At 69.2% G+C, this 55435-nt stretch carries 51 protein-coding genes (1 of these 51 cut by a window edge); 25 read left to right on the top strand and 26 right to left on the bottom strand.

The genetic code is table 11. The annotated features are described in order from the left end of the window. Positions 1-144: 144 nt before the first annotated feature. From KHC19_RS08210 to KHC19_RS08225, 4 genes are read left to right on the top strand one after another with little or no spacing between them, the layout of a single operon-like run. On the top strand, positions 145-1467 hold the full coding sequence (locus tag KHC19_RS08210) for a glycosyltransferase family 4 protein (RefSeq protein WP_213351877.1): 1323 nt from the start codon (positions 145-147) through the stop codon (positions 1465-1467). After that, the gene (locus KHC19_RS08215) at positions 1464-2375 is read left to right on the top strand and encodes a class I SAM-dependent methyltransferase (RefSeq protein ID WP_213351878.1); all 912 of its coding nucleotides are present in this window, start codon (positions 1464-1466) and stop codon (positions 2373-2375) included. Before KHC19_RS08210 ends, KHC19_RS08215 begins: the two co-directional genes overlap by 4 nt. Then, entirely contained in the window at positions 2359-3639 is a 1281-nt protein-coding gene (locus KHC19_RS08220; protein WP_213351879.1) for a KpsE/RkpR family capsule polysaccharide export protein, read from the top strand. Before KHC19_RS08215 ends, KHC19_RS08220 begins: the two co-directional genes overlap by 17 nt. A 31-nt stretch (positions 3640-3670) precedes the next feature. Continuing rightward, positions 3671-4777: a hypothetical protein gene (locus KHC19_RS08225; RefSeq protein WP_213351880.1), complete on the top strand. Its 1107-nt coding sequence runs from the start codon at positions 3671-3673 to the stop codon at positions 4775-4777. Between the two features lie 26 nt (positions 4778-4803). Here KHC19_RS08225 and KHC19_RS08230 read toward each other — a convergent pair whose 3' ends face one another. Further along, entirely contained in the window at positions 4804-5712 is a 909-nt protein-coding gene (locus tag KHC19_RS08230) for an NAD(P)-dependent oxidoreductase (protein WP_213351881.1), read from the bottom strand. A 35-nt stretch (positions 5713-5747) separates the two neighbouring features. Then, positions 5748-6455 carry an enoyl-CoA hydratase/isomerase family protein gene (locus KHC19_RS08235; RefSeq protein WP_213351882.1) on the bottom strand — a complete coding sequence of 236 codons (708 nt, stop codon included), beginning with the start codon at positions 6453-6455 and terminating at the stop codon, positions 5748-5750. A 162-nt stretch (positions 6456-6617) separates the two neighbouring features. Between KHC19_RS08235 and KHC19_RS08240 the strand changes: the two genes are divergently transcribed. From KHC19_RS08240 to pcaC, 3 genes are read left to right on the top strand one after another with little or no spacing between them, the layout of a single operon-like run. After that, positions 6618-7391: an alpha/beta fold hydrolase gene (locus KHC19_RS08240; RefSeq protein WP_213351883.1), complete on the top strand. Its 774-nt coding sequence runs from the start codon at positions 6618-6620 to the stop codon at positions 7389-7391. Then, entirely contained in the window at positions 7392-8108 is a 717-nt protein-coding gene (locus tag KHC19_RS08245; RefSeq protein ID WP_213351884.1) for a GntR family transcriptional regulator, read from the top strand. Beyond that, positions 8105-8503, top strand: a complete 399-nt coding sequence (gene pcaC, locus KHC19_RS08250; protein ID WP_213351885.1) for a 4-carboxymuconolactone decarboxylase — start codon at positions 8105-8107, stop codon at positions 8501-8503. Before KHC19_RS08245 ends, pcaC begins: the two co-directional genes overlap by 4 nt. Positions 8504-8652: 149 nt before the next feature. On the opposite strand, the gene KHC19_RS08255 is transcribed toward pcaC, so the two are convergent. From KHC19_RS08255 to KHC19_RS08280, 6 genes are all read right to left on the bottom strand, one after another. After that, on the bottom strand, positions 8653-9696 hold the full coding sequence (locus KHC19_RS08255) for a 2,5-dihydroxypyridine 5,6-dioxygenase NicX family protein (RefSeq protein WP_213351886.1): 1044 nt from the start codon (positions 9694-9696) through the stop codon (positions 8653-8655). Positions 9697-9730: 34 nt separating this feature from the next. Then, positions 9731-11017 (bottom strand): amidase, encoded by a 1287-nt coding sequence (locus KHC19_RS08260; protein ID WP_213351887.1) that lies wholly within the window; start codon positions 11015-11017, stop codon positions 9731-9733. Next, positions 11017-12486 (bottom strand): amidase, encoded by a 1470-nt coding sequence (locus KHC19_RS08265; protein ID WP_213351888.1) that lies wholly within the window; start codon positions 12484-12486, stop codon positions 11017-11019. Before KHC19_RS08265 ends, KHC19_RS08260 begins: the two co-directional genes overlap by 1 nt. Next, on the bottom strand, positions 12483-12884 hold the full coding sequence (locus KHC19_RS08270) for a nuclear transport factor 2 family protein (protein ID WP_213351889.1): 402 nt from the start codon (positions 12882-12884) through the stop codon (positions 12483-12485). The genes KHC19_RS08265 and KHC19_RS08270 overlap by 4 nt, the downstream gene beginning before the upstream one ends. Before the next feature lie 128 nt (positions 12885-13012). Then, positions 13013-14509 (bottom strand): 4-hydroxyphenylacetate 3-hydroxylase N-terminal domain-containing protein, encoded by a 1497-nt coding sequence (locus KHC19_RS08275; RefSeq protein WP_213351890.1) that lies wholly within the window; start codon positions 14507-14509, stop codon positions 13013-13015. 492 nt (positions 14510-15001) lie between these two features. After that, positions 15002-15451 carry a hypothetical protein gene (locus KHC19_RS08280; protein WP_213351891.1) on the bottom strand — a complete coding sequence of 150 codons (450 nt, stop codon included), beginning with the start codon at positions 15449-15451 and terminating at the stop codon, positions 15002-15004. Positions 15452-15545: 94 nt separating this feature from the next. On the opposite strand from KHC19_RS08280, the gene KHC19_RS08285 reads away from it, so the two are divergent. The 4 genes from KHC19_RS08285 (at position 15546) to KHC19_RS08300 (ending at position 20478) form a co-directional block, all read left to right on the top strand. Next, positions 15546-16565 carry a putative B6 ABC transporter substrate-binding protein gene (locus KHC19_RS08285; protein ID WP_213351892.1) on the top strand — a complete coding sequence of 340 codons (1020 nt, stop codon included), beginning with the start codon at positions 15546-15548 and terminating at the stop codon, positions 16563-16565. A 325-nt stretch (positions 16566-16890) separates the two neighbouring features. Next, on the top strand, positions 16891-18450 hold the full coding sequence (locus KHC19_RS08290; RefSeq protein ID WP_213351893.1) for a putative B6 ABC transporter ATP-binding protein: 1560 nt from the start codon (positions 16891-16893) through the stop codon (positions 18448-18450). Then, the gene (locus KHC19_RS08295) at positions 18447-19532 is read left to right on the top strand and encodes a putative B6 ABC transporter permease subunit 2 (protein ID WP_213351894.1); all 1086 of its coding nucleotides are present in this window, start codon (positions 18447-18449) and stop codon (positions 19530-19532) included. Before KHC19_RS08290 ends, KHC19_RS08295 begins: the two co-directional genes overlap by 4 nt. Positions 19533-19542: 10 nt before the next feature. Continuing rightward, a complete protein-coding gene (locus tag KHC19_RS08300) occupies positions 19543-20478 on the top strand; it encodes a putative B6 ABC transporter permease subunit 1 (RefSeq protein ID WP_213351895.1) in 936 nt (311 codons plus the stop codon). Positions 20479-20492: 14 nt separating this feature from the next. On the opposite strand, the gene ppaT is transcribed toward KHC19_RS08300, so the two are convergent. Further along, positions 20493-21668: a pyridoxamine--pyruvate transaminase gene (gene ppaT / locus KHC19_RS08305; RefSeq protein ID WP_213351896.1), complete on the bottom strand. Its 1176-nt coding sequence runs from the start codon at positions 21666-21668 to the stop codon at positions 20493-20495. 380 nt (positions 21669-22048) lie between these two features. Between ppaT and KHC19_RS08310 the strand changes: the two genes are divergently transcribed. From KHC19_RS08310 to KHC19_RS08320, 3 genes are all read left to right on the top strand, one after another. Beyond that, complete coding sequence (locus tag KHC19_RS08310; RefSeq protein ID WP_246548502.1) at positions 22049-22795, top strand: FadR/GntR family transcriptional regulator; 747 nt, start codon at positions 22049-22051, stop codon at positions 22793-22795. Positions 22796-22896: 101 nt separating this feature from the next. Beyond that, a complete protein-coding gene (locus tag KHC19_RS08315) occupies positions 22897-24438 on the top strand; it encodes a GMC family oxidoreductase (protein WP_213351897.1) in 1542 nt (513 codons plus the stop codon). Positions 24439-24505: 67 nt separating this feature from the next. Then, positions 24506-24904, top strand: coding sequence for a DUF983 domain-containing protein (locus KHC19_RS08320; RefSeq protein ID WP_213351898.1), 399 nt, complete (start codon positions 24506-24508; stop codon positions 24902-24904). A 9-nt stretch (positions 24905-24913) separates the two neighbouring features. Here the strand turns inward: KHC19_RS08320 and KHC19_RS08325 are convergent, their stop codons facing one another. Together KHC19_RS08325 and KHC19_RS08330 are read right to left on the bottom strand one after the other, a co-directional pair. Then, entirely contained in the window at positions 24914-26296 is a 1383-nt protein-coding gene (locus tag KHC19_RS08325; protein ID WP_213351899.1) for an aminotransferase-like domain-containing protein, read from the bottom strand. Between the two features lie 99 nt (positions 26297-26395). Beyond that, positions 26396-27790: an aminotransferase-like domain-containing protein gene (locus tag KHC19_RS08330; RefSeq protein WP_213351900.1), complete on the bottom strand. Its 1395-nt coding sequence runs from the start codon at positions 27788-27790 to the stop codon at positions 26396-26398. A 112-nt stretch (positions 27791-27902) separates the two neighbouring features. Here KHC19_RS08330 and KHC19_RS08335 point away from each other — a divergent pair, with 112 nt between their 5' ends. Then, positions 27903-28808 carry a DMT family transporter gene (locus tag KHC19_RS08335; RefSeq protein ID WP_246548504.1) on the top strand — a complete coding sequence of 302 codons (906 nt, stop codon included), beginning with the start codon at positions 27903-27905 and terminating at the stop codon, positions 28806-28808. Here KHC19_RS08335 and KHC19_RS08340 read toward each other — a convergent pair. The 8 genes from KHC19_RS08340 to KHC19_RS08375 form a co-directional block, all read right to left on the bottom strand. Next, on the bottom strand, positions 28783-29469 hold the full coding sequence (locus KHC19_RS08340) for a TetR/AcrR family transcriptional regulator (protein WP_213351901.1): 687 nt from the start codon (positions 29467-29469) through the stop codon (positions 28783-28785). The two genes, KHC19_RS08335 and KHC19_RS08340, sit on opposite strands and share 26 nt — an antisense overlap. Positions 29470-29512: 43 nt before the next feature. Continuing rightward, positions 29513-30376 carry a sugar phosphate isomerase/epimerase family protein gene (locus tag KHC19_RS08345; RefSeq protein ID WP_213351991.1) on the bottom strand — a complete coding sequence of 288 codons (864 nt, stop codon included), beginning with the start codon at positions 30374-30376 and terminating at the stop codon, positions 29513-29515. A gap of 493 nt (positions 30377-30869) precedes the next feature. Further along, positions 30870-32066, bottom strand: coding sequence for a dihydrodipicolinate synthase family protein (locus KHC19_RS08350; protein ID WP_213351902.1), 1197 nt, complete (start codon positions 32064-32066; stop codon positions 30870-30872). A 12-nt stretch (positions 32067-32078) separates the two neighbouring features. Next, on the bottom strand, positions 32079-33263 hold the full coding sequence (locus KHC19_RS08355) for a Gfo/Idh/MocA family protein (RefSeq protein ID WP_213351903.1): 1185 nt from the start codon (positions 33261-33263) through the stop codon (positions 32079-32081). Further along, positions 33260-34663 carry an enolase C-terminal domain-like protein gene (locus tag KHC19_RS08360; protein ID WP_213351904.1) on the bottom strand — a complete coding sequence of 468 codons (1404 nt, stop codon included), beginning with the start codon at positions 34661-34663 and terminating at the stop codon, positions 33260-33262. Before KHC19_RS08360 ends, KHC19_RS08355 begins: the two co-directional genes overlap by 4 nt. A gap of 22 nt (positions 34664-34685) precedes the next feature. Next, positions 34686-35525, bottom strand: a complete 840-nt coding sequence (locus tag KHC19_RS08365) for an ABC transporter ATP-binding protein (protein WP_213351905.1) — start codon at positions 35523-35525, stop codon at positions 34686-34688. Positions 35526-35530: 5 nt separating this feature from the next. Continuing rightward, positions 35531-36535 carry an ABC transporter substrate-binding protein gene (locus KHC19_RS08370; RefSeq protein WP_213351906.1) on the bottom strand — a complete coding sequence of 335 codons (1005 nt, stop codon included), beginning with the start codon at positions 36533-36535 and terminating at the stop codon, positions 35531-35533. A 93-nt stretch (positions 36536-36628) separates the two neighbouring features. Further along, positions 36629-37456, bottom strand: coding sequence for an ABC transporter permease (locus KHC19_RS08375; RefSeq protein ID WP_213351907.1), 828 nt, complete (start codon positions 37454-37456; stop codon positions 36629-36631). Positions 37457-38054: 598 nt separating this feature from the next. Between KHC19_RS08375 and rfbC the strand changes: the two genes are divergently transcribed. From rfbC to rfbA, 3 genes are all read left to right on the top strand, one after another. Continuing rightward, positions 38055-38660, top strand: a complete 606-nt coding sequence (gene rfbC / locus KHC19_RS08380) for a dTDP-4-dehydrorhamnose 3,5-epimerase (protein ID WP_213351908.1) — start codon at positions 38055-38057, stop codon at positions 38658-38660. A 128-nt stretch (positions 38661-38788) separates the two neighbouring features. Further along, on the top strand, positions 38789-39682 hold the full coding sequence (gene rfbD / locus KHC19_RS08385; protein WP_213351909.1) for a dTDP-4-dehydrorhamnose reductase: 894 nt from the start codon (positions 38789-38791) through the stop codon (positions 39680-39682). A gap of 81 nt (positions 39683-39763) precedes the next feature. Next, positions 39764-40642: a glucose-1-phosphate thymidylyltransferase RfbA gene (gene rfbA / locus KHC19_RS08390; RefSeq protein WP_213351910.1), complete on the top strand. Its 879-nt coding sequence runs from the start codon at positions 39764-39766 to the stop codon at positions 40640-40642. Positions 40643-40752: 110 nt separating this feature from the next. On the opposite strand, the gene KHC19_RS08395 is transcribed toward rfbA, so the two are convergent. Continuing rightward, positions 40753-41772, bottom strand: a complete 1020-nt coding sequence (locus tag KHC19_RS08395; RefSeq protein WP_213351911.1) for an NAD-dependent epimerase/dehydratase family protein — start codon at positions 41770-41772, stop codon at positions 40753-40755. A gap of 3 nt (positions 41773-41775) precedes the next feature. Next, the gene (locus KHC19_RS08400) at positions 41776-43098 is read right to left on the bottom strand and encodes a UDP-glucose dehydrogenase family protein (protein WP_213351912.1); all 1323 of its coding nucleotides are present in this window, start codon (positions 43096-43098) and stop codon (positions 41776-41778) included. 443 nt (positions 43099-43541) lie between these two features. Here KHC19_RS08400 and KHC19_RS08405 point away from each other — a divergent pair, with 443 nt between their 5' ends. The 4 genes from KHC19_RS08405 (at position 43542) to KHC19_RS08420 (ending at position 46540) form a co-directional block, all read left to right on the top strand. Beyond that, positions 43542-44099 (top strand): sigma-70 family RNA polymerase sigma factor, encoded by a 558-nt coding sequence (locus tag KHC19_RS08405; protein ID WP_213351913.1) that lies wholly within the window; start codon positions 43542-43544, stop codon positions 44097-44099. Further along, positions 44083-44871 (top strand): anti-sigma factor family protein, encoded by a 789-nt coding sequence (locus KHC19_RS08410; protein ID WP_213351914.1) that lies wholly within the window; start codon positions 44083-44085, stop codon positions 44869-44871. Before KHC19_RS08405 ends, KHC19_RS08410 begins: the two co-directional genes overlap by 17 nt. Positions 44872-44906: 35 nt before the next feature. Then, positions 44907-45629, top strand: coding sequence for a Bax inhibitor-1/YccA family protein (locus KHC19_RS08415; RefSeq protein WP_213351915.1), 723 nt, complete (start codon positions 44907-44909; stop codon positions 45627-45629). 146 nt (positions 45630-45775) lie between these two features. Further along, complete coding sequence (locus tag KHC19_RS08420) at positions 45776-46540, top strand: DUF2076 domain-containing protein (RefSeq protein WP_213351916.1); 765 nt, start codon at positions 45776-45778, stop codon at positions 46538-46540. Positions 46541-46653: 113 nt separating this feature from the next. Here the strand turns inward: KHC19_RS08420 and KHC19_RS08425 are convergent, their stop codons facing one another. Continuing rightward, on the bottom strand, positions 46654-48393 hold the full coding sequence (locus KHC19_RS08425) for an ABC transporter ATP-binding protein (RefSeq protein WP_213351917.1): 1740 nt from the start codon (positions 48391-48393) through the stop codon (positions 46654-46656). 289 nt (positions 48394-48682) lie between these two features. Between KHC19_RS08425 and KHC19_RS08430 the strand changes: the two genes are divergently transcribed. Together KHC19_RS08430 and KHC19_RS08435 are read left to right on the top strand one after the other, a co-directional pair. Continuing rightward, the gene (locus KHC19_RS08430) at positions 48683-49594 is read left to right on the top strand and encodes a universal stress protein (RefSeq protein WP_213351918.1); all 912 of its coding nucleotides are present in this window, start codon (positions 48683-48685) and stop codon (positions 49592-49594) included. 414 nt (positions 49595-50008) lie between these two features. Next, positions 50009-50305, top strand: coding sequence for a hypothetical protein (locus tag KHC19_RS08435; protein WP_213351919.1), 297 nt, complete (start codon positions 50009-50011; stop codon positions 50303-50305). A 40-nt stretch (positions 50306-50345) separates the two neighbouring features. On the opposite strand, the gene KHC19_RS08440 is transcribed toward KHC19_RS08435, so the two are convergent. The 3 genes from KHC19_RS08440 to KHC19_RS08450 are packed head-to-tail and all read right to left on the bottom strand — an operon-like array spanning position 50346 to position 53810. Beyond that, entirely contained in the window at positions 50346-50864 is a 519-nt protein-coding gene (locus tag KHC19_RS08440; protein WP_213351920.1) for a low affinity iron permease family protein, read from the bottom strand. 44 nt (positions 50865-50908) lie between these two features. Further along, entirely contained in the window at positions 50909-51637 is a 729-nt protein-coding gene (locus KHC19_RS08445; protein ID WP_213351921.1) for an endonuclease/exonuclease/phosphatase family protein, read from the bottom strand. A 19-nt stretch (positions 51638-51656) separates the two neighbouring features. After that, positions 51657-53810 carry a VTT domain-containing protein gene (locus KHC19_RS08450; protein WP_213351922.1) on the bottom strand — a complete coding sequence of 718 codons (2154 nt, stop codon included), beginning with the start codon at positions 53808-53810 and terminating at the stop codon, positions 51657-51659. 122 nt (positions 53811-53932) lie between these two features. Between KHC19_RS08450 and KHC19_RS08455 the strand changes: the two genes are divergently transcribed. Beyond that, entirely contained in the window at positions 53933-54607 is a 675-nt protein-coding gene (locus KHC19_RS08455) for an adenosylcobinamide amidohydrolase (protein ID WP_213351923.1), read from the top strand. Here the strand turns inward: KHC19_RS08455 and KHC19_RS08460 are convergent, their stop codons facing one another. Next, a protein-coding gene (locus KHC19_RS08460) for an aspartate aminotransferase family protein (protein ID WP_213351992.1) crosses the window boundary here: on the bottom strand, positions 54608-55435 show its 3' portion. 492 nt of this gene lie beyond the right edge of the window; only the last 828 of its 1320 coding nucleotides appear in the window; its start codon lies beyond the right edge, outside the window; the stop codon is at positions 54608-54610.

Here is a 55435-nt window from a genome sequence, read left to right on the forward strand (position 1 = left end):
GCTGATGTTCAGGATCACAATGTGCCCCGCCCGCATTAAAATGACCTCATCGCCCATTCCGTTGCGGACCCCAAATTCGTACAGAAGAATGTGTGCAGCGCAAGATACATGCAATCCGCCGCCAAGGCGACCCGGGACTGCACAATGAAAATCGTCCTTTTCGTCCATTGCTACTTCCCGGGCCATTTCTATGGCACGGAAAGCTATACACGCGTGGTGGCCAGAAACCTCCGGGAGTTGGGGCATACCGTCAAGATCGTCACCGCAACATTCGCCGGAGAAACGGCGCAGACCGCCTTCATAGAGGAATATGAGTGGGAAGGTATCGGCGTTCTCCGCTTCGACCGCAACCGCATTCCGAACCGTGTGGTCCGCGACACCTACTACATGCCGGAACTTCGCGGGGTGCTGGAACGCATCCTACGGCGTGAAAAACCGGACGTGGTCCATGTCTGCCATCTCGTCAACCATACCACGGCGCTGCTGGAAGTCCTAGACAGCCTCGAGATACCCGCGGTCGGCACCTTCACCGACTTCTATGGCATCTGCTTCAACAACAAGCTGCAGGCCCACGACGATTCGCTCTGCCTCGGCCCCGACAAGCACCGGACGAACTGCCTCAACTGCTTCCTGAAGGAAGTCGCCGTGCAGGCGCCCGCGGGCTTCACCCGCTATGCCGGCCATCCCGCGCTGCGCCCCCTCTCGGCGCGCCTAGCGCGCCTTGCCGCGCCGGCCCTGAAGGCGGCCTGGCGGGAGGACGTCGAGGCGATCGTCGAGCGCCCCGCCATCCTCTCGCAGGCCTATGGCTCCTATGCCGCCGCCGTGGCCCCGACGCAGTTCCTGCACGACGCCTATCGCCGCAACGGCTATGACGGGCGCCTCGACATCAGCCGCTTCGGCATTGACATCGACCGGGCGCCGAAGCCGGAACGGGCGGACGATACGCTGCATTTCGGCTTCATCGGCCAGCTGGCGCGGCACAAGGGCGTGCACCTGCTCGTCGAGGCGCTGGGCGCCATTCCCCACGACAAGGCGCGACTGAGCATATGGGGCAACGAGCAGACCGATCCCGCCTATGCGCTCGAATTGCGCCGCAAGGCCGCCTGGCTGCCCGTGGAGTTCCGGGGCACCTTCCCCGTCGAGGACATGGCCCGGCACCTCGCCGAGATCGACGTGCTGGTCATTCCCTCGCTCTGGTACGAGAACAGCCCGCTGATCCTGCTCCAGGCGCTGGCGACCCATACGCCGGTGATCATCGCCGACGTCGCCGGCATGACCGAATTCGTCCCTCCCTTTGAATCCGGCGTATATTTTGCGAGAGGGAGCGCGCGCTCGCTCGCCGAGGCGATGGAGCATTTTGCCAAGGATCCGGCGTTGGCGCGTGCCATGAGCCAACGGATCGGCTACGAAAGGACCACGCGCCACATGGTCGACGACCTGCTGCGCATCTATGAGGAAGTCGCATGAAGGGATTCAGCTTTCAGGGTTTGAAAGCTGCGGTTCGGGCCCAGACGCTCGGCACGCTGCCGGTAGCGGCCGATTCTCCGGCCCCGCACGCCGCCAACTCCGGGATCAATGGCGATCTGGAGAAGTGGCTGCAGGCGAATCTCGCGGTCAAGACGCCCGCCGACCGGGCGCAGCTGGCGCCCTTCCCGCCCACCGAGCTGATGCACAACACCAGCGGGCTGAAGAGCAAGGAAGACTTCGCCCGCCACGGCATCGACCTGATGCGCGCCCTTGCCCGGGTCAGCCCGCGTCCGCCGGCGAAATTCGGCGACGTGCTCGATTTCGGCGTCGGCGTCGGGCGCCTTGCACGCCTGTTCCACGGCTACAACCATCGCTATGTCGGCGTGGACATCGACAGCCGGCACATCGGCTGGATCAAGTCCAGCCTGCCGCATGTCGAGGCCCACCACACCCGCCCGGCGGAGCCGCTGCCGCTTGCCGATCAAAGCTTTGACACAGTCGTCAGTATTTCTGTGTTCAGCCATCTCTGCGAGGCGGATCATCTGATCCACCTCGCCGATCTGGCACGGCTGGTGCGGCCCGGCGGCTACCTTTTCCTCTCCGTGCACGGCCAGCGGGCGCTGGCGCGTGCTTTGGAGGAGACGAAGATCGTCGATTTGCTCAGCATTCCGACATGGGACATCGAGCGCGCCCGCCGCGTCTTCGCCTGCGGCTCGGGCTACAGCTTCGTGGTCCAGGCCGGCCATCTGACCACGGACGAGCACCCCTATGGCATCACCTTCATCTCCGAGCGCTATATTCGCAGCGTCTGGAGCCGCTGGTTCGAGGTCGTCGGCGTGGCCTCGGGCGGCATTCACGATTTCCAGGATATCGTCGTGCTGAAGGCCGGCCATGACGCAAGCCGTTAAGCTCAAGAAGGGCCAGTTCGCGCCGGTCCCCGTTCCCAAGGGAACGAATGTGGCGGCCGAGGAGCCGGCACAGCGGAGCCTTCCGGCGCGGATTCTGGACTTCCTGCTGAAGAACCGGCTGCCGGCCGCGGCGATCCTGGGAGCGGTCTTCGTCTCGCTCGCCTATGCCGTCTACATATTCGGCATCTCGTCCAATCTCTACATGTCGGAAACCCGCTTCGCCATCCGCCAGGTGAAGGACGGCGGCGCTTCCGACCTGACCACCGATTCCACCGCCGGCTCGCCGGAACGCGCCGAGCTCAAGGCGTCGCAGCAGGCCGCCGCCCTCGCGAAGGGCGGCTCGGGCGGCGACGCCGATTTCGAGCAGAATCCGTTCGTCATCACCAATTTCCTCATGAGCCGCGCCTTCGTCCGCGAGCTGATGCAGCAGGGCTGGCTGCAAGCGCGCTTCGCGAGCCGCGCGGTGGACCCGCTGTCGCGCCTCGCCCCGGACGCCACGCTGGAGGAGGCCTGGCGCTTCTGGATCCGCCACGTCATGGCCGCGGTCGACCGGCGCGCCAACACGGTGGTCTTCCAGGTCTGGGCCTTCACGCCGGAGGATGCCAAGGCCACCGTCGAGATGATGATCAAGCGCAGCGAGGCGCTGATGAACGACATCGAGACGCGCGGGCGCCAGGACGCCCTCGACCGCGCCCGCATCGAGCTCGGCCGCGCCAACGAGGAATACGACAAGAAGCTCGATCAGATCAGCGACATGCGCCAGCTCCTGTCCACCGTCGACCCCAAGCAGGCGGCGAAGATGGCGCAAAGCTCCTATTTCCGCTTCGAGGCCCAGCGCATCATGATGGAGCGCGAGCTGCAGGTGCTGCAGACGGCCGAGAAAGCCAACTCGCCCGCGGCCAACACCTTGCGCCAGCGCGCGAAATCGATGGTCTCGGAAGTGGACCAGATCCACAACCACCTCGCCGGCTCCGAGGCCGACGTGAAGGCCGCCGTGAATGCCCTGGCCGCCTATGAGGAACTCGACATCAATCGCCGCTTTGCGCTGATGCGCGTGCAGATCGCGTCGCTGGCCGTGGAAAACGCCGAGATGCTGCTGCGCGAGCATTCCTATTTCATCTACACCTTCATCGCGCCGTCGCTGCCGACCCGGGCCATCCAGGCCTGGCGCACCCAGCAATGGGTGCTCGTGACCTTCCTCGCCTTCGTCACCGCCTTGGCGGTGGTCACGTTCGGCACATTGAGCCGCGACAGTCGCTATTGACGTTTGAGAGCTCTTACCGGGAGCGGGCAGCATGCTGTTCAGCATCGACGAAGACACCGGCACGCGTATCGTGGGCTGGATCATGCCGGACAACCCGTCGCACACGCCCAGCGTCACGGTGTTCGAAGGCAGCGAGAAGCTGGCGGAGGTCAAGGCCCGCATCGTCCGCCCGCTGCTGCGCGAGCAGGGCCTGCACGATACCGGGCTGTGCGGCTTCGTCGTCGACGAGGCGGCCGTCTCCGGCCTGGCGCGGCGCCACCAGATCGATGTCTTCGACGCCCACACCCAGACGCTCGTCTATCGGCGGCGCTACGGCACGCCGACGATCCAGCGCAAGCTGTTCCGCCTGGAGCCGCAGATCCTGCCGAATGTGCGGGTGAACCGGCTGTTCGATTCGCTGTTCCAGATGAGCTATCCGCGCATCGAATCGCTGCCGCCCGACACGATGCGCAGCATCATCGACATCGGCTTCAGCAACTCCATCTACCTCTCCGGCCGCATCTACCTCGCCGAATACGAGGTGTTCCTGCAGAAGAACGGCTTCGATGCCTGCACCTATGTCCGCGACCCGATGGAGGAGCTGGCGGAGCAGCTGCTGACGCTGGAATGGATCTCCCGCAACAGCGACGACACCGTCAAGCAGCTCGGCAATATCGGCCTGATGAGCCTCGTCGACGCGGTGAAGGGCAAGGAGCTCAAGGACGCCGACGATTTCGGGGCGTGGCTGCTGCATCTGTCGGCGGAGGACCGGCAGTTGCTGTCCAACCCCTTCACCCGCCTGCTGACCTGCCGCAACGCCGACGAGCCGCTGTCGGTCATCGCGGTGCCCAGCGCGCTCGACGTGCTGTCCGGCATGAAGGCGGTGCAGCTGCGCTCCAATCTGGAGCATTTCCTGCAGCTGGTCGGCGCCCAGCTCGAGCACGACCTCGGCACCTGGGAGCTTCCACCGCCCTCGCCGGGCGTCACCAAGCTCGCTGAGGGACTGCGCGACAAGGAAATGGCGCGCGAGCTGCTGTCGGCGGACCTCGAACTGTTCCGCGAGGTGTCCACCGCCGTCGACCGCACGGTGAACGCCATGCGGGACCGCGATTCGCAGATCGAGCCTCCCCCGGCCCAGGCGGCCATCGCCCAGGGCTGAGCCCGGCCGCCGGGCCGGCTTCAGCCTCACGCCGGCTCGGCCGGCCCGCCCCCCAGCATGGAGCCCGCCTCGGGGCGGCTGTCGCCGATCAGCCGGGCGATGGCGGTGATGTCCTCCTGGCCGCCGAGCCGGTCGCGGGCGGCGGACCAGAAGGCCAGCAACGCGTCGAGCGTCGGCGTTTCCGCTTCCGCCCGCCGGGCGAGGTCGGCGGCGATGGAGATGTCCTTGCAGAACAGCTCCAGCGTCTGGCCGAAATCATAAGTGCCGGTGAGCACATGGTTCGGCAGCTTCACCTGCGTGGCGTGGCTGGTGCCGGATCCCGCGCTCCACACCTTCAGCATCGTCGCCGGGTCGAGGCCGAACCGCTCGCCGACGATCAGCGCCTCGGTGGCGCTCCACAGCGTCGCCGCCGACAGATAATTGTTCAGCGCCTTGATGACGTGGCCGGAACCGACCGGCCCGACATGGATGACCTCGCCGCACATCCGGTCGAGCAGCGGCCGCACCCGCGCGAAGGCGTCCGGCGCACCGCCGACCATGGCGGTCAGCGTGCCCGCCCGCGCACGGGCCATGCCGCCACTCACCGGTGCATCGAGCACCGCCGTCCCCCGCCCGGCCAGATCCCCGGCCAGGGCGATGGTGCTCGACGGCGCCGCCGTCGACATGTCGATCACGACCTCCCGCGTCCGGGCCGTGCAGGCGCCGCCCGGTCCCAGCAGCGCGTCGCGGACGTGCCGGTCGGTCGGCAGCATGGTGATGACCACCGCGCCCGGCAGGTCGGCCGCCCGTGTCGCCGCCGGGAGGCCGCGGGCGCGGAAGGGCGCCAGCGCCTCCTCGGCAAGATCGACGACGGCGAGCGGCACGCCGCCATCGGCGAGATGTTCCGCCATGAGGCCGCCCATGCGGCCGGCCCCGATGAAAAGCACGCTGTCCATGGTCATGACCTCCCGGCCGGCGCCCGGCCCGCGGCTCAATGGGCGCGCGCCGCCAGCGAGATCGCCATGGTGGTGACGGCGTTCTTCGCCTCGGTCTCGTCGGACAGGCCGGCTACGCGCCGCGAGAATTCCCGCAGCAGGGTGACGGATTCGGCGTCGAGCGCGGCGATGGTGCGGGCGAACTCGATGGCGCGCCGGAGCGCCGCGCCGCGCGGCACCACCTCGGTGACGATGCCGATCTCCTTGGCCTCGGCGGCGCCGAAATGCCGGCTGGTGAGCGCCAGCTCGAACGCCTTCTTGAAGGGCACGAACCTGGCGAAATAGGACAGCACGATCAGCGGCGGCAGCCCGTGCGACATTTCCGGCAGCGCGAACACCGCATCCTCGGCGGCAATCGCGATGTCGCACTGGGTGGTGAAGCCGCAGCCGAAGCCGAGCGCCTTGCCCTCCACCGCCGCGACGAATGGCACCGGCGAGCGGCGCAGCCGGTTGTTCACCTCCAGGATCAGGCCGAGATCGTCGCGCACATCGGCGGCGGAGGTCAGGCCCCGCTTGCCGACGCGGCCGGCGCAGAAATGCTCGCCCTCGCCCGACAGCACCACCGCCCGCAGGCCGGGCATGGCCAGCACCTCGTCCAGCGTGGTGGCGAATTCGGCGAGCTGGGCCGAGGAAAGATGATTGCCGTCGGCGGTGCGGGTGAACGCGACGCCATAGATGCCGTCGCCATGGGATTCGATCTTCATGCCACTCTCCTTGGAACCGGTCGCCGCGATGCCCGCCCGCCACCTGTCCAGGACGGTCGAGATTCCGGCTTGTAATATTGTACGACGATAATACGCTAGCCTCGTCGAAACGCGCGGCCAGCGATCCCTGCGCGACGTGATCAACCGCCGGAGGAACCGCCCATGCCCGTGATCGACCTGAACGGCGAGCGTCTCGGCTATGACCGTGCCGGCTCCGGCGAGAAGCTCCTGCTCATCCACAGCCTCGGCACCGCCGCCTGGCTGTGGCGCGAGCAGATCCGCCGCTGGTCGGCCCGCTTCGACGTCATCGCCGTCGATGCGCGCGGCCATGGCCGCTCCAGCCGCGAGGGCGGTTTCACCGTCCGCAACGTCGCCGCCGACCTCGCCGCGCTGCTGGATGCCTTCGGCGGCACGCCGGCGCGGGTGGTGGCGATCTCCATGGGCGGCCCGATCGCCGCGCATCTCGTCGATCTCGCGCCGCATCTCGTCTCGCGCCTCGTCGTCGCCGGCAGCTTCGCCACCCAGGGCGAGGCCGGCGCCACGCGCGCGGCGACCATCGAGAAGACCATCCGCGAGGGCTCGATGGAGGCCTATGCCCGCTTCTATGCCGGCGACACGCTGGTGGAGGACGGCGATCCCGCCCATGTCGCGGAACTCGTCGCCTCCATCGCCGGCATGGCGGCCGATGCCTATGTCGAGGCCGCGACGTCGGTGTTCACCGCCGACGTGGTCGATCTCTACAAGGCGGTGAAGGTGCCCACCCGCGTGGTGGTCGGCACCCGCGACAACCGCACGCCGCCCAAGCTGTCGCAGGAGATCGCCGCGCTGATTCCCGGCGCCGGCTATGTGGAGATCGAGGGCGCCCGCCACCTGTCCAATCTCGACCGGCCGGACGGCTTCCATGCCGCCGTCGATCCGTTCCTGCTGGCCGATTGAATGGGTCTCCCTCCGGCCGGTTCTTCCCTCGGCATCGGCCCGATCGGCCAGGAAAGCGCGCCGCTGCGCCGCAAGCTCACCGCGACGCTGCGGCGGCTGGTCGAGACCGGCCGGCTCGCCGCCGGCCAGCGGCTGATCGAGAAGGATCTCTGCGCCGAGCTCGCGGTCAGCCGCACCGTGCTGCGCGAGGCGCTGCGCGAGCTCGAGGCCGACGGCCTGCTGGTGGCCGGGGCGCGCGGCCTGTCGGTCGCCGTGCTCAGCCGGGCGGAAGCGGAGAACATCTATGCGGTGCGCGCGGCGCTGGAAGCGCTGATCGCCCGGCAGTTCTGCCAGCGTGCCGACGAGGCGGCACGGACGGCGCTCGGCCTCGTCCACGTCGCTCTCCGCCACGCCTATGAGGCCGGCCCGCTCGGCGCTCTCCTCGACGCCAAGCTCGATTTCTACCGCACGCTCTGCGCCGGCGCCGCCAATCCGGTGGCGCGCGACCTGCTCGACCGGCTGAATGCCCGCATCAGCCTGCTGCGCGCCCGCTCGCTGGCCGATCCGGCCCGCAAGCGTGCCTCCCTCGCCGAGATCGACGACCTCGTCGACGCCTTGCGACGCCGCGACGGCGACGAGGCCGCCCTGTGCGCCGAGCGGCATGTCGCGGCGGCCGCGCGCGTCGCGCTCGGCTCCCCCGCTTCCGACCTGTCCAACCTCCCGGAGACACATCAATGACCGACGACCTGTTTGAGAAGGGCCTCGAGATCCGCCGTGCCGTGGTCGGCGCCGCCTATGTCGACAAGTCGCTGGCGGAGATGGACGAGTTCACCCGTCCGCTGCAGGAGCTGGTGACCAAATATTGCTGGGGCGAGGTCTGGGGCCGCGAGGGCCTGGCGCGCCGCGAGCGCTCCATCCTCAACATCGGCATGATCGCGGCCCTCAATCGCCCGCATGAACTCAAGCTCCATGTGCGCGGCGCCCTCAATAACGGGCTGTCGCGCGAGGAAATCCGCGAGCTGCTGCTGCAGGTCGCGATCTATTGCGGCGTGCCGGCCGCGCTCGACAGCTTCCGCGTCGCCCGCGAGGTGTTCGCGGAGGAGGACGCCAAGGCCGCCGCCGCGAAGGGATAGGCGACGGGCGGAGGCCGTTGAAACCGGAGGCCGTCATGGCCGGGCTCGTCCCGGCCATCCACGTCTCTCGCGCACCGGCCGGAAGGAAGGCGCGGAGGCCCGGGCCAAGCCCGGGCATGACGGGCGGTTGAAGGCCTGCCGCACCTCCCTCAGCTCTGGTCCTCCGGGATCACCCGGCCGTCGATGGTCATCGGCTCGCCGTCCAGTGACAGCGAATGGCCGCGCAGCGGGATGTCCATGTGGCAGGGCGTGTCGCGGGTGCCGCCGGCCTCGGTGTTGGGGCCGCTCGACCACAGGAAGTTGCCGTAGAAGGAGCGCGCATCCATGGAGAGCCCCGCCTCGCGGTCATAGAGGCCGAGCGTGGTCCAGTGGGCCTTCTTGTGAAGGCCCCAGCCGACATGCGCCATGGCATAGGCGTCCGGGTCGTTGAAGCTGTCCATGTAGCTGCGCATGTATTCCGCCTCGAAGCCGCCCTCGATGGCGCGGATCCAGCCGCCCTCGATGACGACGCGGATCGGCTCGCGGGCATAGCGCTTGAACGGCAGCAATATGTCGCCGGTGTCGATGACGATGACGCCCTCGCAGCTCCCCTCGTCCGGCCAGGTGGCGACGAAGCAGCTCGGCCAGTGGTCCCAGCCGCCCTTCTTGTCGACGAAGCCCTGCTGCTTCAGCACCGGATATTGCCCGATCGCGCAGCGGAAATCGGTGCCGGCCTTCGAGGTGACGGTCAGCGTCTTCGCCTTGGCGAGGCGGGCGGCGGCATTGGTGGCGCGGCGCGCATCGTCCAGCGTCGGCTTCATGCGCAGCATCACCTCCGGCGGCTCGCAGGCGAGCAGCATGCGGGCGCCGGTCTTCAGGATCTCCTCCTGCTCGGGGGAGAACAGCAGCATCATGGTGTCGATGACGAGGTCGGAATGCTTCATCGCCTCCAGCGCGGGGCGATTGCCCTTCAGCGCGGTGTGGCCGACATAGCCGGACTTGTCGCGCGACAGCGCCACGTCGCCATTGAGCGGCGGCAGATGCAGGATCGTCAGCACCCCGCCCAGCTGGCCGACCGCCGTGCGGGCGGTGGAAACCAGCTGCGGGTTGCTGTCGTCGCTGACGAGCAGCGAGACCTGCTCGCCGGGAGTGAGCCTGGAAAGCGTCAGCACGTCCTTCCAGGCGTCGATGAGCGCGAGATCGCTGATGGCCATGATCGTCTTCCCTTCGGGGAATGCTGTGGAATGTTCAGGCCGTCGCTTTCAGCGCGTCCTCGATGAAGGCAGCAGCGGCAAGGGTATGGGCGTCCTCGCCGATGCGCCCGACGACCTGCACCCCGACCGGCAGCCCATTGGGCCCGAAGCCCGCCGGCACCGACAGCGCCGGGGCATGCAGCAGCGTCCAGGGCTTGTTGAACACCGGGTCGCCGGTGGCCCCCAGCCCGGCCGGCGCCTCGCCCGGCGCCGCCGGGGTGAGCAGCACGTCGCAGCCGCCGAGCAGTTCCTCGACGAGCACGTCCCGGTGCTTCAGTGCCGCGAGCGCGGCGTCATATTGCTCGCGCGTGGCCTTCGCCAGCGTCTCGATGAAGCCGAGGGTGATCGGCGAGATGCGCGCGCCCAGCACCCGGCGCTCATAGGCGAGCATGTGCGGCGTCTCCCAGCCCATCACCGCGTCGAACCACGCATAGAGCCGCTCGAAGCTGTCCGGCACCGGCAGCTCGCGCACCGTGCCGCCGGCCGCCTCGATGGCGGCGGCGGTGCGTTCCAGCGCCGCGCGGGTGGCCGGCTCGGCGCTGTCCCAGCGCGAGGTGCGGAACAGGCCGACCCGGAGCGGCCCGGCGATCGCCCCTTCCGCCAGCGCCGGCCGCTCGGCCAGCGCCGCGGTGACGAAGGCGGCGTCGCGCACGTCGCGGGTGATGACGCCGACATGGTCGAGGCTTTCCGAGAGCGGCTTCACCCCGGCGCGGTTGAGCGTGCCGAAGCTCGGCTTGTAGCCGACCACCCCGCAAAAGCTCGCCGGGCGCACCACCGAGCCCGCCGTCTGGGTGCCGAAGGCGACCTGCGCCATGCCGGCGGCCACCGCGGCGCAGGAGCCGCTCGACGAGCCGCCCGGCGTGTGCGCGGGGTTGTGCGGGTTGCGGGTCTTGCCGGGGCTCGACATGGCGAATTCGGTCGAGACGGTCTTGCCGAGCACCACCCCGCCCAGCTGGCGGGTCAGCGCCACGATCGGCGCGTCCCAGGCCGGGCGATAGCCGTCATAGACTGGCGAGCCGTAGCCGGTCGGCATGTCCACCGTGTCGATCACGTCCTTGACGCCGAAGGTGACGCCGGCCAGCGGCCCGCCCGCATTCGCCAGCGCCTCGGCCAAGGCGCGGTCGCGGTCGAAATGGGCGAAGGCCTGCACCTGCGGCTCCCTGGCGGCGATCCGCTCGGCAAAGGCGGCCACCACCGCCTCGGCGGTCAGCGTGTTGCCGGCGACCCGCGCGGCGGTCTCGCGTGCCGACAGGTCGGCCAGGGAAGAGGGTGTCGCGTCCATCAGTGACCTCGGCTGAGCAAAGGTGGGCGCCGGCCGAACCAGGGACGGGCGCGTTCGAGCTGTCCGGCCAGCTGGAACAGCATCCCGTCCCGGCCGAACCCCGCCCCGAAATGGGCGCCGACCGGCAGCCCTCCCGCCGACATGCCGAGCGGCACGCTCATGGCCGGGCAGCCCGAGGCGTTGAAGGCGCAGGTGAACGGCGCATGCGTCCAGAAGGCGTCGTAGAAGGCGTCGAGGCTCTTGCCCGCCCCGGCCAGCGCGCCCAGCGGCGGCGGCAGCTCGGCGGCGGTGGGCGAGAGCAGCACGTCGTAGCGCTGGAAGAAGCGCCCGAGCGCGCGGGCGGTCTGGTGCAGCTGGTTCACCGCGCCGAGATAGGCGGTGGCGGGCAGCGCCCGCGCCTCGCGCACCCATTCGGCGTTGACCGGCTCGATGGCGGAGAGCGGGTCGGCGAGCCCGAGCGCCCGCCCGCGCATCTCCACCGCCGGCGTGATGTTGACGCCGACGATGATGCGCCAGGCCGCCTTCAGCGCCTCAGCGTCGTAGCCGGCCTCGCAGATCTCCACCGTGTGGCCGAGTTCCTCGCAGAGCCGCGCCGTCTCCTCCGCCACCCTCCGGCATTCGGGATCGACCGGCGTGCCCAGCGGCGAATCCGGGGTGAAGCCGATGCGCAGCGGCGGCGGGTCGCGCTCCAGCTGCGAGAGGTAGCTCTGCGCGCCGACCGGCGAGAGATAGGGGTCGCCGACATCCGGCCCGCCGCTGGCGTCGAGCAGGGCGGCATTGTCGCGCACGCTGCGGCTGGCGGCGTGCGGGGTCGACATGCCGGCGATGGCTTCCACCACAACCGGTCCGAGCGGATTGACCATGCGGCTCGGCTTGAAGCCGAACAGGCCGCAATGCGAGGCCGGCAGGCGGGTGGAGCCGGCGCCGTCGGAGGTGTTGGCCAGCGGCACGTAGCCGGCGGCGATGGCGGCGGTGGAGCCGCCCGAGGAGCCGCCGGGGCTGCGCGCCTCGTCCCACGGGTTGCGCGTCGGGCCGAAGGCGTCCGGCTCGGTGGTGAAGCTCAGCGCGAATTCCGGGGTGTTGGTCTTGGCGATGATGACCAGCCCGGCCGCCTTGTAGCGCGCCACCAGTGTGGAATCGCGCGGCGAGACCACGTCGCGGAACAGGTTCGAGCCGGTGGAGAGGATGGTGCCCTCCATCTCGAAGCCGGTGTTCTTGAGCAGGAAGGGCACGCCGGTGAACGGCCCGTCCGGCAGGCCGGCGGCGATCGCCTGCCGTCCCTTCTCCTCGAAGCGGTGCACCAGTGCGTGCAGGCGCGGTTCATGCGCCTCGATGCGCGAGATCGCCGCGTCGAGCAGTTCATCCGGCGTCACCTCGCCGGCGCGTACCAGCGCCGCGAGGCCGGTGGCGTCATGCGCCTCGTAATCGGCGAAGCCGGCATGGCAGGGCGTGTCGGCGTCGGCGCTCATGCCACGGCCTCGATCTGGCGCTGGAAGGCGGCGGGATCCCAATAGTCGCGGGTGCCGGCGACGGCACCGTCGGCCAGCTCGAACACATGCACGCCGCCGAGCGTGATCGGCAGGCCGCGGGTCGGCTTGCCCTTCAGGTCGACGGCGAGCGTGCCGGTCAGCGTATAGACCACGGCGACGTTGGGGCCGGCGTCGATCCGCTCGCGCGGCTGCCAATGCGCCTCGGCCAGAAAGCCGAAGAAGCGGTCGAGCCCGGCGGCCAGCGCCTCGCGCCCCTGCCGGCGGGCGCCGTTGTGCGCCTCCTCGTGCCAGCCATCCTCCCGATAGAGAGCGGCCGCCGCGGCGGCGTCATGGAGGTTATAGGCGGCGTAGAAGGCGTCGACGGGATCGGATGACATGAGCGCGCCTCCGAGGGAGCCGCCGGATGGCGGCGCGGAACGGGCGGGAACGGAACCGGCCGCGAGCGGCGGCCGGCCGGGAAAGAAAGCCGGGCCACCACCGGCGGCCCGACGCGAAGGCCGGGCGCTCAGGGCATGCCGGCGAGGGTCTTCACCTGCGCGATGAAGGCGTCGCGCTTCACCTCGTTGTAGAGACGCTCGCGCAGGCGCGGCGCCGGCGAGGCGTTGACGTTCTCGAACAGGGCGACACGACCCGCCAGCGACGAGGACGTCATGTCCCAGATGAAGTTCATCAGCAGTTCCTTCACCTCGGCGCTGACGCCCTTGCCGGGCAGCAGGTCCTGCAGGTGGTGGCCGATCTCCGGGTTGTCGAAGGCCGCCTTGCCGAAGCGCATGACGAGGCCCTGGCCGCACAGTTCCTGCAGGATGTGGATGATGCGCGGATATTCCTCGATGGAGTAGAGCCGGCCGGCGGTGAGCATGCCGACATCGGGGGCCATCACCTCGCCCTCGGTGGGCTTGGCCAGCGCCTCGGCGGCGGTAACGAAGGCGCGCAGCGTCTGGGCGTACTGGATGATCTCGCCCAGCATGCCCTGCACCGCCGGGATGTTCGAGGTGCCGAGCACGTCCAGCACCAGCTGGCCGGCGCCCACGAACAGCTCCGCCTTCACGGTGAGGCGGGTGAGCACGTGCCAGTGGGCGAACACGCAGACCGGCCCGTAATAGGACATGGCCGTGGGGTCGCCGAGGTTGAAGATGCGGTCGGTCGGCACGAACACGTTGTCGAAGATGATCAGCTGGTCGGCTTCCTCGCCGAGCCGAGCCACCGGATGGTCGAACGGGTCGGCGCCGGGATGCGAGACCATCTCGCGGGAGATCAGCTTGATGCCGTCGGCGTTGATCGGCACCGACGCCCAGATGCAGGCCTCGGCCGGGGTCTCGCGGATGCCGCCGAGATTGGTGAAGAAGATCTCGTTGGCCTGCGCGGAGATCGAGCCCACCGTCTTGGCGCCGGAGACGCGGATGCCGCCCTTCTCGACGCTCTTCACCTTGAGCAGCGAGGCCTCGGCGCCCTTGGGCGAGGAGCGGTCGTTCTGCGGGCCGGTCAGGCTTTCGGAGGCGGTGAGGTTGTTGTCGCGGCCATAGGCGACGTACGCCTCGATATTCTCCGCGAAATCGGGCGAACAGCCCTCGATCAGCGACTTCTTGGCCTTGAAGGTCGGCAGATAGGCGAGCAGGCCCACCGCGATGGCGGGGGCGAGGTCCGGCGGACGGCCGAAGGTGCCGGCGGTCTTGAGGCTGGTGTACTCGATCATCTTGCGACGATCGGCGAGGTCTTCCTTGGTGCGCGGCACCTGCCAGGAACGGCTCGCCACCGCGCCGCTCTCGTCGACATAGGTGGTGGCTTCAGCGAATTCCGGCTTGAACTGGTCGTCGAACATCGAGGCGATGAGGTCGACGCCGGCCGACAGCGCCGGATCGTCGAACACCTTGGCGATGCGCTTGCCGCCGACCCACAGGGCGCGGCCGTCGTCCAGCGACGCCTTGAACTCCTCACCGGTCTTGAGCTTGTGGCCGGCCGGAAGCTCGTCCTGGAGTCCCCGCTTCGCCGTCTGCGCGTTCATCGTCCGCTCTCCTCTGAAGGACCCGCTTCCCGGACGCATTTCTTGGTCGATCTCGTCGCACTCTTGGCGAGGCGGCATGCCGCGGGCGAACCGCTGCATGGCCCCGTACCGGGCTCGGGCGAGAGCAATCCAACCATTGAACCGCAGAAATGGTCAAGCCCCTTCCGGGCATCATTTATCTGCACAAAATTAGATCAAATGCTCGTATTTTGAAATATTATTACGCATATTGCGCTGCAATATGGCGAATATTCTCGTTTCTGCTCATGAAACAGGAGTATGAGGCGGATTAAAAATTGAGCAAATTTTACTGACAGCCAGAAAACGTCCCTTGCCTCCCGACCATAACCGGCACCGATTCGCTTGACCAAAAGTTACGGTTCTGGCTTTTTGGTTGAGAACGACGGACACCCCAGCGCGGCGAGCTTCATCGCGGGAGAAGTCGGCATGCCCTGCCCCGAAATGCCCTGCCCCGGACCAGGACCCGACCGATCATTCGCCCTGGCGCCGGCGACAGTCCAGCGCCTGGCTCTCGCCGCCCGACGAACAGACGAGCTCGATGGGCGGCTCGGCCGTCTCGGCGCGACGGAGGAGGCCGATCTCGCTGCGGGTCGAGACGTCGGCGCCGGCATAGCCGCACCACAGGCGCTGGACCGGCATGCGATCCTGTGTCTCGTTGAGCAGGAAGACCTCGCCGGTGGCGGGCTTCGACCAGAGCTTCGCCTCCAGGCGCCGCCACGGCGCGACGGAGCCGATGCGGGCGGAATACCAATGCGCGATGGCCGCCGAGCAGGCGATCGGACGGCGGCTCTCGTTCACCACCCGAAAGGGAACGCCGACCAGCCCCTCCGTGCCGCGCTCGACCACCATCGCCTCTTCCGCCTTGGCGGGGCCGGCGCAGACAGACAAGACAAAACAAAAGACGACAAAAACCTTCGCCATCTACAATAAGCCTCCAACTATCTAGCGTTTTGATAGTATAAATAATCCGATCATGGAATATAAATTTCCATATGGGTGACAAAGAGGGCCTTCCATGAGAAAAATCATCCTGCACAGCATGGCACTGGCACTGCTGGGCGCGGCGTCGTTCGCGCAGGCGGCCGATGTGAAGTCGATCGCGATACTGACCCCCGAGCCCGGCACCGACTATGGCTGGAACCAGCAGGGCATCGACGCCGCCAAGGCCGCCGGCAAGGCGGCGGGCGTCGAGGTGCTGGTGGCCGACAATCTTGGCTATGGCGACGTGCGCCCCACCCTGCGCGAGATGGCGCAGGACGGCGCCGGGCTGCTGATCGCCCATGCCAGCGGCTACAACACCTCCGCCCCGGAGATCGGCGAGGAGATGAAGGTGCCGGTCGCCATCGTCGACCGTCCCGACGCCAAGAAGGCCGGCGCGGTCGCCGACTACACCGCCAGCGGCCATGAAGGCGCCTATCTCGCCGGCCGCCTCGCCGCCAAGATGAGCAAGACCGGCACGGTGGGCATCGTGGTGTCCGGCGAGCCGCCGTCGTGGAACTCGCAGTCCTCCGCCTTCGCGGAAGGCGCCAAGGCCGAGAAGCCCGGCATCGCCGTGCGCTACGCGGTGATCGGCCCGGCGGCCTATTCCGACGCCGCGGGCGGCAAGCGCGTCACCGAGGCGCTGATCGCGGCGGGCGCCGACATCATCTTCGGCCAGGGCAACGGCTCGTCCTTCGGCATGCTGCAGGCGGTGGAGACCAACAAGGCCACCAATGGCGGCAAGGTCTATTTCATCGACGTGATCGGCGACAAGACCGCCATCGACAAGGGCAACCTGCTCTCCTCGGTGGTGTGGAACCTCGAGCCGGTCTATGCGGCGATGATCGCCGATCTCAAGGCCGGCACCTACGGCTCGCGCAACTACGACATCAACCTCAAGGACGGTTCGGTGAAGCTGCTCAAGAGCAAGCACATCCCCGACGACGTCTGGGCGCAGATCGAGGCGCTGAAGAAGGATATCGTCGACGGCAAGATCAAGGTGAGCGCGCATTACGACGCCGACACCGTGCACAAGCTGGTCACCCAGCTGCAGTGACGAGGGAGGCGGCCGGCCCCGAAAAGCCGGCCGCGTCCACGAGCCACCTCGTCCCGAGGGGCGCGCGATGGCGAGCCTCGAAGGGAGCTCGCCTCGCGCGCCCGGACGAACATCCTTCGAGGCCCGGCGGACGCCGGGCACCTCGGGACGAGGGTGATCGGGAGATGCGGCCTCCGAGGTCGGGCCCGGAAGGACCCGCCATCCCCGGCGACGGCCTTTCGATCACTCCTTCGCCGGCGGCCGATGCGGCCGGCCCTTGCTCCGCCGCCTTGCTCCCGCTCCTCATCGGGAGCAAGGCGGCAGCGAGAGGGAAACGGAACCACCGATGACCCAGACACCCAACGCCGCGCCCATGCCTCCCCACCCGATCGTCGCGCTCGATCAGGTGACCAAGCGCTTTCCCGGCGTGGTGGCGAATGACCGCGTCTCCTTCGAGCTGTGGCCCGGCGAGGTGCATGTGCTGCTCGGCGAGAACGGCGCCGGCAAGTCGACGCTGGTCGGCATGCTCTCCGGCCTGCAATTGCCCGACGAGGGCGGCGTGCTCGTCGAGGGACGCGAGGTGCGCATCGCCTCGCCCGCCCGCGCGCTGGAACTCGGCATCGGCACGGTGTTCCAGCACTCCATGCTGGTGCCCTCGCTCAGCGTCGTCGACAACATGGCGCTGGGCGGCCCCTGGTGGTCGCGGCCGGACCGCGCCGGCGTCGCCCGCCGCATGGCCGCCGTCTGCGCCGAGATCGGCGTCGCCATCGATCCCGAGGCGCGGGTCGGGTCGCTCTCCCTCGGCGAGCAGCAGCAGGTGGAGATCGTGCGGGCGCTGATGCGCGGCTCGCGCGTGCTGATCCTCGACGAGGCCACCGCCATGCTGACGCCGAAGGGCGCGGAGGACCTCGGCGCGCTGATGGGCCGGCTGACCAGGCTCGGCATCGCCGTGGTGTTCATCACCCACAAGCTCAACGAGGCGCTCGCCTTCGGCCACCGCATCACCGTGCTGCGCCTCGGCCGCAAGGTCGGCGAGATCGCGCCGGAGCGACTCGTCGCGCTCGGCCCCGCCGCCGCCACGGCGGAGATCGTCCGCCTGATGTTCGGCACCCATGCCGGCACCGAGGCCGCCGGCGGACCGCCCCGCGCCCGGCCGGCGGGCGCGCCGCTGCTGGACATCGAAGGGCTCGCGGTCGACGATGCCTCGGTACCGGTCGCCGGCATCGACCTTTCCGTCGCGCCGGGCGAGATCGTCGGCCTCGCCGGCATCGACGGCAACGGCCAGAAGCAGTTCGCCGAGGCGCTGGCCGGCCAGCGCCGCCTCGCCGCCGGCCGCATCCGCCTCGGCGGCGAGGCCATCGAGCGGCTCGATGTCGGCGGGCGGCGCGAGCGCGGCCTGCGCTACGTCACCGACGACCGGCTCGGCGAAGGCACGGTCGGCTCCTTTCCCATCTCGCTCAACCTGCTGCTCAAGCAGGTCGGCGAGGCGCCGTTCTGGCGGCACGGCATCGAGCAGCCCGAGGCGATCGCCACCCATGCGCGGCGGCTGGTCGGCGAATATGACGTGCGCACGCCGGGCATCGAGACCGCCATCGGCAAACTGTCCGGCGGCAACATCCAGAAGGCGCTGCTGGCGCGCGAGCTCTCCGGGCAGGCGCGGGCGGTGATCTTCGCCAAGCCGACCTACGGCCTCGACGTGCAGAACATCCGCGCCACCCGCCAGCGCATCCGCGAGGCGGCCGATCGCGGCCTGGCGGTGATCCTGATCTCCACCGACCTCGAAGAGGTGCTCGAGCTTTCCGACCGCGTGGCGGTCATGTCGCGCGGGCGCATCGTCGGGGTGGTCGACAACAATGCCGAGGCCCGCAGCCGGGTCGGCGAACTGATGAGCGGCGTGACGGCATGAGCGACACCACACGGATCGGCGGCGACGTCCTCCCCGCCCGGCGCAACGGCGCCCGGCGCGAGCGGGCCCGCCTCGTCGCCATGGCGCTCCTGCCGGTACTGGGCGCCATCGTGCTGTCCGGCCTCGTGCTGCTGGCGCTGGGCGTCAACCCGGTCAGCTATTACGGCTATGTGCTCGATCGCGGGCTGCTCAATCCCTACGGCCTGCAGGCGACGCTGACCCGCACGGGCCCGTTGCTGCTGATCGCGGCGGGGCTCATCGTCGCCTTCCGGGCCGGCATCTGGAATCTCGGCGGCGACGGCCAGTTCCTGCTCGCGGCGGTCATCGTCGCCGCGCTCGGCCCGCTGCTGGCGCCGGCGCTGCCGGTGTGGCTGGTGCTGCTGGCCGGCCTCGCCGTCGGGGCGCTGGTGGGCGCCGCGTGGTCGGTGCTGCCGGCGCTGCTGAAGGCCTATCAGGGCGTCAACGAGATCATCACCACGCTGATGATGACCTTCCTCGGCGTCTCCTTCGCCAATGTGCTGGTGAAGCTCGCCTTCCGCGACCCGGCCACCACCGTGCCGCAGACCCGCACCCTCGCCGTCGCCGATCGCTTGCCGCGGCTGTTCGACACCACCGTGTCGAGTGGGCTCCTCATCGGCCTCGTCGCCATCGTGGCGGTGCATCTCCTCATGACCCGCACCGCCTTCGGGCTGAAGCTCAGGATCGTCGGCGCCAATCCGCGCGCCGCCATCCATGCCGGCCTCAACGTGCCGCTGCTGACCATGGCCACCTTCGCCATCTCGGCGGGGCTGGCCGGCCTCGCCGGGGCGGTGGAGATCATGGGCGTGCAGGGCAATGTGCGGGCCGACTGGAATCCGGCCTACAGCCTCACCGTGGTGCCGCTGGTGTTCCTCGCCCGGTTCAACGGCTTCGCCTCCATCGCCTTCGTGTTCCTGTTCTCGGTGCTGTCGATCGGCGGCGAGAGCGCGGCCCGGCGCACCGGCGTGCCCAACTTCTTCACCCTGGTGGTGGTGGCGATCCTTCTGATCATGCTCGGTATCACCGAATATCTCGACCAGCGCCGCCGCGCGGCCGGCAAGTAAGGGGGCGCTCATGTCCGGGCTGTTCACCGAAGCCTTCCTCACCTCGCTGGTGCTCGGCGCCCTGACCGCCGGCCTGCCCCTGATGCTGGCCGGGCTGGGCGAGCAGATCTCCGAGAAGGCCGGCGTGCTCAATATCGGCATCGAGGGGATGATGCTGTTCGGCGCCTATCTGGGCTTCCTCGTCGCCTACGCCACCGGCTCGGTATGGCTGGGCTTCCTCGGCGGCGGGCTGGGCGGTATGCTCGTGGCGGCGCCGATGGCGCTGTTCTGCATCCGCATGGGGCTCAGCCAGATCGTCATCGGCATCGCGCTGACGCTGGGGGCCGAGGGCCTCACGGCGCTGCTGCATCATTTCCAGTTCGCGCAGAGCTATCCGCGCCTGCCGGCGGTGGAGACGCTGGCCATTCCCGGCCTGTCGGCGATCCCGGTGATCGGGCCGGCGCTGTTCGACCGGCCGCCCATCGTCTATCTCGCGGTGCTGGCGGTGGCGGCCACCGCCTATGTGTTCCGCTCCACCCAGCTCGGCCTCGCACTGCAGGCGGCCGGCGACAAGCCAGCGGCGCTCGACGCGGCCGGCGTCGACGTGGTGCGGGTGCGGACCTTCGCGGTGTTCAGCACCGGCTTTCTCGCCGGGATCGGCGGCGCCTTCATGTCGCAGGTCGGCGCCGGCATCTTCGTGCCGTTCATGACCAACGGCGCCGGCTTCATCGGCATCGTGCTGGCCATGCAGGCGCGCGGCCGGCCGCTCTGGGTGCTCGCCGGCGCGCTGCTGTTCGGCGCCTGCCTGTCGGCCACCACCGCGCTGCAGGTCGCGGGCGTGAGCATCCCGACCGACGTGATCCAGATGCTGCCCTTCGCGGCGGTGCTGATGGTGCTGGTGCTGTTCGGCCGCCGCGCCAGCCTGCCGCCGGCGCTCGGCACCCATTATGTGCGGGGCGCGCGATGACCGCGCCCCTCGCCTCACCCGGCGTCGATCGCCTCCAGCGCCGCCGCGATCCCGGCGCCGACATCGACGCGATGGCCGAGGCCGGCCAGCGCCCCGCCCAGCGCGGTCAGCGCCACCACGGCGTGGAGCGGCTGGGCGGTGGGGCCCATATGGCCGATGCGGGTCAGCCTGCCGAGCGTCTCGCCGCGGCCGGAGGACAGCACGACGCCGTAGCGGGCGCGGATCTCCGCCCGGAGCTGCGCCTCGTCGATGCCGTCCGGGGTCCGCACCGCGGTGCAGGTGGGCGAGGCGAACCCCTCCTCCGCCGGCCAGATCGCCAGCCCCATGGCCTTCAGCCCCGCCCGGCAGGCGCGGGCGGTGAGCGCGTGGCGCGCCCACACTTTTTCCGGCCCCTCAGTGAGATAGAGGTCGATGGCGGCTTCCAGCCCGTTGATCTCCGCGACCGAGGGGGTGAAGGGGAACGGCTTGTCGGCGCGCCAGGCGTCCTCCCAGTCGAGGATCGACAGGATGGAGGCGCGGGGAGCCTGCGGGTTCGCCTTCATCTTCGCCCAGGCGCGGTCGGATATGCCGAGGATGGACAGGCCCGGCGGGCAGCCGAGGCATTTGTTCGGGCCGGTGACCAGGAAGTCGATGGCCGCCGATCGCGCATCGACCGGCATGCCGCCGAAGGACGAGACGGCATCGACCAGGAACAGCGCGCCGTGGCGGCGCACCACCGCGCCGATCTCGGCGACCGGGTTGACGGTACCGGAGGGAGTATCGTGGTGGCAGGCCGCGACGAGGGTGACGTCCGGCCGTTCCGCCAGCACGCGGGCGACATCGGCCGGATCGATCACCCGATCATACGGTACCGCCAGCTCGACGATCTCCGCCCCCGAACGCGCCGCCCACCCCTCGAAACCCTTGGCATAGACCCCGGAAACGAGGTTCAGCACCACGTCGCCGCGACCGATCAGCGAGGCGGCGGCCGCCTCCAGCCCGAGCACCGGCTCGCCATGCAGGATGACCGGCATGGTCTCCGCCTGGACCACGGTCGCGAGCTTTTCGGTAACCCGTTGATAGGTCGCTTGAAAAGCCGGATCGTAATCGTAGAGCACCGTGCTGGCGAGGCCGCGGAGGACCGCGGGATAGGCATCGACGGGGCCGGTGGTGAGGGTGAAGACCGGCAGATCGGATGGGGCGTAGCGCATGATGTCGCTCTGTGTCGGTGGCGGGACCGCTGGGAATCCGGCCGGTCGGGAAAGGCGCCTCCCAACCAAAAAATGACCGAATTTTCTCTAATGGTTCGAGATTGGCACCATCCGGCCATCGGGGCAACTGCCTTTGCGCAGATGTCGAGCGGAGAGGAAAATCGCTGCGCTCTCAACGATTCCCGGCTTTCCAACGGGTATCCCGCTGACCCGCCCGGGGGCCTGCCGGCGACGTCTGCCTCGCGTCGGTACCGATTGGGTCTCGACCAGATGGCAACCAATATTGTAACTGGGCGGCCCCGCTCGTACATTCGGCGGCAGGGCCTGCAACCGCCGCGCGATCGAAGCGCCGCGCCGCGGGTTCCAACACGAGAACGGATATGACCTCGATGGACGCGATGGCGGACAAGACCCGGCGCAAGACGCGCAGGCCATCCGAGGCCCGGAGCCGCTCGGCCACCGCCGGCCGCGAAGCCGCCGGCATCGAGGATCTGGTGGAGGTGCTCCGCGGCATCGTCGCCCGCACCGGCAGCATGCCGCCGGAGCGGGTCGTGGCCGAGGAGCTGAACGTCAAGCGCCACACGCTGCGCCGGGCGCTCGGCGTGCTGCGCGCCCGTGGGGAGCTCGAGCCGGCCCGGGCCGGCCGCCGCGCCTCGACCTCTTCCGGCCTCGACAGCAGCCGAAACCTGATCAACTCCACCAATCCGCTGGAGGTGATGGAACTCCGCCTGATGCTGGAACCGGCGCTCGCGCGGCTCGCGGCGCTGCGGGCGAGCCCGGTGGAGATCGACCGCATCCTTCGCGCGGCGACGACCGATCCCGACGCCGACCCTATCGGTGCCGACATGGTGTTCCACAAGGCCATTGCCGCCGGGGCGCGCAACGCCCTCGCCTCTGAGCTCTACGTGCTGCTGCACCGGGTCGCCAGCGACGGCCGGCTGCGCTTCACCGACAGCGACGCCACCCTGCTGCCCGAGCGGGTGAAGATGCGCGACGCCGAGCATCGGCAGATCGCCGAGGCGATCGCCGCCCGCGACCCGGAAGCCGCCGAGCGGACCATGTGGCAGCATCTCGCCACGCTGCAGCAGAAGATCATGGGGCGCCTGGCGCCCGGCGGGCTGCCCTAGCCCCTGTCCGCGCCTCGCAGCCACCACGACAGCACCGCCGCGGAGCCGATCCGCGGCGGTACCGCTCCCCCTTTGCCCGCCGCCTTGCAGAGACGAATGCGATGAAATCCTTCGACGTGCTGATCATCGGCGCCGGCTCGGCCGGCAGCGTCCTCGCCGCCCGCCTGTCCGAGAACCCCGACCTTGAGGTCGGGCTGCTCGAGGCCGGCGAACTGCCGAGCGATCCCGACATCGCCATTCCGCAGAAATGGCCGAGCCTGCAGGATCGTCCCTATGACTGGGCCTATCGCACCGTCCCGCAGCCGGGGACGGCGGGGCGGGTGCACCCCTGGCCGCGCGGGCGCATCGTCGGCGGGTCGAGCTGCCTGCACGCCATGGCCCATGTGCGTGGCCATGCCGGCGATTTCGCCGCCTGGGCCACAGCCACCGGCGACGAGCGCTGGTCCCATGAAGGATTGCTGCCCGGCTTCCGTCGCAGCGAGAGTTTCTCGGGCGGCTCCAGCCCCGTCCATGGCGGCGAGGGACCTCTTCCCGTCTATCTGCCCGGCGAGGAACTGAGCCCGGTGGTGCAGGCCTATATGGCCGCCGGCCTCGCGCGGGGGATACCGGCGATCGGCGAGCACAATGGCGGCCCGCTCAACGGCGTCGCGCCGAATTCGCTGACCATTCGCGACGGCAAGCGGGTGAGTGCCGCCGACGCCTATCTCACGCCGGCTCTCGCCCGCCCCAACCTCCATCTGATCACCGGCGTGAAGGTGCACCGATTGATCCTCGACGGCGATCGGGTGACCGGGGTGCTGGCGGAAATCGACGGCCAGCCGCAACGGCTGTTCGCCGAACGCCTGTGCCTCTGCGCCGGCGCCGTCGCCTCGCCCTTGCTGCTGATGCGCTCCGGCATCGGGCCAGCCGAGGCGCTCAAGGCCGCCGGCATCGCCTGCCTCGCCGATCGCGCCGAGATCGGCGGCAACCTGCACGATCACCTGCTCACCGCCGGCAATGTCTACCGGGCCCGGCGCGAGGTGCCGCCCTCGCGGCTCCAGCATTCCGAATCGCTGATGTATCTCAATGCCGAGGATCCGACGCGGCCGGACGGCCCGCCGGATGTCGTGCTGGGCTGCGTGGCGGCGCCGACGGTCTCGGAAGGCTTCACGGCACCGCCCTACGGATCCGCCTATACGATCCTGTCCGGCGTCACCCATCCCACCAGCCGCGGCCGCCTCACCGTCACCGGGCCGGATCTCGAGGCGCCGCCGCGCATCGATCCCGCCTATCTGTCGACCGACCATGACCGCCGGCTCGCCCGGCGGGCGCTCGAACTCGCGCGGGAGATCGGCCACAGCCCGGCGCTGGACGATTGGCGGGCCGAGGAGATCTTTCCCGGTCCCGACCGGCACGGCGCGGCAGCGCTGGACGCCTTCATCGCCCGCGCGGCCATCACCCACCACCATCCGGTCGGCACCTGCCGCATGGGGGCGGACGCGGACAGCGTGGTGGATGCCGCGCTCAAGCTGCGCGGCTTTGACGGCCTCTCCATCGTCGATGCCTCGGTCATTCCCGCCATCACCTCCGGCCCGATACATGCGGCGATCCTCGCCATCGCCGAAACCTTCGCGGCCAGTTTTGGCGGGATCGAGGATCGGTAGACACATACAATATTGACATTGTACGGCAACAATCCTATCTGGTGTTCATCGCCGGATGGAGAGTGTCATGTCCGATGTGCAGTGGCCGCCCTTGTCGCCGTTCAAGACCGGAGTGCACGGGCGCTGCCCGCGTTGCGGCCAGGGACACCTGTTCGAGGGCTTCCTGAAGCTGAAGCCGCACTGCGAGGTCTGCGGGCTGGATTATTCCTATGCCGACCCGGCGGATGGACCGGCCTTCTTCGTCATGATGTTCCTTTGCGTGCCGGCGGTGATCTTCGGCCTGTGGCTGGAGATCGCCTATTCGCCCGCCTGGTGGGTGCATCTCGCCACCAGCCTGCCGCTGATCCTGCTCACCTGCGTGCCGCCCCTGCGCCCGCTGAAGGGCTGGCTGGTCGCCGCGCAGTATTTCTACAAGGCGGAGGAAGGGCGGCTGGTGCGGCCGCAGGAGGCCGAGCGTCCCGCGTGACGCCGCGCCTCAGACCACCAGGGGGTCGGCGACATGGCCGCCCTCGAGGATGTCGGCGAGCTTGCGCAACGCGGTGACGAGCCTGGCGCGATCCGGGATGCCGCCAAGTGACAGGCGCACCGCATCCGGCGCCCGCCCCTCGATGCAGAAGGCGTCCGACGGCGTGACGCCCAGCCCTTCCTGCCGCGCCGCCTCGATGAGGCGGTGACGGTCCCAATGCGATGGCAACGGCAGCCAGACATGCAGGCCGTTGGGATGTGCCCGCCCTGAAATCGGCAGGATTTCCGCCGCCGCCCTCTGCCGTTCGGCGGCTTCGCGCCGCACGCCCTCGAGCAGTTCCTCCGCAACGCCGAGACGGATCCAGTGAACGGCCAGGGCCGTCAGCAGCGGCGACGGCATCAGCACCATGCCTCGCAGCATGGCCACCAGCGCCTCGCCATGGCGTGCCGACGGGGCGACCACGAAGGCGGTGCGCAGGCCGGGCGTCAACGTCTTCGACAGCGTCGCGACATGATAGGTCCGCTCCGGCGCCAGCGCGGCGAGCGGCGGCGGCGCATCGCCGGCGAGCCGGGCATAGGGATCGTCCTCGATGATCTGCGCATCCCGCCGCCGCACGATCTCCGCCAGGGCCTCCCGTCGGGCGGCCGAGAGGGTCGCCGTCGTCGGATTCTGGATGGTCGGCGTGAGATAGACGAGGCGCGCCCCGCTTGCGGCCAGCGTCGCGTCCAGCGCCTCCGGCAACATGCCTTCCGCGTCACCGGCCGCCGCAAGGAGCGTCAGCTCCCGCTGGCGGGCGGCGGTGCGCAGGCCGGGATAGACCAGCCGGTCCGTCACCACCGCCTCGCCCGGCCGCGCGAGCAGCCCGAGCAACGCCGCCAGCGCCGGCTGGGCGCCGGGCGAGATGATCACCCGTTGCGGATCGACGGAGCCGAGAAGCGGCGCCAGCCACAAGCCGCCGGCCGACCGGTCGGCAAGCGAGCCGGCGCCGATGTGATAGCTCATCAGCAGGTCGACATCGGAGCGGCGCAGCACCTCGGCGAGCCCGCTCTCCAGTTTCTCGGCAAGGCGCACGCCCTTGGGCGGCGGCGGAATGTTCATCGACAGGTCGAGCAGGAAGGCGGACGCCTCCGGCCGCGCGGCGATGAAGGAGCCGCGCCCGGTCATCGCATCGATGAGACCGCGATGGCGCGCCTCGGTATAGGCCCGCGTCACCGTGGTCAGGTCGACGCCGAGCCGCCCGGCCAGTTCCCGTTGCGGCGGCAGCCGTTCCCCGGGCCGCAACCCGCCGGCGCGCACCGCTTCCTCGATCATCGCCACGATCTGGAGATAGCGCGGGCCGGCGCCGTCGATGAATTCCCGCACCCATGGCAGGGTGAGACGGCTTGTCGCCATGTCGGGGCCTCCCGCAATGATCCATGCATTCCTGGAAATGTCTGCATGGACAATACCGCCGCGCCGTCCATGGCGCCAGCCTTTCTCGCCACCGGCGAGCTAGCGGCGCAGGGCGGCCGACAGTACCTCCAGCAGCCGCCCGTCCAGCGATTGGGCGACGTTGAAGCGCATATAGCCGCGCGCCGATTGCGACAGGCTGAACACGTTGCCGGGCGCCAGCACGACGTTCTGCTTCAGGGCGTCGCGCGCGATGTCGGCGGCGTCGATCTCGTCGGGCAGCCGGCACCACAAGAACATGCCGGCCTGCGGCTCGACCCAGGGGACGATGCCCAGCCTCCTCAGCCGTCCCCCGACCTCGCGCCGGGCATGGCCGAGCCGGTCGCGAAGCGCCTCCATGTGCTTGCGGTAGCCGCCGTCGCGCAGCAGGCCATAGACGAGCTCGGCCCCCATGCGGCCACCGCCGAAATTGGTGGCGATCTTGAGATCGATCAGCGCCTCGATCCACTCCGCCCGCGCCGCGATGAAGCCGCAGCGCATGGACGCCGACAGCGTCTTGGAGAAGCTGCCGATGTGCACGACGCGCTCCAGCCCGTCAAAGGCGGCGAGGCGCGGCGCCGGGACATGTTCGAAATCGGCAAAGATGTCGTCTTCGATGATGGTCAGCGCCGCCTGGTCGGCCAGCTTCAGCACGCGATGGGCGACCACCGGCGACAGCACCGCGCCGGTGGGGTTATGCAGCGCGGAATTGGTGATGTAGAGCCGCGGCCGGTGTTCGGCGAGCGCTGCGGCGAAGCGTTCCACATCCGGCCCGCTCGGCGTATAGGGCACCCCGACGATCCTGGCCCGGTGCGCCCGCAGCAGGGCGTGGAAGTTGAAATAGCAGGGATCGTCGACCAGCACGGTGTCGCCCGGCTCGATCAGCAGCCGGCAAAGCAGATCGATGGCCTGCGTTCCCGATTCGGTGAGCAGGATACGCTCCGGCGACACATCGATCCCCTGCTCGGCCATGCGGCGGGCGAGCAACTGGCGCAAGGGCGGCAGGCCGAGCGGCGTCCCGTAATCCGTCAGGTCGGCATTTCCGGCCCGCGCCAGCTGCCTCAGGGTGCGCCGCAGCCCCGCCTGCGGCATCCAGTCGGCCGGCAGCCAGCCGCAGCCCGGCTTCAGCACGGTATCGTCCGCCGCCAGCGACTGGCGGGAGACCCAGAACGGATCCACCGCCCGGTCGAGCCGCGGGCCGATCTCGGCCATGGACAGCGGCGCCAGCGCGCCGGCGACATAGAAGCCGGATCCGGGCCGCGAGACGATCACCCCCTCCGCCACCAGCCGCTCATAGGCTTCCACGATGGTGGAGGTGGACAGGCCCAGGCTTCCCGCCAGCGCGCGAATGGAGGGCAACCGGTCGCCCGGCGTCAGGCTGCGCCCGGCGATCCGGCCGCGGACCAGTTCCATCACTGCGTCGATGCGGGTTCCCGACGCCTCGATTGCGTTCTCCATGGCCCATCCGTATGGAAACTGCACCCATAACAGTTTGGCCAAACTGTATGCCACCGTCTCTGGCCGCACCAGTACCGCCGGGCGATAAGACGCCATTCTCGAGGAGCGGAAGATGATGCGGGACACGAACCGGGCGGCGAGCGGATGGATCAACGGGCTCATCGGCGTGCTGATCTTCAGCGGCTCGCTGCCCGCGACACGGCTGGCCGTGGCCGGTTTCGATCCGCTGTTCCTCACCGCCGCCCGCGCCGCCCTTGCCGGGCTGCTGGGGCTGGCGGCGCTGATCGTCTTCCGGCAGCCGCGACCGCGGCGAGACGATCTCGCGCCGCTCGCCACGGTGGCGCTGGGCGTCGTCATCGGCTTTCCGCTGCTGACGGCGCTGGCCTTGCGCCACATCACCTCGGCCCATTCGATCGTGTTCATCGGCCTGCTGCCGATGGCGACGGCGATCTTCGGCGTGCTGCGCGGCGGCGAACGCCCCCGGCCGGCCTTCTGGCTGTTCTCCGGGCTCGGCAGCGCGCTGGTGATCGGCTTCGCGCTCGGGCAGGGCGTCACCGCCGCACCGATAGGCGACGCGCTGATGTTCGCCGCCATCATCGTCTGCGGCCTCGGCTATGCCGAAGGGGCCCGGCTCTCGCGCCGCCTGGGCGGCTGGCAGGTCATCTCCTGGGCGCTGGTGCTGTGCCTGCCGGTGATGGCGGTCGCGACGCTGCTGCTCATGCCGCCCTCCTTCGCCGGCATCGCGCCCTCGGCCTGGGCCGGGCTCGCCTATGTCTCGCTGTTCAGCATGCTGATCGGCTTCGTGTTCTGGTATCGCGGGCTCGCCCAGGGCGGCATCGCCGCCGTCGGCCAGTTGCAGCTGCTGCAACCCTTCTTCGGCCTCGCGCTGGCCGCCGGCCTGCTCGGCGAGACGGTGACGCCGCAGATGCTGGCCTCGACCCTCGCGGTGATCCTGTGCGTCGTCGGCGCCCGCCGTTTCGCCGCCGCGCCGCTCACGCGAGGAGAGAATGCACGATGAGATCCGCGACATGGGCGCGGCGCTCGTCGAGCTCGGCCTTGCTCTGCAGGTTGCGGTCGAGGATCACCGACAGGGTGAACTGGTTGGAAAAATAGAAATAGGACAGGCCGGCGATCGAGATCCACAGCTGCGCCGGATCCACGCCGGCCCGGAACACGCCGGCGGCCACGCCGCGGTCGAGAATCGCCGTCAGCATGCCGATCAGCGGCGAATGCAGGCCCTTCACCCGCGCCGACTCCTTCAGGTGCCGCGCCTGGTGCAGATTCTCGCTGTTGAGCAGGTTGATGAAGGTGCGGTCGCCGATGAAGGAATCGAAGGTGAAGGTCACCAGCGCCCGCATCGCCTCCACCGGCGCCAGCTCGTCGAGATGCAGCGCCACCTCGGACATGCGGGCACGCTCATAGGCAGCCTCCAGCACCGCCAGCCACAGGCCGCGCTTGGAGCCGAAATAATGGTAGATCATCCGCCGGTTGGCGCCCGAGCGCGAGGCGATGGCGTCGATGCCGGCGCCGGCGAAGCCACGGGCGGAGAATTCCACCGTGGCGGCGGCGAGGATGCTGGCGCGGGTGCGCTCCGGGTCGCGGGCGCGCACCTCGCGCGGCGCCTCCGCCGTCCCGTCCTCGAGAGGACGAAGCTTGCTCCCCGCTGCCATCTCGCTCATGTCCCTGCCTCCCGTTTTCCCGGCCGGAAGGCTTCCGGCCTTCCTATACGACGGAGCGATGACGGGCGATACAGGTGGACAGCACCTCGTCCATCGGCAGGCTCCACCAGCGCTCGGAGAAGATCTCCACCTCGCTGAAGCCGGCATAGCCGACCGCCTCCACCTGCGCGCGGATGCCCTTCAGGTCGATGACGCCGTCGCCCATCATGCCGCGGTCGTTCAGTATGTCGGCCATCGGCACCAGCCAGTCGCACACGTGATAGGCGAGCAGCCGGTCGGCGCCGCAGCGGGCGATCTGGGCGGAGAGTTCCGGGTCCCACCAGACGTGGAACAGGTCGACGGCGACCCCGAGCCGGCCGGTGCGGGACAGATCGAGCCGGTCGCAAATGTCGAGCGCCTGCCCGGTGGTGTTCACGCAGGCGCGGTCGGCGGCATACATCGGGTGCAGCGGCTCGATGGCGAGCTTCATGCCGGCCTTGGCGGCATAGTCGAGCAACGTGCCGATGCCGTCTTCCACCATGGCGCGGGCGCCACCGATGTCCCGGGACGGCGCCGAGCCGGGCCGCGAGAACTGCGGCAGGCCGCCCACCACGAGCACCAGGCAGGGCGCGCCGAGCGCCGCCGCCTCGTCCACCGCCCGGCGGTTGTCGTCCTGCACCTCGGCAAGGCGGGCCGGATCGGCGGGGAACATGCCGCCCCGGCAATAGCCGGAGAGCTTCAGCCCGGTCTCGCGCACCGCCTTCACCGCACGGTCCAGCCCGACGCTCGCCACCTGGTCCCGCCAGGGCGAGATGGCCGGGATCTCCGCCCGGGCGCAGGCATCGACGATGGCGAGGAGATCGCCCTGCCGGCGCACGGTCGCGGTGTTGATGGAAAGCTGCCGGTGATCCGCGGAAAAGTCGCGCAGGACGGAGCCGGTGGCGGCGGGAGAGGTGTGCTGGCCCATGACGGGTTTCCTCGGCGGTCTGTTGGCACGGATTGTGGGTCGGCTGGGCTAACGGAACAGCAGGGTTTTGGGGTGGCACGGCTTGCATTCGAGGTCGGACCGGAGGCTCCGGGGCGACCGGCTCCCTCTCCCCGCGGGGGAGAGGGGTGGGGTGAGGGGCCTCGCCGCTCGCCGGATCGCGACGCGCGCTCCCCCTTGCTCATCCACTTCACGGGCTGCACTTTCGTCGAAGCCGGAGAGATCCAGCTCCGACCCTGACGGTACCGAACCCGGGACTGGCCAGGTTCCGGGTGGCCGGATGTTCCCGGCTGCGATCTGGGGGAGGCAGGCGCGGCCGCCGATCCAGAGTCTTGGAGCGTCCCCCCTCACCCCACCCCTCTCCCCGTCGGGGAGAGGGAGCCGGGCGCGCTGGGTGTCAGCGTAGTGAGACGCCGGGCCTGATGGTTCTCCGCCCTCACGCCTCCACGCCGCGCACCGCGAGCACCGCCTTCATCCGCGCTGCCGCTAGGTCCGGGTCGGCCAGCAGACCGGCGCGGTCGGCGAGGCGGAACAGCTCGGCGAGATGCAGCGTCGAGCGCGTGCTCTCCTGCCCGCCCACCATGGTGAAATGGTCCTGATGGCCGTTGAGATAGGCCATGAACACCACCCCGGTCTTGTAGAAGCGGGTCGGCGCCTTGAAGATGTGCCGCGACAGCGGCACGGTCGGCTCGAGAATGTCGTCGAACGTCGTCCGGTCGCCGGCCGCCAGAGCCACCAGCGCCGCCGAGGCGGCCGGGGCGATGGCGTCGAAGATGCCGAGCAGCGCGTCGGAATGGCCGTGATCGTCGCCGGCGATCAGCTCGGCATAGTTGAAGTCGTCGCCGGTATACATGCGCACGCCGGGCGCGAGGCGCCGGCGCATGGCGATCTCCTTGTCCTTGTCGAGCAGGGAGATCTTCACGCCGTCGACCTTGGCGGCATGGGCGTTGATCACCGCGACCGCCGTGTCCATGGCGCGGTCCGGGTCGGCGTCGCCCCAATAGCCGGCCAGCGCCGGGTCGAACATGTCGCCCAGCCAGTGGATGATCACCGGCTCGGCCACCTGCGACAGGATCCGGTCATAGACCCGCACATAGTCGTCCGGCGAGGTCGCCACCTTCGCCAGCGCCCGCGAGGCCATGAGGATGATGCGCCCGCCGACGCCCTCGACGGCGGCGACCTGCTCCTCATAGGCGCGGATGACGTCGTCGAGGCTTTTGGCGTTTTCCGGCGCCAGATGGTCGGTGCCGGCACCGGAGGAGACGAGGCCGGGCTCGGAGCGCGCCTTCGACGCCTCCACAGAGCGGCGGATCAGCTCCAGCGAGGTCGGCCAATCCAGCCCCATGCCGCGCTGGGCGGTGTCCATGGCTTCGGCGACGCCGAGGCCGAGGTCCCACAGATGCTCGCGGAAGGCGATGGTGCGGTCCCAGTCCACCGCCGCCGTCAGCCACGGATCGACATCGGCGAGCGGGTCGGCCACCACATGGCCGGCCGAGAAGGCGATGCGGTTCATCGGGCCGGCCGGACGATCCGGGAAATCGCGCGGCGCCGAGAGGCGGAACGTCTCCAGCCCACCGCCGGCCGCCGGCAGACGCAGCGACAGGGCGGTGAGCGTGCGGTCAATGGAGTTCATGACGCGCCCCGCTCACTCGGCAGCCCGGAGCACGGCGTGCTCGGACTCTTCCAGGCTCGGCACGTCGATCCAGCGGCGCTCCTTCCAGCTCTGCAGCGCGCATTCGACGAGCTGCACGCCCTTGGCGCCCTCGCGCAGCGTGTATTTGTAGGGCGCGCCCTCCACGACGTGGCGGACGAACATCTCCCACTGCACCTTGAAGCCGTTGTCGTAGACGAGGTTGTCCGGCACCGTCTGCCAGTCCGAATAGAAGTCCATGGTCTGCTTCTGGTCGGGGTTCCACACCGGGCGCGGCGTGGCGGTGCGCGGCTGGATCACGCAGTCGGACAGGCCGGCCACCGCCGAGCCATGCGTGCCGTCGACCTGGAAGGTGACGAGGTCGTCGCGATAGACGCGGGTCGCCCAGGACATGTTGATATGGGCGATGGCGCCGCCTTCCAGCTCGAAGGTGGCATAGGCGGCGTCGTCGGCAGTGGCCTCATAGGCCTTGCCGGTCTCGTCGACGCGGCTCGGGATGTGGGTGGTGCCGAGGCAGGACACCGACTTCACCTCGCCGAAGCAATTGTCGAGCACGTAGCGCCAGTGGCAGACCATGTCGAGGATCATGCCGCCGCCGTCCTGCGTACGGTAGTTCCACGACGGGCGCTGCGCCGGCTGGCCCCAATCGCCCTCGAACACCCAATAGCCGAACTCGCCGCGCACCGAGAGGATGCGGCCGAAGAAGCCCGAATCGCGCAGCATGCGCAGCTTCTGCAGGCCGGGCAGGAACAGCTTGTCCTGCACCGCGCCGTTCTTCACGCCGGCCTCCTCGGCGAGCTTGCAGATGCGCACCGCCTCGGGAAGGTTGGTGGCGATCGGCTTCTCGCAATAGACATGCTTGCCGGCGCGGATCGCCTTCTCCAGGAGCGCAGGGCGCATCTGGGTGGTGGCGGCGTCGAAGAAGATCTCGTTCGTCGGGTCGGCCAGCGCGGCGTCGAGATCGGTGGTGAAGCGCTCGATGCCGTACTCTTTCGCCAGCGCCTCGATCTTCTCGGCGTTGCGGCCGACGAGGATCGGGTCGAGCTGCACCCTGGAGCCGTCGGAGAGCGTCACGCCGCCCTGCGCGCGGATCGCCACCACCGAGCGGATGAGGTGCTGGTTCATGCCCATGCGGCCGGTGATGCCGTTCATGATGATGCCGAGGCGTTGCGCGCTCATGCGAAGATCTCCTGTGAGGCGAAGGGCGTGGTGAGTGGCGCCAGCGCATCCCAATCGGGCGCGGCGCCACTGGCGAAGCCCGGCCCGGCGAGCAGCCGGGCAGCGGGCAGGGTTGCGGTGCGGGTGGAGAGGCGCAGGCCGTCCGGTCCCGCCTCGTAGAGTTCGGGGAAGGCGCGGGCGAAGCCCTGCGCCTCAGGCTCCGGCGCCGGTCCGAAGCCGGCGACGTAATGGTGACCGTTGCGCTCGACATGGGTCAGGCCCAGCGCGGCGACCAGCGCGGTGTCCTGCTGCACGCCAAGGCCCGGCTGGCAGGTCAAGTCCTCGCCGGTGAGCACATAGCCCCCGCCATGGCGACGGTTCAGCCGCGCCACGCGGGCGGCGTTCAGCACCGCCTTGTAGAGACCCTTGCAGGATTTCGACGATACGCCGCGATAGCCGCGCGCCACCGCGCGGGGAAAGGCGTCGGTGCTGTCGTCGGCCTCGTCGATGATCACCGGCACGCGCAGCGCGGCGGCATCGAGCGGCGTCTCGAAGGTGGTGCGGCGGTCATAGGGCTGCTCGATATGGATCAGCCGGTCGAAGAACCGCGCCAGCGCCGGGTCGTCCTCCAGCGTCGCCGCCAGCAAGGCGAGGCGCGGCGGGTCATATTGCTCGTTGGCGTCGAGGCTGGCGGCATAGTCCGGCACCCGCGCCTCCAGCAATGCCGCGATCGCCCGCAGCCGCGCGAGATCGCCGGCGACATCGCCGCCGATCTTGATCTTGAAGTAGCGCAGCGGCGCCTGCGCAATCTCCTCGGCGAGGCTGCCCGGCCCTTCGATGGCATCGGCGAGCCCAACCGTGTGGCGCAGCGCCACTTCCCCCGCCGGGGAAAGACCCGCGAGGAAATCCTCGATCTCCACCATGTCGAGGTCCGGCGTCAGCCGGGCGTCGATGCCGGCCACGTTGCGCCGCAATCCCTCGGCGAGGCCGATGCCGAGGCCCTTCAGCAGCGCGTCGAGCACCGCCTTGTCGATCAGCGCCACGCCGAAATTGCCGGCCAGCCGGGCGATCCCCGCCCCTTGCGCCCAGCGGGTCTGGCGCGCCAGCGCCGCCGCATGATGGCCGAAGGCGGTGTCCGCCTCGCCATTGGCGCCGAACACGCCGGACGCCGCCGCGAGACTGGCGCGCAGGTCGTCTATGGTCCGCGACGGCGATTTCGCCGGATCCTTGTCGAACCATTTCGGCATCATCATTTCGGCCGACACGCCCTCGACCCGCCCGATACCCGGCAGGTCGATCGCCACGCGCAGATAAGCCTGCGGCGCCGCCTCCACCGCCACCGCGCCGAAGCGGAACGGGTGGGCGAAGGGCATCATCCGCTCAAAGGCCTCGATGCGTGTAATGGTGAAGCGGGGCGCCATCGGCTCAGTCCAGCTGTCCGTTTCAGTCCAATTGACCCTGGGCGTAGAAATGGCTGCGCACCTGGCGCGCCAGCGCGGCGAAGGCGGTGTCGCCCATCATCTCCAGCCGGCGCGGGCGCGGCAGGTCGACGTCGTAGATCGCCGCCACCGAGCCCGGCCGCTCGCTCATCACCACCACCCGGTCGGCGAGGAACACCGCCTCGGGGATGGAGTGGGTGATCAGCAGGATGGTCTTGCCGGTCTCGAAATGGATGCGCTGGAGTTCGAGGTTCATGCGCTCGCGGGTCATGGCGTCGAGCGCGCCGAAGGGCTCGTCCATCAGCACGATCTTCGGGTCATGGACGAGAGCCCGGCAGATCGAGGCGCGCTGCTGCATGCCGCCGGAGAGCTGCCAGGGGTACTTGTTCTCGAACCCCGTCAGCCCCGCCGTGGCGATGAGCTTCTTCGCCCGTTCGAGATGGCTGGCGCGGTCGAGCCGGCGCACCTCGACCGGGAGCATGATATTGCGAAGCACCGAGCGCCAGGCGAGCAGCACCGGGCTCTGGAACACGATGCCGACATCGTCCGGCGGCTCGACCACCTTCTTGCCGTCGATGACGATCTCGCCCTGCGAGGGCGGGATCAGCCCGGCCACCAGCTTCAGCAGCGTGGACTTGCCGCAGCCGGAGGGGCCCACGACGGCGACGAACTCGCCGTCGTGGATGTCGAGATCGATCGGCCGCAGGGAGGGCACGTCGCCGTCGCGGGTCCGGTAGGTCTTGGTCAGGCCACGGATTTCGATGAGACGCGATCGCACGGCAGGGGCCTCCTCTCGGGCTTCCTCTCGGGCGACGATGCGCAGGGGCGATGGCGACATGCCCATCCTCCTCAGTTGCTCGGATCGGCGGGGAGATAGTCGCGGGTGTAGAAGGCCTTGGGATCATCCTTGGCCGAGGCCGCGACGCCGCCATATTCGACCAGCAGCTCGACCGACTCCTTCATGTTGGCGTCGGTGACCTGGAAGGGCCGGCGGTTCTTGGTCTCGGCGGTGCGGTAGAGCGGGATGGTGAGCTGGAAGCCCTCCAGCAGCGTCGGCCGCTGGCCGGCCTTGGGCAGCGCCGCCAGCACGGCGTCGACCGCGCCCTCGGGGTTCTTCTCGGCTTCCTCGAAGCTCTTGGTCGTCGCCGCCATGAAGCGACGGACGAGATCCGGGTTCTTCGCCAGGAACTCCTTGTTGACGATGATGCCGGACGAGATCAGGTGGATGCCGTAATCGGCGAACATGATCGGGTGGACGTCCTTGCCGGTGGCGTCCTTGATCTTCATGGACTGGTCCATGGAATAGCCCAGCAACAAGTCCGCCTGGCCGTTGATCACCGCGTTGAGCTTGGTGGTGGCATCGCCGGAGACGGTGCGGAAATCGCTCTCCTTCAGACCGGCGCGCTTGAGGAACAGCGGCCAGATCTGCGACATGGAATCGCCCGGCGTGGTGGCCACCGTCTTGCCCTTGATGTCCTCGGGCTTCTTGATGTTCTTGTCGGTGAAGCCCATCACCGACATCGGGCTGGTCTGCAGCGCCACGCCCACCGTCGTCACCGGCGCGCCCTTCACGGCGGCGCGGATCATGGTGGGCACGTCGGCATAGGCGAAGTCGACCGTGCCGGCGGCGGCGGCCTGGATGGTCACCGCCGAGCCGCGGCCTTCCTGGATGTCGAGATCGATGCCCTGATCGGCATAGTAGCCCTTGGCCTTGCCGTAGAAGAACGGCGCATGCTCGCCATAGACGTACCAGTTCAGCATCAACGTCACCTTGTCGGCCGCCTGGGCCGAGGCAAGGGGTATGAGAGCCGCGGCGGCGATGAGTGCGGCCTTGAGGCTGTTACGAAACACCATGTGCACGTCCTCCCTTGGATGTGTCGTGGACGGAGCGCCCTTCTGCGAGGGCTTCATCTCCATCGGCGCAGATTCGTGTCCAAAACTCCGGCGTCAGGTCGTCACGAGAATCTCGTGCCGCTGGCTCGCATGCCACGGCACCATCAGGCGTTCGGCGAGGTCGATGATCCAGAACAGGATCACGCCGATCAGGGCGAGGATGATGAGCGCCGCGAACATGGTCGGCAGCTCGAAATTGCCGATGGAGCGCTGCAGCACGTAGCCGATGCCGGAATTGGCGCCGACGAACTCGCCGACCACCGCGCCGACTACGGCCAGCGTCACCGATACCTTCAGCCCGGCGAAGATTGCCGGCATGGCATGCGGCAGGCCGATCATCGCGAAGGTCTGCAGCCGCGTCGCCTTCATGGCGCGGGCGAGGTCGTGCATGTCGCCCTCGACCGACTTGAAGCCCTGCACCCCGGCGACGATCACCGGGAACACGCCGAGCAGGAAGGCGGAGATCACCTTGGGCATCATGCCGAAGCCGAACCACACCACGAAGAGCGGCGCGATGGCGACCTTGGGGATCGACTGCGAGAAGACGAGAAGCGGATAGAGATAGGACTCCACCGTCTTGGAGCCGGCGATCAGCATGGCCAGCGGGATGCCGATCGCCGCCGAGAGCAGGAAGCCCGCCACCGTGGCGATGGTGGTCGGCACCGCCTCCATGAGCAGCTTGTCGCCCTCGGTGCGGAACGCCTGGATCACGTCCCAGGGCGTGGGGATCAGATAGGCGGGGATGCTGAATATCCGCACCGCCAGGTCCCAGCCGATGATGATCATCACCAGGAGGGCCAGTGGCCGCACCCATGGCGAATTGACGATCCGCGAAGGAACGAGCGCGCGCGCAAAGCCCTCACGTCGCGACGACGACGGCATGGCGTATCTCCCTGAACGTTGTCCAAATGGCGCTCTGCGTCGCCTTAAGTAACCAACCGTTGAATTACATAATCGATCGCGCCGTCTGTCAACCATCCTCGGAGCCGCGCGATCCGCCGAACGCCGCCATGGCGCGACGACGGCCCGGGCGGCCCGGGCGGCTTGGAAGCCCGTGGCGCGCGCCGTTGGCGGACAAGGCCCGCAACCCGCGAGGTGATTCTCGATTCGCGACTCGTCGCCGCAACGAGGAAACGGCGATGCCGGGGGAAGACGATCGGCCGGGATCGATTTCACGATTTCGTCATCACAGATTTCCTCGCGCCTTTGCGAGGCCGGCCCTCCGGGACATCCCGCTCCGATGCCTCCCTCGGGCCGGCGCCCGGCCTCGGAGATGGAGCGGCACCGAAACGAAAGGGACGGCAGGCGCCGCGTCTCCCCGCGCCTATGCCCCGCAGCGTTCGAATGGCCGAATCTTCTCCGATTTCGCTCGATCTTGCGTGCAAAAAGGCCGCAAAGTCGGGCAATCTTCGGCTCCCCTCATAGCTCTTGAAATGCTATGGGTAGCGATTGGAAGCCTTCTATACGGAACGACGAAAGCATGTCAGCGGAAACGGCGGCCAGACGCCCGCGGCCTCAATCTACCAATGTCGTCACGCTGCTGAAGCCGCGCCGGTTTGGAGATGCACGCGGCTGGTTTTGCGAAACCTATTCCGAAACGGCGGCCGAGGCGGCCGGCATAACCGTGCGCTTCGTGCAGGACAACCAGTCCTATTCGAGCCTTGCCGGCACCATTCGCGGCCTGCATTTCCAGCGTCCGCCGCATGCGCAGGCCAAGCTCGTGCGCTGCCTGCGGGGATCGGTCATGGACTATGCCGTCGACGTGCGTCGCGGATCGCCCACCTATGGCCGCTTCATCGCCACCAAGCTGACCGCCGAGGGCGGCGAACAGCTGTTCATTCCCGAGGGCTTCGCCCACGGCTTCCTTACCCTGGAGCCGGATGTCGAGGTCGCCTACAAGGTCTCGGACATCTATGCGCCCCACTGCGACGGCGGCATCGCCTGGAACGATCCCGAGATCGGCATCGATTGGCCGCTGCCCGCCGGTGCCGCGGCCATCCTGTCGGACAAGGACCGCGCCCTGCCGCTGCTGCGCGATTTCGACAGCCCCTTCGCCTATGACGGCCAGCCGCTCCAGCCGCTCTGACCCGCCCGCATGTCGCGCGACCGCCTGTCGAACGATGTCGCCGCCTCGCCAACCCCGGCGCCGCGGTCCCGCCACCGGCCCGGCGGCCGGATTCGCGTGACGGCACCACCCGCGGCAAGATGCGCCCCATGACCGATCCGATTCTCGTTTTCGGCGCCGGCGGCCAGGTCGGGCGCGAATTGCTCGACCTCGCGGCCAGGCGCGGCATCGCCCTACATGGCTTCGATCGTGCCGCCCTCGACATCGCCGACAGCACGGCGGTCCGGCGGTTGCTCGCGGAGAACCGGCCGTCGCTGCTGGTCAATGCCGCTGCCTATACCAAGGTCGACAAGGCGGAATCCGAACCGGAGGCGGCCCGGCGCGACAATGTCGACGGACCGGCCGTTCTCGCCGCCGCAGCGGCGCAAGCGGGCGTTCCGCTTCTCCACATATCGACCGACTACGTGTTCGACGGCACCAAGGCCGGCCCCTATCTCGAAAGCGATCCGGTGGCGCCGCTCGGGGTCTATGGCCGCACCAAGCTGGAAGGCGAGGAGGCGGTGCGCCGGACGACCGACCGCCACCTCATCCTGCGCACCGCCTGGGTCTATGGCCGGCACGGCAACAACTTCCTCAAGACCATGCTGCGGCTTGCGGCCGAGCGCGACGAGCTGCGGGTGGTTGCCGACCAGGTCGGCAATCCGACGGCGACGCCGGACCTCGCCGAAGCCATCCTCGCCGTCGCGGCCCGTGCCGCTGCCGGCGAGGCGCGATGGGGCACCTATCATTTCGCCGGCAGCGGGGCGACCAGCTGGCACGGCTTCGCCGACGCCATCGTGGCCGCCGCGGCCCCCTTTACCGGCCGGCGTCCGCCCGTGACGGCCATCGGCACCACCGACTACCCGACACCGGCGCGACGGCCGGCCAACTCGCAGCTCGATTCCGGCGCCTTCGCGCAGGCGTTCGGCTATCGCGCGCTCGACTGGCGCGAACGGGTGGCGCAGATCGTGCCGGAACTGGCGGGAGGCGCGGCAAAGGGCTAAACGGCGGGTGGAACGGGGGAAGTATCGTCGCGCACCGGCGGCTGACGTCGCATCGCGAGGATGCTGGAAGAAGAGGAAAGCATGAAGGGCATCATCCTGGCCGGCGGCTCCGGCACGCGGCTGCACCCGATGACCCTGGTCGTCAGCAAGCAGCTGATGCCGGTCTACGACAAGCCGATGATCTACTACCCGCTGTCGACGCTGCTGCTGGCGGGCTGCCGCGACATCCTCGTCATCTCGACGCCCACCGACACGCCCTTGTTCCAGCGTCTCCTCGGCGACGGCTCGCAATGGGGCATCCAGATCAGCTATGCCGTGCAGCCCTCGCCGGACGGCCTCGCCCAGGCCTATGTGATCGGCGCCGAGTTCATCGACGGCCAGCCCTCATGGCTGATCCTCGGCGACAACATCTTCTACGGCCACGCTTTGCCGCGCCTGCTGACCGCCGCCACCGCGTTCAGCCACGGCGCCACGGTGTTCGCCTATCACGTGGTGGATCCCGAGCGCTACGGCGTGGTCGAGTTCGACAAGAACTTCAACGCGCTCTCCATCGAGGAGAAGCCCGAGACGCCGAAGTCGAGCTGGGCGGTCACCGGCCTCTATTATTATGACGCCTCGGTGGTCGAAATCGCGGCCGGCCTCAAGCCCTCGGCGCGCGGGGAGCTGGAGATCACCGACGTGAACCGTGCCTATCTCGAGCGTGGCGACCTGCGCGTGTCGAAGATGGGACGCGGCTATGCCTGGCTCGATACCGGCACCCCGGACAGCCTGCTCGAAGCCGGCGAATTCGTGCGCACGCTGGAGAAGCGGCAGGGCTTCAAGATCGCCTCGCCCGAAGAAATCGCCTTCCGCCGCGGCCTCATCGACGTGAACCAGCTGGAGCAGCTCGCCGCAAGGCTCGGCAAGAGTTCCTATGGGGGGTATCTGCGCCGGGTGCTGCAGGAGGCCGCCAGGGGCTGAAGCGCCGCTGGACCCTTTCCGGTAAACCCCGGTTCACCGGAAAGGGTCCAGGTTCTGGTTCGGACGCGTTTTCTTCACGCGAACCGGATCCCGCTTCGCTCGAAATCGGTCTAGACGGTCGCCTTGGTGTAATAGGTGCGGAACCAGTGCACGAAGGCGGCGATGCCCTCGTCGAGCGGCGTCGACGGCCGGTAGCCGGTGATCGCCTGCAGCAGGCGATGATCGGCGAAGGTCTCGGTCACGTCGCCGGGCTGCATGGGCAGGAACAGCTTGCGCGCCGGCTTGCCGACCGCGCGCTCGATCGCCTCGACGAAGGCCAGCAGCTCCACCGGGGTGCCGCCGGCAATGTTCACCACCCGCCAGGGCGCCACCGCCGAGAGCGTGTCGACGGCATCGGGCACCTGCACCGGCTCGCCCACCACCGGCGGACGATCGATCAGCCGCATCACCGCTTCCACCAGATCGTCGATATAGGTGAAGTCGCGGCGCATCACGCCCCGACCATAGACCTCGATCGGCTCGTCGCGCTCGATCGCACGGACGAACTTGAACAGCGCCATGTCCGGGCGCCCCCAGGGGCCGTAGCCGGTGAAGAAGCGGAAGCAGGTGGTGGGCAGGTTCCACAGATGCGCATAGGAATGCGACATCACCTCCATGCCCTTCTTGGTCGCGGCATAGAGGCTCAGGGGCGCGTCGGTCGAGGCGATCTCGGGAAACGGCACGTCGAAATTGTCGCCATAGACCGAGCTGGTCGAGGCGAGCAGGAAATGCACCGGCCGCACCCGCCGGGCGACCTCCAGCACGTTGAACGAACCGACGAGATTGGATTCGACATAGGCGCGCGGCGCCTCGATCGAATAGCGCACCCCCGCCTGGGCGGCGAGGTGCACGATGATGTCGGGCGCCGCGAGATCGGCCGCCCGTTCGAGGGCTTCCATGTCCTCGAGCCGGGCGATGACCGGCGTGAACCGGTTGGATTTTTCCAGAAGGGCATGACGGGCGTCCTTGAGACGCCTGTCATAATAGTCGGTCATGGCATCGAAACCGATGACGGTATGACCTTCGTCGATCAGCCGCCGGGCGAGGTGGAACCCCACGAACCCGGCGGACCCCGTCATCAGTATGCGCATGTATCAGATGGCTTCCGCACCCGGCCGGCCGATGGAGCTGTACTGGAAACCGTGCCGGGTGATTTCTTCCGGGTTGTAGATGTTGCGCAGGTCCACCAGGACCGGCTCGGCGACAATACCCTTGAGCCGGCCGAAATCAAGCGCACGGAACTGATCCCACTCGGTCACGATGACGATGCTGGCCGCACCGTCCGCCGCCTCGTAGGGATCGGCGCAATAGGTGATGCCGGACGGCATGACCAGCTTGGCCTGCTCGGTTCCCACCGGGTCGTAGGCCTTCACCACCGCGCCGGCATCGAGCAGCGCCTGCACGATGGAGATGGCGGGCGCCTCGCGCATGTCGTCGGTGTTGGGCTTGAAGGTGAGGCCGAGCACCGCCACCGTCTTGCCGCGCAGATTGCCGCCGACCGCCTTCTCGACCTTGCGGGCCATGGAGCGCTTGCGCTGGTCGTTGACCGCCACCGTGGTCTCGATCAGCCGGATCGGGCTGTCATTGTCCTGGGCGATCTTGACGAGGGCGAGCGTGTCCTTGGGGAAGCAGGAGCCGCCATAGCCGGGGCCGGCATGCAGGAACTTCGAGCCGATGCGCCCGTCCATGCCGATGCCGCGCGACACCTGCTGCACGTCGGCACCGACCTTCTCGCAGAGGTCGGCGACTTCGTTGATGAAGGTGATCTTCATCGCCAGGAAGGCGTTGGCGGCGTATTTGATCAGCTCGGCGGTGCGGGTGTCGGTGAACAGCAGCGGCGAGGCGTTGAGATAGAGCGGGCGGTAGACCTCGGCCATCACCGCGCGGGCGCGCTCGTCATTGATGCCGACCACGATGCGGTCCGGCTTCTTGAAGTCGGAGATCGCCGCGCCTTCGCGCAGGAATTCCGGGTTGGACGCCACCGCGACATCGGCGTCCGGGTTGGTCTCGCGGATGATGCGCGCCACCTCGTCGGCGGTGCCGACCGGCACGGTCGACTTGTCGACCACCACCGCGAAGCCCTTCACCGCCTGCGCGATCTCGCGCGCGACGGCGTAGACATATTGCAGGTCGGCGTGGCCATCGCCACGACGGGACGGCGTGCCGACGGCGATGAAGATGGCCTCGGCCCCCTCGATGCCCTCGGGCAGCGAGGTGGTGAAGGACAGGCGGTTCTGCTTGACATTGCTGGCGACGAGATCGTCGAGCCCGGGCTCGTAGATCGGAATGATGTTCTGCTTCAGCGCCTCGATGCGCTTGGGATCCTTGTCGATACAGACGACCTGATGCCCGAAATCGGCGAAACACGCGCCGGAGACCAAACCAACATAACCCGATCCGACTACTGCAATCTTCATAAATCCAGTTCCTGTGGGCTGTTTATGGCAACCAAATCTCTGCAAATCCCGAACAAATGTTTCGGTTCGGAATACGATGGCTCAACCAAAAATTCCGCATTCACGACGCATCTGGAATACCGTAACAATCCCACGCCCGTCAAACACCGCACGATACCTTCGCTCATCGGCGGCGGCAGGCCGGAGACCCAGGCCGGGATCCAGCTATCCTGTTAAGATTACACGACAATGACCTCACCCCTGTGCGGGTGGAATGAGACTGGGCCTCCCAATCTCCCCGTGCCGCACCGCCGGTCCCGGCGCCGGGCGGGGGCGTCCGGGGTGCCCGCCGGCGGTCCGTCCGCGTCGCTGGTGGAAACGGCCGGGCGCGGCGCGGCGAGCGAGACCGAAAATTTCGTGCGTTGGAGGTGGAATAGCCGCCGCCCCTGCTCCGTATATTAGGCATGATGCGGAACGGTTCGACCTTCGACGTCCTCGGCCAGCTCGCGGCGCTCCGGCGCTATGCGCGATCGCTGACCCGCGACGACGCCGATGCCGAGGACCTCGTCCAGGACGCGCTCGTCCGCGCCTATGAGAAGCGCGCCGGCTTCGACCCGGAGCGCGGCGATACCCGGCAGGGGTTGCGCGGCTGGCTGTTCTCCATTCTCCACAATGTCTTCGTCGACCGCCGCCGGGCGCGCCAGGCCGCGGCCGAGCGCGAGCGGCAGCTGGCCGAGATCGAGACGGCGACCGGCGAGCCCGTCCAGGAACACCACATGCGGCTCGCCCAGATCCGCGACGCCTTCATGACGTTGCCCGAGGAGCAGCGGGCCGCCTTGCACCTCGTGGCCATGGAGGGCCTCGGCTATGCGGAAGCCGCCGCGGCGCTGGGCATTCCGCAGGGCACGCTGATGTCGCGCCTGTCCCGCGCGCGCGCTGCCCTGCGCGCCGTCGAGGATGGCACCGCGGCCAGCCGGCCGCGCCTGAAAATCGTAGGAGGCCCGGATGAACCGTCCCGTTGATCCCGTGTCCGACGACGACCTCTCCGCCTATGTCGACGACCAGCTCGACGTCGCCCGGCGGATCGATGTCGAGGCCTATCTCAGCCAGCGGCCGGAGGCGGCGTCGCGGGTGATGGCCGACCTGCGCATCCGCGACGAACTGCGCCTCGCCCTCGCCGACGCACCCCGTTCGGTGATGAACGCGCCGGCGCGGGTGGCGACGGTGGAGGCGGCGCGGCGGCTGGAGCGGGCGCTCGGCCGGGTCCGGGTGTGGCGACGGGCGCGGATGGCGGCGGGCGTGATGCTGTTCATCGGCGCCGGCTGGCTCGCCCATGCCCAGATCGGCCCGCTGGGGGTGGGCGAGGTGGTCGCGTCCGGCCTGGCCCCCGCCTATGTCGATGCCGCGGTGATGGCGCACCGCACCGCGCATCTGCGCGCCGCCATGCCCTCGCAATCCGGCTCGGCCGCCTACGATCCCGCCGATATCCGCGCCGCCACCGCCATCGTGATGCCGGAACTGCCCAGGGGCTGGTCGGTCACCGACGTGCAGGTGTTCCCCTCCAGCTTCGGGCCGAGCGTCGAGCTCGCGGTCGAGGCGGAAGGCCTCGGCAAGGCGTCGTTGTTCGCGGTGCGGCCGGGCAGCTTCGACGTGGTGCCGGCCACCGTGGCGATGAAGGACCCGTTCAACGCCGCCTACTGGCAGGTCGGCGAGGTCGCCTATGCGCTGGTGGCCGAGACCGATGCCAGGCAACTCGACCAGGCCGCCTCGCGGCTGGCCCGGTCGCTCTACTGAATTTCCAGAACGCCGCTTCTTCAAGGAGAAAGCAGATGAACCCGCCGAATTCCGGCTTCCAGTGGGGCGCCAGCGCCCGCAGCGTCGATCAGGCCGTCTATGACGAGGGCCTGCGCCGCCACATGCTGCGCGTCTACAACTACATGGCGCTCGGCCTCGTGCTGACCGGCGCCGTCGCCTTCATCGTCGGCACCACGCCGGCGCTCTATGTGCCGATCTTCTCCACCCCGCTGAAATGGGTGGTGATGCTGGCCCCGCTCGCCTTCGTGCTGTTCTTCTCGTTCCGCATGCAGTCGATGTCGGCCTCGGGCGCGCAGACCATGTTCTGGGCATTCTGCGGCGTGATGGGGCTGTCGATGGCCTCGATCTTCCTGGTGTTCACCGGCACCTCGATCGCCCGCACCTTCTTCATCGCCGCCACCATGTTCGGCGCCACCAGCCTCTACGGCTACACGACCAGGCGCGACCTCTCGCAGTTCGGCTCGTTCCTGATCATGGGCCTGATCGGCGTGGTGATCGCCAGCCTGGTCAACATCTTCCTCGGCTCGACCATGCTGCAGTTCATCGTCTCGGTGGTCGGCATCCTGGTCTTCGTCGGCCTGACCGCCTGGGACACCCAGTCGATCAAGGAGCAGTACGCCGATTATTTCGACCAGGAATCGCAGCAGAAGCTGGCGGTGTTCGGCGCCTTCTCGCTCTACCTGAACTTCGTCAACATCTTCCAGCTGCTGCTCAACCTCACCGGCGAGCGGGAGTGATCGCCGCCGGCGGGTCCGTTCCGGCCGAACATCGGATCGACAAGAACGTGATCTAGCTTCCGAGGAGCGCCGCAACCGGCCTGTGCCCGGGGCCATCCGGCCCCGGCGGGAGGAGTTGCGCGCCGATCGGACGAGGAGACAGAGAGATGAACGAGCAGGATCGTCAGACCATCCAGGGATTGTTCGCCCGCCTCGCCGAGGTGGAGCGCAACGCGACGCCGCGCGATGCCGGCGCGGAAAGCTTCATCGGGCAGGAGATCGCCCGCCAGCCCGGCGCGCCCTACTACATGGCGCAGACCATCGTGATGCAGGACTACGCGATGCAGCAGGCGCAGGCCCGCATCGCCGAGCTGGAACAGCGCAACGCCGAGCTGGAGCAGGCGCAGGCCGCCCGGCCCGCCGCGAGCGGCGGCCTCTTCGGCGGGTTGTTCGGCTCCTCGCAGCCTCCCGCCTCGCGCGGCTCGGTCCCCTCGGTGCCGCGCAGCCCGGGGAATGCGCAGGAATACGGCTCCCAGCCCTATGGCACGCCGCAGCAGCCGATGGCGGCCGGCGGCTCGCCCTGGGGCAACCAGCAGGGCGCCGGTCCGCAAGGCGCCGGCCCGCAAGGCATGGCGCCCGGCGCCATGGGGCGCGGCGGATTCGGCGGCGGCGGCTTCCTGGCCGGCGCGGCCCAGACCGCCATGGGCGTCGCCGGCGGCGTGCTGCTCGGCAATGCGATCGCCGGCATGTTCGGCGGCAACGAGGCGCATGCCGCTCCCGCCGCGACCCCGGCGGCCGATACCCCGGCGACCGACAATTCGGCGGCGGACAATGCCCCGGCCGATGATCCGGGTCCGGCCGACGATCTCGGCGCCTCCGATGGCGGCGGCTTCTTCGACGACTTCTTCGGCGGCGGCAGCGACGAGATCTGACCGCGCCCCGTTCCCCCGGCGTTGGCCATCTCGGACCAACGTTCCCTCACTGGGCCGGCTCGCGCCGGCCCGCTTTTTTCGTGCCTTCGAGCCTTGCGGCCGCGCCGACGCCCTCAGGGCGCCACCTCGTCCATGCCCATCCCCTGCGTCTGCGCCATGTGCAGCCGCCGGTAGATGCCGTCGCGGGCGACGAGCTCGTCGTGCGGCCCGTCCTCGGCGATGCCGGCAGGCGTGACCACCACGATGCGATCGGCATGGCGGATGGTGGCGAGGCGATGCGCGATGACCAGCGTGGTGCGGCCCTGCGAGAGCTCGTCCAGCGACAGCTGGATCTCCCGCTCGGTCTCGGTATCGAGCGCCGAGGTGGCTTCGTCGAGGATCAGGATGGGCGGGTTCTTGAGGAAGATGCGGGCGATGGCGAGCCGCTGCTTCTGGCCGCCGGACAGTTTGACACCCCGCTCGCCGACCACGGTATCGAGGCCCTCCGGCAGGGCGGCGAGCAGCCCGTCGAGCCGGGCGCGGCGCGCCGCCTCGACGATCTCCGCCTCCGAGGCGTCGAGGCGGCCATAGGCGATGTTCTCGCGGATGGTGCCGCCGAACAGGAAGATGTCCTGCTGCACGATGCCGATGTTCCGCCGCAGCGAAGCCAGCGTCATGTCGGCGATTTCGAGGCCGTCAATGGTGATGCGCCCGCCGGTCGGCTCGTAGAAGCGCGGCACCAGCGACAGCAGCGTGGTCTTGCCGGCGCCGGAAGGACCGACGAAAGCCACCGTCTGGCCCGCCCTTATGGCGAGGTCGATGCCCGACAGCACCGGACGGCCGGGCGTGTAGCCGAAGCTCACATCATGGAAGCCGATGTCGCCGGTGAGCGCCTTGACCGCCACCGCGCCGGGCCGGTCGGCGATGTCGGGGGCGGTCGCCAGCAATTCCTGGTAGCGACGAAAGCCGGCGATCCCCTTGGGATAGGTCTCCATCACCGCGGCGATCTTGTCGAGCGGGCGGTAAAACACGCCGACCAGCAGCAGGAACCCGACGAAGCCGCCCACCGACAGCTCGCCCTGCACCACATACCAGGCGCCGGCGAGCATCACCGCCAGTTGCACCAGGCGCATCGCCATGTAGTTCAGGGCCTGGCCAACCGCCATCAGCCGGTAGGCATCGAGCTTGGTGGCACGGTAGTTCGCATTGTCGAGGGCGAAAAGGTTGCGCTCATGCGCCTCGTTGGCGAAGGCCTGCACCACGCGGATACCGCCGATATTCTCCTCCAGCCGCACGTTGAAGGCGCCGACGCGGCCGAACTGCGCCTGCCAGTTCTTGGTCATCCGCCCGCCGAAGCGCGCCACCAGCAGCACGGTGACCGGCACGATCAGCGCGGTGAGGAAGGCGAGCGGGGGATGCACCCAGAGCATCAGCAGGAAAGCGCCGATGAAGGTCATCACCGCGATGAACATGTCCTCCGGCCCGTGATGGGCGATCTCGCCGATCTCCTCGAGGTCCTTGGTCACGCGGGCCAGCAGGTGGCCGGTCTTGACGTTGTCGAAGAAGCGGAAGGACAGCTTCTGCAGGTGGTCGAAGGCGCGGGCGCGCATCTCGGTCTCGATGTTGATGCCGAGCACATGGCCCCAATAGGTCACCACCGCCATCAGGCCGCTGTTCACCGCGTAGACCGCCAGCAGGCCGAGCGCCGCCAGCACCACGAGCCCGAGATCGCCGCCCGGCAGCAGCCGGTCGACGAACAGCTTCATCGCCATGGGGAAGCCGAGTTCCAGCACGCCGGAGAGCACCGCGCAGCCGAAATCGAGGGCGAAGAGCGCAAGGTGCGGGCGGTAATAGGAGAAGAAGGCCCTGATCATCACTCACTCCGGCGCCGCGGCCGGTCGCCGCGTCACGCCTCCGGTATCTTCAAGGCCGGACCCGGCCGGCGGGCGAAGGCGCCGGCCGGTCACCCTGGCGTCCTGACGAAATCGGCTCCCCCATACGAAAAAACCCGCGGGGGGTCTACCACCGCATCCGGCGGCTTGCCGCCCGGCGCCCGGACGGTACTGTGGGCGCCGACGACGCCGCGTAACCGGCACGGCGCGAGGCGGGGATCGAGAATGCTTCCGCCGAACGGAATGGCCCGCCGACGGAAAGAGTTGAGGCATGACGACCTTGTTGGAAGAGCCGGCCAAGGTGGAGGCGGCGGAACCCCTGGCGATACCGGGCCGGCTGGCGCTGGCGACCGACCTCGGTCCGCGCTGCGACCGGGCGCTCGACCGCGCCCGGCAGCTCGCCCGGCAATGGCGGGCACGGCTGTTCGCCGTGCATGCCATCGAGCCCGGCGAGGCCGACGGCCGGCGCAGCACCGCACCCGGTGGCTCCGCCCCGCCGGCTTCCGTCGGCCGGCGGCTGCGGCGCAACCTCGGCGAGGCCGTCGACGACATCGAGGTGTTCGTCGCCGAGGGCAAATGCGAGGAAGTGGTCAGCGAGATCGCGCGTTCGCGCGAAGCCGGGCTGGTGATCACCGGCGTGGCGCGCGACGAGGTGCTCGGCCGGCGCCAGCTCGGCCGCAGCGTCGCGGCGCTGGTGCATGAAGCGCGCCTGCCGCTGCTGATCGTCCGCGATCGCATGCACGATGCCTATCGGCGGATCGTCGTCGCCACCGACTTCAGCGACGGCTCGGCCATCCCGCTCCTCACCGCCGCCAGCTGGTTCCCCACCTCGCCGCTGACGCTGCTGCATGCCTATGATCCGCCCTTCGCCGGCATGGCCACCGACCGCACGGCCTACGAGGCCGAGTACCGCGCCGTGGCGGCGAAGGAAGCCGAAGCCTTCCTCGCCACCACGCCGCTGCCGCGCGACCGGCTGGAGCTGGTCCTGGAGCCGGGCAGCGTCACCTCCGTGCTGACGGCGCATGTGGAAGCGCGCGACGTCGACCTGGTGGTGATCGGCAGCGGCGAGAAGAGCCTGCTGCACCGGCTGCTGGCCGGCAGCACCGACACCTCCATCCTGGCCGAGGTTCCCTGCGACATTCTCGTGGTGCCGAAAATCCCGGCCGGCCTTCCGGCGGCCTGACCGCCGGCAGGGGCGGGGCGGATGCACCGCCGCCGCCCTGCGGCCGATGCTGCCTTCGCAGATGCAGCAAGTCGAAATGTAATCATTTCAGAATTACGACAGGCTTCATTCCCAATAAATCAAAACAATATCATCCCGAAGGTATCATGAGGCACGGAACGCTGCTGGTCGGCAAAGGTTCCGTGCGGTTCTGTTAATTTGCTGATTGACGTGACCGGCAATCTGGTCTCTTTTCGCAACCATAAATGAGCTTCGCGACAGTCCCCGCGAGCCGAATCACTTCTTGAACACGCTGATTGCCCCCTGCATCCCACGGATCGCACGGCGGGCGCGTGCGGTCGGTTCGACGGACATGACGCATGACATGCACCCATCTGTCGCGGGACGGATGGACTTGATTGGAGGATCGTTGAGATGTCGACCGCGCCCCAGAACAATCCCTCCCCTCCGGCTACCTACACGCTCTATTTCACCGGTCTTTCCTCCGACGATCCGCTCCAGCCGATGAAGCGCCTGCGCTTTTCCACCATTCCCGATGCCGTGGACCGTGCCCTCGAAATGAAGCGCGAAGGCAAGCTCAAGCCGGTGGAGGTCCGCGACCAGCAGGGTCGCCTCGTCACCTGCGAGCTGATCGGCTGGCGCTTCTCGCCGCTCGCCACCCGTTCGGCGGCGCCGGAACGTTCCGACACGCGCTGGCGCTATACCGCCTGAAGATCTTTCCCTAGCTCCTGCATCCGCGAACGACGAGGCATCAGGTACCCTTTCCCGATGCCTCGCCTTGGCGTGTCCGTGCCGGCTTCGTCGAGCCTGCCGCGCTCTTCCGCCGTCCCGGCCGTGGCGCGCCCGCCGCCGCGCCGCCCTCGTCCTTGGCGTCGCGGCTGAGGCGCGCCCGCTGCTCGAACTCCGCCCGGATGCGCTCCAGCTCCTTCTCGTCCAGCTCCTCGAGGTCCATCAGCTTCTCGCGCGGGCCGTCGAGACGGGAGATCAGCTCGTCGAGCTTGATGTGCAGCGCCGCGGTGTCGCGGTTCTGGCTGTTCTGGATCACGAACACCATCAGGAAGGTGACGATGGTGGTCGAGGTGTTGATGACCAGCTGCCAGGTGTCGTTGAAGCCGACGAAGGGTCCGGTCGCCGCCCATAGCAGGATGATCGCCACCGCGGCGATGAAGGTGGCGGGGTGCCCGGTCCAGCGGGAAACGCCCTGGGCGAAGCGGGTGAAGGCGGAACGCCGGCGCGTTCCCTGATCGTCGGTCGGCGATTTCGCGAACATGGGCTCCCATCCTGCCGGGCGGGCCCGGATCGCTCCCGCCCGCCTCACGGCGAAACAATGTGCGGTGGCGCGTCACGGTTCCCGCGGCCGGCCAACCGGATATCGGCGATCACCGGCAGATGGTCGGAGGCACGCGCCGCCTCGGCGTCGGTGAAGCAGTTCACCGCGACGAGGCCGTCATTGCAGTAGAGGCGGTCGAGCCGCAGCAGGGGCCGCCGGGCCGGAAAGGTGCGCAGCCGGCTGTGCCAGCCGAACACCGCCGCCAGCCGGCGGCGGGTCTCGCCGAAGGAGGCCCAGTCGTTGAAGTCGCCGAGCATGAGCGTCGGCTCGGCGGGGCGGCGTCCGCCGAGCCGGGCCAGCGATCGCACCTGGTCCATCCGCTCGCCGATGGCGAGGCCCAGATGCACGGAAACCACGTTCAACGGCCCGGATCGGGTGGCGATCCGGGCGGAGATGGCGAAGCGCGGCTCGCGCCGGCGCACCGACAGGTCGTGCAGCTCGACGGCGCTGGTCTCCCAGCGGCTGAACAGCGCATGCCCGTAGTGCCCGTCGGGCGCGACGATGGTGCGGGCTTCGGTGAAATAGCCGGCGCGCAGGCCGCGCAGCGGGGCGAGGCAATCGACGTCGCGCCCGCGGGTGTCGATTTCCTGCAGCGCGACGATATCCGGCTTGTGGCGGGCGATCAGCCCGGCGATCCGCTCCAGATCGAAGCGCCGGTCCGGGCCGATGCCGCCATGGATATTCCAGCTCATCACCCGGATGAGGTCGCTCATGAAGAGGCCCCCGGCCGGCTCAGGCGGTGGAACGCGCGCGGTTCACCAGCAGCTGGAAGCTGAGCGAGAGCACGATCCACAGCGCCAGGAAGCCGACCAGCAGCGCGATGGCGCCCAGCGTCGGATCGGCGAGAAGGTCGACGATCTGCCGGCCGAGCGCCGTCATCACGATCAGCCCCGGCATCAGGCCGAGAATGGTGCCGACCAGGTAATCCGCGAGGGGAATGCCCACCGCCCCCGCGACCAGGTTGACGAAGCTGAAGGGCGCCGCCGGCACCAGCCGCACCGTCGTCACCGCCAGCACGCCGCGATTGGCGAGGCGGCGGCGGATGCGGTTGATGCGCGGGCCGATGAAGCGGCGCACCAGCCGCGCGCCCAGCGTGCGTCCCACCGCATAGGTGGCGAGCGCGCTCGTCAGCGCCCCGGTGCCGGCCAGTACGGCGCCCGTCCACCCGTCGAACACCGCCACCGTGGCCACGATCAGCAGCGTGACCGGAAAGGCGATGAAGCCGCCGGCGACGAAGGCGAGGACCACCGCCGCCGGCGCCCAGGGCGCCTCGGAAAGCCGTGTGAAGGCCTGCATGAGGCGCTCCGGCTCGGCGAAGGGCGAGTGGCTCCAGGCGAGCGCCAGGCCGCCGATCACCGCCAGGGCCGCCAGGAGGGCGAGCGCCCGGCGCCAGCGGCGCGGGGCCGGCAGGGCGACGCCGGAATCCTCGTAGAGCGGCTCGACCGGATCGGCGAGCGCATCGATCATCGGCAGCGGCAGCTCGGTCGCCGCCGGCTCGTAGGGCACCGGCGCCAGCCGGCGATCGGGCGCCGGGGCTTCCAGCAGGGCCGCCAGCCCGCCGGCGGCCAGCGCCTCGCCCACTTCCTCGGGCGTGCGGCCGAGATGCTCGCCCAGCAGACGGTTGCGCACGGCCGCCACCGCTTCGCGCTCCGCGTCGTCCCGCGCCTCCACCACCAGGTCGCATTCGCTGTCGAAGCCCATGGAGCGGTTGCACAGATTGGCGGAGCCGATGCGCATCAGCCGGTCGTCGATGATCATCACCTTGGAATGCACCATCACCCGGCCGGCGGCCTCATGCGGCCCGACCTCGGGATAGACGAAACGCAGGCGGTCGCCGAGGCCGGCCTCCGCCACCATGCCCATCACCCGGTCCCGCCCGACGCCCATGGCGCGGTGCTCGAACCAGGAGCGGTAGGCCATCGGCATCGCCACCACCGCCTCCAGCCGCGGCCGCCGGCGCATGCGGGCGATCAGCCGCTCCGTGGTCCGCCGGCAGGTGAAGAACTGGTTCTCGATGTAGACGAAGCGTTCGGCGGCATCGATCATGTCGAAGAACAGCGCCTCGACCTCGCGCACGCTCGTCTCCGCCTCATGCGCCGGCAGGGTACGGGCGATGCCGACGGCGACGCCCTCGAATTCCGGCTCCACCCCGTCCGGCCAGGGCGAGGGCGCGGAATAGCAGCCGGGATCGCAGCGCGGCGGCGCCAGCCGCTCGCAGGCGGCGCGACGCCAGCGCTCGCGCAGCATCTCGCCGAGCGCCGCGGCCGCCGGCCCCTCGACCAGCATCTGCACGTCGTGAAAGGCGCCATAGGGCGCGCCGGCCGCATCCACCCGCAATTCGTGCTCCGGCAGGTGCTCGGGCGTGTCCCAGCGGCGGCCGGTGAGGTCGAGCCCCCCGGAGAAGGCGACCCGGTCGTCGATCACCACGATCTTCTGGTGATGCGAGGCGCCGAAGGGCAACGCGTCGTCGAGGCAGATCTCGATCTGCGGCGGGGTGTTCCACAGGAAGGAATAGAGCGGCATCAGCTCCCGCTCGAAGGCGAAGACCATGGAATAGTCCCACAGCAGCAGGCGGATGCGCAGCTCCGGCCGGCGCTTCACCAGCGCCGAGAGGAAGTCGGCCAGCCTCTCCGGCAGGCCGTCCTCGGCGCGGCCGCTGTCGCCCACCAGCTTCATGCGGCTGTCGAGATCCCAGCCGGCGATGTGCACGGTGTCGCGAGCCTGCAGCAATGCCGAGCGCAGCGCCTCGAAATAGGCGGCGCCATCCACCAGCACCGCCGCGCGATCCGCCGTCTCGACGCGCCAGACATTGCACCCCTCGCGCAGCCGCGAGGCGAAGGGTTCAGGTCGCATCTGGGCGGAAAAGCGCTGGACGCGGTCGAGCATGTGCGGCGGCCTCTCCATCGATCGGTGACCTGCGTCAACGACGGGGGCGGCGCCCGGTTCCGCGCGGCGGCATCCCGCAACCGCCCTCGCCAGCGACGGCGGGCGCTGCTACAGCGCGGAGAATGACCGCGCGGCTCCACATATCCTGCGAATCCCCCTGGCTGGTGCTCCGCCTGCCCGGCCGTCACCGGATGGTGAGCTGGTCGCTCAACCGGCCGGGGCTGGTGGAGGCCACCACCGTCGCCTGGCGGCAGGTCGGCCCGCATGAGCTGGCGCCCGGCCTCGACCCGGCGAGCTGGTTCGCCGGGGCGCTCGCCGGCGCCGGACTCGGCGATGCCGTCGGCCTGCTCACCGCCCGCGACGTCGCCTCGCATGTCCATCGCGGCGCCGGGGTCGACGGCGTGCGGGCCGACGGCGTGGTGACGGCCGGGCTGAACAATGGCGAGCGCGTCGGCACCCGTCACGGTACCGCGCCGGTCGCGGCCGGAACGGTGAACATCTTCTGCCGGTCGTCGGTGCCGCTGACCGACGCGGCGCTGCTGGAAGCCGCCTCGCTGGTGGCGCAGGCGCGCACGGTGGCGATCATGGAGGCGGGCTATCGCCGCCCCGGCGGCCGCCACGCCGTGACCGGTACCGGCACCGACTGCATCGTGATGGCCGCGCCGCTCGCCTCGCCACTCACGGGCGAGCCGCAGCCTTATGCCGGCATGCACACCGCCATCGGCGAGGCGATCGGCGCCTGCGTCGAGGAGGCCACCCGCATCGCGGTGGTCGATTGGATCGCCGCCCGGGGATAGTCAGGCGGCCAGCAATTCCTCCAGCGCATCCGCCAGCCGGTCGGCATGCTCGATGCCGATGCAGAGCGGCGGGCGGATCTTCAAGACATTGCCGAACTGGCCGGCGGCGCCGATCAGGATGCCCTTTTCCTTCAGGCCGTTGATCAGCGCCTTGGCGATGTCCGCGCGCGGCCCGGCCTCGTCGCCGAAGGCGACGCCGAGATAGAGGCCGGCCCCGCGCACCGCGGTCATCGGCGCCCGGGCCATCAGATGCGTCAGCCGCGCCTTAAGGTGGCGGCCGACGCGGTCGGCATTGGCGATCAGCCCGTCCTCCTCGATCGCCTCCAGCACCGCAAGTGCGGCGGCGGCGGCGGCCGGGCTGGCGGCGAAGGTGTTGAAATAGCCGAAATCGGCGCAGAAATCGGCGAGCAGCTGCGGCCGCGTCACCAGCCCCGCCACCGGGTAGCCATTGCCCATCGGCTTGCCCATGGTGACGATGTCCGGCTCGACGCCGTGGCGTGAGAAGCCCCACATGCCCGCCCCGGTGCGCCCGAAGCCGGGCTGCACCTCGTCGGCGATGAACAGCCCGCCGGCGCGGCGCGCCACCTCCACCGCCTCCTTGAGGAAGCCCGGCGGATCGGCGAACACGCCGTCGGAGGAGAAGATGGTGTCGACCAGCAGCCCGGCGAAGCGGATGCCGTCGGCCTCCATGGCGGCGATGGCGCCGGCCACCGCCTCGGCGAAGCCCTGCCCGACATCGTTGCCGAACACCGCCGGATCCGGCGGCGGCACCATGCGCACATGCGGCGGCGGCGCGCCGTTGCGATAGGAGGAGGGCGAGACCTCCGT

It is taken from the genome of Ancylobacter oerskovii, from assembly GCF_018390555.1.
In the GTDB taxonomy this organism is placed as follows: Bacteria; Pseudomonadota; Alphaproteobacteria; order Rhizobiales; family Xanthobacteraceae; genus Ancylobacter; species Ancylobacter oerskovii.

Bases quoted from the DNA above. Each gene is read 5' to 3' on its own strand.
- KHC19_RS08210 (WP_213351877.1), top strand. From the start codon at position 145: ATGAAAATCGTCCTTTTCGTCCATTGCTACTTCCCGGGCCATTTCTAT.
- KHC19_RS08215 (WP_213351878.1), top strand. From the start codon at position 1,464: ATGAAGGGATTCAGCTTTCAGGGTTTGAAAGCTGCGGTTCGGGCCCAG.
- KHC19_RS08220 (WP_213351879.1), top strand. From the start codon at position 2,359: ATGACGCAAGCCGTTAAGCTCAAGAAGGGCCAGTTCGCGCCGGTCCCC.
- KHC19_RS08225 (WP_213351880.1), top strand. From the start codon at position 3,671: ATGCTGTTCAGCATCGACGAAGACACCGGCACGCGTATCGTGGGCTGG.
- KHC19_RS08230 (WP_213351881.1), bottom strand. From the start codon at position 5,712: ATGGACAGCGTGCTTTTCATCGGGGCCGGCCGCATGGGCGGCCTCATG.
- KHC19_RS08235 (WP_213351882.1), bottom strand. From the start codon at position 6,455: ATGAAGATCGAATCCCATGGCGACGGCATCTATGGCGTCGCGTTCACC.
- KHC19_RS08240 (WP_213351883.1), top strand. From the start codon at position 6,618: ATGCCCGTGATCGACCTGAACGGCGAGCGTCTCGGCTATGACCGTGCC.
- KHC19_RS08245 (WP_213351884.1), top strand. From the start codon at position 7,392: ATGGGTCTCCCTCCGGCCGGTTCTTCCCTCGGCATCGGCCCGATCGGC.
- pcaC (WP_213351885.1), top strand. From the start codon at position 8,105: ATGACCGACGACCTGTTTGAGAAGGGCCTCGAGATCCGCCGTGCCGTG.
- KHC19_RS08255 (WP_213351886.1), bottom strand. From the start codon at position 9,696: ATGGCCATCAGCGATCTCGCGCTCATCGACGCCTGGAAGGACGTGCTG.
- KHC19_RS08260 (WP_213351887.1), bottom strand. From the start codon at position 11,017: ATGGACGCGACACCCTCTTCCCTGGCCGACCTGTCGGCACGCGAGACC.
- KHC19_RS08265 (WP_213351888.1), bottom strand. From the start codon at position 12,486: ATGAGCGCCGACGCCGACACGCCCTGCCATGCCGGCTTCGCCGATTAC.
- KHC19_RS08270 (WP_213351889.1), bottom strand. From the start codon at position 12,884: ATGTCATCCGATCCCGTCGACGCCTTCTACGCCGCCTATAACCTCCAT.
- KHC19_RS08275 (WP_213351890.1), bottom strand. From the start codon at position 14,509: ATGAACGCGCAGACGGCGAAGCGGGGACTCCAGGACGAGCTTCCGGCC.
- KHC19_RS08280 (WP_213351891.1), bottom strand. From the start codon at position 15,451: ATGGCGAAGGTTTTTGTCGTCTTTTGTTTTGTCTTGTCTGTCTGCGCC.
- KHC19_RS08285 (WP_213351892.1), top strand. From the start codon at position 15,546: ATGAGAAAAATCATCCTGCACAGCATGGCACTGGCACTGCTGGGCGCG.
- KHC19_RS08290 (WP_213351893.1), top strand. From the start codon at position 16,891: ATGACCCAGACACCCAACGCCGCGCCCATGCCTCCCCACCCGATCGTC.
- KHC19_RS08295 (WP_213351894.1), top strand. From the start codon at position 18,447: ATGAGCGACACCACACGGATCGGCGGCGACGTCCTCCCCGCCCGGCGC.
- KHC19_RS08300 (WP_213351895.1), top strand. From the start codon at position 19,543: ATGTCCGGGCTGTTCACCGAAGCCTTCCTCACCTCGCTGGTGCTCGGC.
- ppaT (WP_213351896.1), bottom strand. From the start codon at position 21,668: ATGCGCTACGCCCCATCCGATCTGCCGGTCTTCACCCTCACCACCGGC.
- KHC19_RS08310 (WP_246548502.1), top strand. From the start codon at position 22,049: ATGACCTCGATGGACGCGATGGCGGACAAGACCCGGCGCAAGACGCGC.
- KHC19_RS08315 (WP_213351897.1), top strand. From the start codon at position 22,897: ATGAAATCCTTCGACGTGCTGATCATCGGCGCCGGCTCGGCCGGCAGC.
- KHC19_RS08320 (WP_213351898.1), top strand. From the start codon at position 24,506: ATGTCCGATGTGCAGTGGCCGCCCTTGTCGCCGTTCAAGACCGGAGTG.
- KHC19_RS08325 (WP_213351899.1), bottom strand. From the start codon at position 26,296: ATGGCGACAAGCCGTCTCACCCTGCCATGGGTGCGGGAATTCATCGAC.
- KHC19_RS08330 (WP_213351900.1), bottom strand. From the start codon at position 27,790: ATGGAGAACGCAATCGAGGCGTCGGGAACCCGCATCGACGCAGTGATG.
- KHC19_RS08335 (WP_246548504.1), top strand. From the start codon at position 27,903: ATGATGCGGGACACGAACCGGGCGGCGAGCGGATGGATCAACGGGCTC.
- KHC19_RS08340 (WP_213351901.1), bottom strand. From the start codon at position 29,469: ATGAGCGAGATGGCAGCGGGGAGCAAGCTTCGTCCTCTCGAGGACGGG.
- KHC19_RS08350 (WP_213351902.1), bottom strand. From the start codon at position 32,066: ATGAACTCCATTGACCGCACGCTCACCGCCCTGTCGCTGCGTCTGCCG.
- KHC19_RS08355 (WP_213351903.1), bottom strand. From the start codon at position 33,263: ATGAGCGCGCAACGCCTCGGCATCATCATGAACGGCATCACCGGCCGC.
- KHC19_RS08360 (WP_213351904.1), bottom strand. From the start codon at position 34,663: ATGGCGCCCCGCTTCACCATTACACGCATCGAGGCCTTTGAGCGGATG.
- KHC19_RS08365 (WP_213351905.1), bottom strand. From the start codon at position 35,525: ATGGGCATGTCGCCATCGCCCCTGCGCATCGTCGCCCGAGAGGAAGCC.
- KHC19_RS08370 (WP_213351906.1), bottom strand. From the start codon at position 36,535: ATGGTGTTTCGTAACAGCCTCAAGGCCGCACTCATCGCCGCCGCGGCT.
- KHC19_RS08375 (WP_213351907.1), bottom strand. From the start codon at position 37,456: ATGCCGTCGTCGTCGCGACGTGAGGGCTTTGCGCGCGCGCTCGTTCCT.
- rfbC (WP_213351908.1), top strand. From the start codon at position 38,055: ATGTCAGCGGAAACGGCGGCCAGACGCCCGCGGCCTCAATCTACCAAT.
- rfbD (WP_213351909.1), top strand. From the start codon at position 38,789: ATGACCGATCCGATTCTCGTTTTCGGCGCCGGCGGCCAGGTCGGGCGC.
- rfbA (WP_213351910.1), top strand. From the start codon at position 39,764: ATGAAGGGCATCATCCTGGCCGGCGGCTCCGGCACGCGGCTGCACCCG.
- KHC19_RS08395 (WP_213351911.1), bottom strand. From the start codon at position 41,772: ATGCGCATACTGATGACGGGGTCCGCCGGGTTCGTGGGGTTCCACCTC.
- KHC19_RS08400 (WP_213351912.1), bottom strand. From the start codon at position 43,098: ATGAAGATTGCAGTAGTCGGATCGGGTTATGTTGGTTTGGTCTCCGGC.
- KHC19_RS08405 (WP_213351913.1), top strand. From the start codon at position 43,542: ATGATGCGGAACGGTTCGACCTTCGACGTCCTCGGCCAGCTCGCGGCG.
- KHC19_RS08410 (WP_213351914.1), top strand. From the start codon at position 44,083: ATGAACCGTCCCGTTGATCCCGTGTCCGACGACGACCTCTCCGCCTAT.
- KHC19_RS08415 (WP_213351915.1), top strand. From the start codon at position 44,907: ATGAACCCGCCGAATTCCGGCTTCCAGTGGGGCGCCAGCGCCCGCAGC.
- KHC19_RS08420 (WP_213351916.1), top strand. From the start codon at position 45,776: ATGAACGAGCAGGATCGTCAGACCATCCAGGGATTGTTCGCCCGCCTC.
- KHC19_RS08425 (WP_213351917.1), bottom strand. From the start codon at position 48,393: ATGATCAGGGCCTTCTTCTCCTATTACCGCCCGCACCTTGCGCTCTTC.
- KHC19_RS08430 (WP_213351918.1), top strand. From the start codon at position 48,683: ATGACGACCTTGTTGGAAGAGCCGGCCAAGGTGGAGGCGGCGGAACCC.
- KHC19_RS08435 (WP_213351919.1), top strand. From the start codon at position 50,009: ATGTCGACCGCGCCCCAGAACAATCCCTCCCCTCCGGCTACCTACACG.
- KHC19_RS08440 (WP_213351920.1), bottom strand. From the start codon at position 50,864: ATGTTCGCGAAATCGCCGACCGACGATCAGGGAACGCGCCGGCGTTCC.
- KHC19_RS08445 (WP_213351921.1), bottom strand. From the start codon at position 51,637: ATGAGCGACCTCATCCGGGTGATGAGCTGGAATATCCATGGCGGCATC.
- KHC19_RS08450 (WP_213351922.1), bottom strand. From the start codon at position 53,810: ATGCTCGACCGCGTCCAGCGCTTTTCCGCCCAGATGCGACCTGAACCC.
- KHC19_RS08455 (WP_213351923.1), top strand. From the start codon at position 53,933: ATGACCGCGCGGCTCCACATATCCTGCGAATCCCCCTGGCTGGTGCTC.